48 protein-coding genes (1 of these 48 running past the window's edge) are annotated in these 57671 nt (G+C 66.8%); 16 read left to right on the top strand and 32 right to left on the bottom strand.

What is annotated here, in order from left to right; genetic code table 11:
• Positions 1–542 carry the 3' portion of an EamA family transporter RarD gene (rarD, locus tag ABE472_RS11465; protein WP_346466219.1) on the top strand. Its footprint begins 379 nt before the window's first position, so only the last 542 of its 921 coding nucleotides appear in the window; its start codon lies beyond the left edge, outside the window; the stop codon is at positions 540–542.
• 840 nt (positions 543–1382) lie between these two features.
• Here rarD and ABE472_RS11460 read toward each other — a convergent pair.
• The 5 genes from ABE472_RS11460 to ABE472_RS11440 all read right to left on the bottom strand — a co-directional run bounded on the left by ABE472_RS11460 (position 1383) and on the right by ABE472_RS11440 (position 9224).
• A complete protein-coding gene (locus ABE472_RS11460) occupies positions 1383–4205 on the bottom strand; it encodes a TonB-dependent receptor (RefSeq protein WP_346466218.1) in 2823 nt (940 codons plus the stop codon).
• Between the two features lie 431 nt (positions 4206–4636).
• The gene (locus ABE472_RS11455; protein WP_313208848.1) at positions 4637–5947 is read right to left on the bottom strand and encodes an ABC transporter permease; all 1311 of its coding nucleotides are present in this window, start codon (positions 5945–5947) and stop codon (positions 4637–4639) included.
• Between the two features lie 10 nt (positions 5948–5957).
• Positions 5958–7118: an FtsX-like permease family protein gene (locus ABE472_RS11450; RefSeq protein WP_313208847.1), complete on the bottom strand. Its 1161-nt coding sequence runs from the start codon at positions 7116–7118 to the stop codon at positions 5958–5960.
• A gap of 14 nt (positions 7119–7132) precedes the next feature.
• Complete coding sequence (locus ABE472_RS11445) at positions 7133–7822, bottom strand: ABC transporter ATP-binding protein (RefSeq protein WP_313208846.1); 690 nt, start codon at positions 7820–7822, stop codon at positions 7133–7135.
• Between the two features lie 166 nt (positions 7823–7988).
• Positions 7989–9224: an efflux RND transporter periplasmic adaptor subunit gene (locus tag ABE472_RS11440; RefSeq protein WP_313219916.1), complete on the bottom strand. Its 1236-nt coding sequence runs from the start codon at positions 9222–9224 to the stop codon at positions 7989–7991.
• 205 nt (positions 9225–9429) lie between these two features.
• Here ABE472_RS11440 and ABE472_RS11435 point away from each other — a divergent pair, with 205 nt between their 5' ends.
• Genes ABE472_RS11435 through ABE472_RS11420 form a run of 4 tightly spaced genes read left to right on the top strand, consistent with a single transcriptional unit; the run spans position 9430 to position 12937 of the window.
• On the top strand, positions 9430–10329 hold the full coding sequence (locus ABE472_RS11435; RefSeq protein WP_346466217.1) for an ABC transporter ATP-binding protein: 900 nt from the start codon (positions 9430–9432) through the stop codon (positions 10327–10329).
• Entirely contained in the window at positions 10326–11096 is a 771-nt protein-coding gene (locus ABE472_RS11430; protein WP_346466216.1) for an ABC transporter permease, read from the top strand. Before ABE472_RS11435 ends, ABE472_RS11430 begins: the two co-directional genes overlap by 4 nt.
• Positions 11097–11102: 6 nt before the next feature.
• Positions 11103–12338, top strand: a complete 1236-nt coding sequence (locus tag ABE472_RS11425; protein WP_346466215.1) for a sensor histidine kinase — start codon at positions 11103–11105, stop codon at positions 12336–12338.
• The gene (locus ABE472_RS11420) at positions 12335–12937 is read left to right on the top strand and encodes a response regulator transcription factor (protein ID WP_123731154.1); all 603 of its coding nucleotides are present in this window, start codon (positions 12335–12337) and stop codon (positions 12935–12937) included. The genes ABE472_RS11425 and ABE472_RS11420 overlap by 4 nt, the downstream gene beginning before the upstream one ends.
• A 121-nt stretch (positions 12938–13058) precedes the next feature.
• Here ABE472_RS11420 and ABE472_RS11415 read toward each other — a convergent pair whose 3' ends face one another.
• From ABE472_RS11415 to ABE472_RS11370, 10 genes are all read right to left on the bottom strand, one after another.
• Complete coding sequence (locus tag ABE472_RS11415) at positions 13059–13625, bottom strand: cytochrome b/b6 domain-containing protein (protein ID WP_313208840.1); 567 nt, start codon at positions 13623–13625, stop codon at positions 13059–13061.
• Entirely contained in the window at positions 13622–14734 is a 1113-nt protein-coding gene (locus tag ABE472_RS11410) for a catalase family peroxidase (RefSeq protein ID WP_346464193.1), read from the bottom strand. Before ABE472_RS11410 ends, ABE472_RS11415 begins: the two co-directional genes overlap by 4 nt.
• Positions 14735–14900: 166 nt before the next feature.
• A complete protein-coding gene (locus tag ABE472_RS11405) occupies positions 14901–16268 on the bottom strand; it encodes a leucyl aminopeptidase family protein (protein ID WP_313208838.1) in 1368 nt (455 codons plus the stop codon).
• 28 nt (positions 16269–16296) lie between these two features.
• A complete protein-coding gene (locus ABE472_RS11400) occupies positions 16297–17007 on the bottom strand; it encodes an HAD family hydrolase (protein ID WP_102788871.1) in 711 nt (236 codons plus the stop codon).
• A gap of 64 nt (positions 17008–17071) precedes the next feature.
• Entirely contained in the window at positions 17072–17548 is a 477-nt protein-coding gene (locus tag ABE472_RS11395) for a hypothetical protein (RefSeq protein ID WP_346464190.1), read from the bottom strand.
• A gap of 85 nt (positions 17549–17633) precedes the next feature.
• Positions 17634–18725, bottom strand: coding sequence for an AI-2E family transporter (locus tag ABE472_RS11390; RefSeq protein WP_313208836.1), 1092 nt, complete (start codon positions 18723–18725; stop codon positions 17634–17636).
• Positions 18726–18861: 136 nt separating this feature from the next.
• Positions 18862–19344, bottom strand: a complete 483-nt coding sequence (locus tag ABE472_RS11385) for a protein sip-5 (protein WP_313208835.1) — start codon at positions 19342–19344, stop codon at positions 18862–18864.
• Entirely contained in the window at positions 19341–19841 is a 501-nt protein-coding gene (locus ABE472_RS11380) for a phage holin family protein (RefSeq protein ID WP_313208834.1), read from the bottom strand. The genes ABE472_RS11385 and ABE472_RS11380 overlap by 4 nt, the downstream gene beginning before the upstream one ends.
• Before the next feature lie 8 nt (positions 19842–19849).
• Positions 19850–20215, bottom strand: a complete 366-nt coding sequence (locus tag ABE472_RS11375; RefSeq protein ID WP_019185548.1) for a hypothetical protein — start codon at positions 20213–20215, stop codon at positions 19850–19852.
• Between the two features lie 111 nt (positions 20216–20326).
• Complete coding sequence (locus tag ABE472_RS11370; protein ID WP_313219918.1) at positions 20327–21754, bottom strand: Do family serine endopeptidase; 1428 nt, start codon at positions 21752–21754, stop codon at positions 20327–20329.
• Positions 21755–22309: 555 nt separating this feature from the next.
• Here ABE472_RS11370 and ABE472_RS11365 point away from each other — a divergent pair.
• A complete protein-coding gene (locus tag ABE472_RS11365; protein WP_346466214.1) occupies positions 22310–23314 on the top strand; it encodes a histone in 1005 nt (334 codons plus the stop codon).
• Between the two features lie 144 nt (positions 23315–23458).
• Here the strand turns inward: ABE472_RS11365 and ABE472_RS11360 are convergent, their stop codons facing one another.
• From ABE472_RS11360 to ABE472_RS11335, 6 genes are all read right to left on the bottom strand, one after another.
• Positions 23459–24151: a hypothetical protein gene (locus tag ABE472_RS11360; RefSeq protein WP_313208831.1), complete on the bottom strand. Its 693-nt coding sequence runs from the start codon at positions 24149–24151 to the stop codon at positions 23459–23461.
• A gap of 31 nt (positions 24152–24182) precedes the next feature.
• Complete coding sequence (locus ABE472_RS11355; RefSeq protein WP_313208830.1) at positions 24183–25109, bottom strand: energy transducer TonB; 927 nt, start codon at positions 25107–25109, stop codon at positions 24183–24185.
• A 384-nt stretch (positions 25110–25493) separates the two neighbouring features.
• The gene (locus ABE472_RS11350) at positions 25494–29165 is read right to left on the bottom strand and encodes a tubulin-like doman-containing protein (protein ID WP_346466213.1); all 3672 of its coding nucleotides are present in this window, start codon (positions 29163–29165) and stop codon (positions 25494–25496) included.
• A 16-nt stretch (positions 29166–29181) separates the two neighbouring features.
• Positions 29182–29625: a hypothetical protein gene (locus ABE472_RS11345; RefSeq protein ID WP_313208828.1), complete on the bottom strand. Its 444-nt coding sequence runs from the start codon at positions 29623–29625 to the stop codon at positions 29182–29184.
• Between the two features lie 24 nt (positions 29626–29649).
• Entirely contained in the window at positions 29650–31125 is a 1476-nt protein-coding gene (locus ABE472_RS11340; protein WP_346466212.1) for a hypothetical protein, read from the bottom strand.
• A complete protein-coding gene (locus ABE472_RS11335; RefSeq protein WP_346464181.1) occupies positions 31122–32570 on the bottom strand; it encodes a hypothetical protein in 1449 nt (482 codons plus the stop codon). Before ABE472_RS11335 ends, ABE472_RS11340 begins: the two co-directional genes overlap by 4 nt.
• Before the next feature lie 204 nt (positions 32571–32774).
• On the opposite strand from ABE472_RS11335, the gene ABE472_RS11330 reads away from it, so the two are divergent.
• Together ABE472_RS11330 and ABE472_RS11325 are read left to right on the top strand one after the other, a co-directional pair.
• Positions 32775–33713: a lysozyme inhibitor LprI family protein gene (locus ABE472_RS11330; protein ID WP_139146405.1), complete on the top strand. Its 939-nt coding sequence runs from the start codon at positions 32775–32777 to the stop codon at positions 33711–33713.
• Between the two features lie 72 nt (positions 33714–33785).
• Positions 33786–34469: a hypothetical protein gene (locus tag ABE472_RS11325; protein WP_313219924.1), complete on the top strand. Its 684-nt coding sequence runs from the start codon at positions 33786–33788 to the stop codon at positions 34467–34469.
• Positions 34470–34484: 15 nt separating this feature from the next.
• Here the strand turns inward: ABE472_RS11325 and ABE472_RS11320 are convergent, their stop codons facing one another.
• Positions 34485–36923, bottom strand: coding sequence for a DPP IV N-terminal domain-containing protein (locus tag ABE472_RS11320; protein WP_346466211.1), 2439 nt, complete (start codon positions 36921–36923; stop codon positions 34485–34487).
• 149 nt (positions 36924–37072) lie between these two features.
• Positions 37073–37432, bottom strand: coding sequence for a DUF1428 domain-containing protein (locus ABE472_RS11315; RefSeq protein ID WP_313208823.1), 360 nt, complete (start codon positions 37430–37432; stop codon positions 37073–37075).
• Between the two features lie 659 nt (positions 37433–38091).
• Between ABE472_RS11315 and ABE472_RS11310 the strand changes: the two genes are divergently transcribed.
• On the top strand, positions 38092–38664 hold the full coding sequence (locus ABE472_RS11310; protein ID WP_121044142.1) for an Ax21 family protein: 573 nt from the start codon (positions 38092–38094) through the stop codon (positions 38662–38664).
• A gap of 132 nt (positions 38665–38796) precedes the next feature.
• Positions 38797–39222: an NUDIX domain-containing protein gene (locus ABE472_RS11305; RefSeq protein WP_313208822.1), complete on the top strand. Its 426-nt coding sequence runs from the start codon at positions 38797–38799 to the stop codon at positions 39220–39222.
• A gap of 19 nt (positions 39223–39241) precedes the next feature.
• Here ABE472_RS11305 and ABE472_RS11300 read toward each other — a convergent pair whose 3' ends face one another.
• From ABE472_RS11300 to ABE472_RS11275, 6 genes are read right to left on the bottom strand one after another with little or no spacing between them, the layout of a single operon-like run.
• Positions 39242–40345 carry a sugar kinase gene (locus tag ABE472_RS11300; protein ID WP_346466210.1) on the bottom strand — a complete coding sequence of 368 codons (1104 nt, stop codon included), beginning with the start codon at positions 40343–40345 and terminating at the stop codon, positions 39242–39244.
• Positions 40342–41523, bottom strand: coding sequence for a GDSL-type esterase/lipase family protein (locus ABE472_RS11295; RefSeq protein ID WP_346466209.1), 1182 nt, complete (start codon positions 41521–41523; stop codon positions 40342–40344). The genes ABE472_RS11300 and ABE472_RS11295 overlap by 4 nt, the downstream gene beginning before the upstream one ends.
• Before the next feature lie 30 nt (positions 41524–41553).
• Positions 41554–42309, bottom strand: coding sequence for a glucose 1-dehydrogenase (locus ABE472_RS11290; RefSeq protein ID WP_019185567.1), 756 nt, complete (start codon positions 42307–42309; stop codon positions 41554–41556).
• A 43-nt stretch (positions 42310–42352) separates the two neighbouring features.
• The gene (locus ABE472_RS11285) at positions 42353–43645 is read right to left on the bottom strand and encodes an MFS transporter (protein ID WP_313208819.1); all 1293 of its coding nucleotides are present in this window, start codon (positions 43643–43645) and stop codon (positions 42353–42355) included.
• Positions 43642–45882 (bottom strand): oligoalginate lyase, encoded by a 2241-nt coding sequence (locus ABE472_RS11280; protein ID WP_346466208.1) that lies wholly within the window; start codon positions 45880–45882, stop codon positions 43642–43644. The genes ABE472_RS11285 and ABE472_RS11280 overlap by 4 nt, the downstream gene beginning before the upstream one ends.
• Positions 45879–48104 (bottom strand): polysaccharide lyase 6 family protein, encoded by a 2226-nt coding sequence (locus ABE472_RS11275; RefSeq protein ID WP_346466207.1) that lies wholly within the window; start codon positions 48102–48104, stop codon positions 45879–45881. The genes ABE472_RS11280 and ABE472_RS11275 overlap by 4 nt, the downstream gene beginning before the upstream one ends.
• A gap of 281 nt (positions 48105–48385) precedes the next feature.
• On the opposite strand from ABE472_RS11275, the gene ABE472_RS11270 reads away from it, so the two are divergent.
• Both ABE472_RS11270 and ABE472_RS11265 read left to right on the top strand, forming a co-directional pair.
• On the top strand, positions 48386–51277 hold the full coding sequence (locus ABE472_RS11270) for a TonB-dependent receptor (protein WP_313208816.1): 2892 nt from the start codon (positions 48386–48388) through the stop codon (positions 51275–51277).
• A gap of 89 nt (positions 51278–51366) precedes the next feature.
• Positions 51367–52110 carry a FadR/GntR family transcriptional regulator gene (locus ABE472_RS11265; protein ID WP_346466206.1) on the top strand — a complete coding sequence of 248 codons (744 nt, stop codon included), beginning with the start codon at positions 51367–51369 and terminating at the stop codon, positions 52108–52110.
• Positions 52111–52131: 21 nt separating this feature from the next.
• Here ABE472_RS11265 and ABE472_RS11260 read toward each other — a convergent pair whose 3' ends face one another.
• On the bottom strand, positions 52132–52521 hold the full coding sequence (locus ABE472_RS11260) for a DUF6165 family protein (protein ID WP_259260470.1): 390 nt from the start codon (positions 52519–52521) through the stop codon (positions 52132–52134).
• A gap of 235 nt (positions 52522–52756) precedes the next feature.
• Here ABE472_RS11260 and ABE472_RS11255 point away from each other — a divergent pair, with 235 nt between their 5' ends.
• Complete coding sequence (locus ABE472_RS11255) at positions 52757–53395, top strand: TorF family putative porin (protein WP_346466244.1); 639 nt, start codon at positions 52757–52759, stop codon at positions 53393–53395.
• Between the two features lie 79 nt (positions 53396–53474).
• Here ABE472_RS11255 and ABE472_RS11250 read toward each other — a convergent pair whose 3' ends face one another.
• Entirely contained in the window at positions 53475–54650 is a 1176-nt protein-coding gene (locus tag ABE472_RS11250; protein ID WP_313208815.1) for an MFS transporter, read from the bottom strand.
• 99 nt (positions 54651–54749) lie between these two features.
• Between ABE472_RS11250 and ABE472_RS11245 the strand changes: the two genes are divergently transcribed.
• Positions 54750–55685: a LysR family transcriptional regulator gene (locus tag ABE472_RS11245; protein ID WP_313208814.1), complete on the top strand. Its 936-nt coding sequence runs from the start codon at positions 54750–54752 to the stop codon at positions 55683–55685.
• On the opposite strand, the gene ABE472_RS11240 is transcribed toward ABE472_RS11245, so the two are convergent.
• Positions 55651–56121, bottom strand: coding sequence for a DUF1456 family protein (locus tag ABE472_RS11240; RefSeq protein ID WP_313219929.1), 471 nt, complete (start codon positions 56119–56121; stop codon positions 55651–55653). The two genes, ABE472_RS11245 and ABE472_RS11240, sit on opposite strands and share 35 nt — an antisense overlap.
• Positions 56122–56278: 157 nt before the next feature.
• On the opposite strand from ABE472_RS11240, the gene ABE472_RS11235 reads away from it, so the two are divergent.
• Positions 56279–56716, top strand: coding sequence for a hypothetical protein (locus ABE472_RS11235; protein WP_313219930.1), 438 nt, complete (start codon positions 56279–56281; stop codon positions 56714–56716).
• A 97-nt stretch (positions 56717–56813) separates the two neighbouring features.
• A complete protein-coding gene (locus tag ABE472_RS11230; protein ID WP_176990950.1) occupies positions 56814–57563 on the top strand; it encodes an SDR family NAD(P)-dependent oxidoreductase in 750 nt (249 codons plus the stop codon).
• Positions 57564–57671: the final 108 nt, after the last annotated feature.

The following is a 57671-nucleotide window of genomic DNA, read 5'->3' as shown; positions in this document are numbered from 1 at the left end:
TCAAAGAGCGCCTGCGCCGCCTGCAGTGGCTCGCCGTGGGCTGCGCGGCCCTGGGTGTGGCATGGCTGACCCTCGATGCGGGAACGCCGCCCTGGATCGCGCTGGGGCTGGCCTGTTCGTTCGGCCTGTACGGACTGCTGCGCAAGATGATCTCGGTGGACCCGGTGGCCGGCCTCGGCGTGGAGAGTCTGTATCTGTTCCTGCCGGCGATCGGGTTCGCGCTGTGGAGCGAGAACGGGCACGGGGGCGGTTTCTTCAGCGGCTGGGGCTGGCGCAATGATGCGCTGTTGATCTTCGGCGGTGCGGTGACGGCGTTGCCGTTGATCGGCTTCGCGTACGGGGTGAAGCGGATTCCGTTGTCGCTGGTCGGGATTCTGCAGTACATCGCGCCCAGTATCGGGTTGTTGTTGGGCGTGTTCTTTTTCCGCGAGCCGTTCGATACGGCCAAGGCGGTGGGCTTCGCGGCGATCTGGACCGGGCTGCTGCTGTTCATCGGCGACGGAGTGTGGCGGTCGCGGGCGGGTGGTGCGTTGAAGCGCTGAAGGCTGAAAGCCTGAAAGCCTGAAAGCTTGAGCCCTGGTTTGCCGGGGTGCGTGGCCAGGCGGGGTGTGGGTGGGTGCGCGGGACCCGCCGTGAACCCATCCATGGGGGCTCATATGCCGCCATCCATGGCGGCATATGGTCCCGCGCACCCACCCAAACCCCGCCTCCGACAGTGGGCTGGTGGCCAAGGCCAAAGCGACAGGCGGCTCGGTACTTCGGCGCCATTGCTGCAGCGCCGAGCGTATTGATCTGGTGGAAGCGACGCCCGTCGAAGCGTAGCGAAGACATAGCGCAGCCAAGACAGAGGGCGGCCAGGATAGAGCGCAGCCACGACAGAGCGTAGCCAAGCAGGTGAAGCGGAGTCTGTGAGGCGGAGCAAAGCAACGCTGAGCCCATCAAGCTGGGCGGATCAATGCTGAGCAGATCAAAGCCGCGCAGATCAAAAGCGAGTAGATCAAAAGCCGCAGCCGCGGTGCCGCTTTCCCATTGCGTACCAGCCCACTGTCAAAGGGTGGGCACGGGTGGGTTGGCGGGACCGTATGCCGCCATGGATGGCGGCATACGAGCTTACATGGACGTACTTGCAGCGGGTCCCGGCAACCCACCCGTGCCCGCCCAAGCCAGGGCGAGTCCAACACTAGAGGCTGTTGCTCTGAAAGCTGTTGCTCTGAAGGCTGTTGCTCTAGAAGCGTCGCTCTAAAGGCAGTCGCTCTAGAAGTCATAACTCCAAAACTGCAGAACCAAAAAAAAGACGGCGCCCGAAGGCGCCGTCTTACTTCCACTCTGCGGCTTGGAGAGAGTAAGCCGCAGATCAGAAAAGGTGGATCAGGCGAACCCGATCAGAAACGCTGCTGATACTTCATGTACATATAGCGGCCGATATCGAACCCACCGTAGTACGTGAAGCTGCTGTTCGGCTGGCTGTACATGATCGGACCCTGATGGTCGAACACATTGTTCAGGCCCATCGAGACCGTGCCATTCCACGGCAGCACATAACGCACCTGGATATCGTGGAACGTGTTCGAGCCCACCTTGTTGATGCCCTGGCGGCCCGTGTACGCCGAACTGAAGCCCGGATTGCTGCACTCGGTCGTGTACGCACAGTTCTCCTTCATGCTGGAGTAGTAACGCGCCGTCCAGCCGAGGCCGAAGTTGCCGTACTGATAGTCCAGATTGAGGTTCGAACGCACGCGGAAGTTGCCTTCCCAGCCCGTGTACTGACGCACCGGGGTGGTGTCGACGTTGTCGTTCTTGCGCTCCAGGTAGTCCACGTACGTGGTGTTCCAGGAGACCGCGAACTTGCCGATCGCCAGCTCCGGCAGACGGTAACGGACCGACAGGTCATAGCCGGCCGTTTCCTGGTAGCCCGCGTTCAACAGCGTGCGGTCCAGACCGTTGACCTGACCGATGGTGCGGCCCGACTTGGCACGGGTGAAGCGGTCGCATGCGGCATCCACACCCAGCACGTAGCACTGGTTGAGCATGTCCGTGGCCGACTCACCGACGATCACGTCGTTGATGCGGATCTTCCACCAGTCCAGGCTCAGGTCCAGGCCCGAGACGAACTCCGGGCTGTAGACCACGCCCACGGTCCAGGTCTTGGCGGTTTCCGGCTTCAGTGCGGCGTTGGAGCCCGAGCTGAAGTCCGTGCCACCCTGCTGGCCCGGTACCGTCGCGGCGGTGCCGTCAGCGGCGAGCTGGCGGAAGTTGGCCGGGACCCCGTTGGCCAGGCAGCGCGCCAGGACCTGCGGGTTGTTGGCAGCCGCGCCGAAGCTGGTGTCGCACGGATCGGTGTACGAATCGCGCGTGCTGGTGGTGCCGCCGTACAGATCTTCCACGGTCGGTGCACGGAAGCCGGTGCCGTAGGTGGCGCGCACCAGCAGGCTGTCGATCGGCTTCCACTTCAGGCCGAACTTGGTGTTCGTGGTCGAGCCGAAGTTGTTGTAGTCCGAATAGCGACCGGCCATGTCCAGCGACAGTTCACGCGCGAAGGCCATGTCGGCGAGCAGCGGGACCTGCAGTTCCAGGTAGACCTCGTTGAGCGAGTAGTCGCCCTGGGTCGGCTGGCCGGTGGTGCCGGCGATCTGGCCCTTCTGGACCATCAGGTCCGGCGAGTAGCTGGCTTCTTCACTGCGGTGCTCCACGCCCAGTGCACCCAGGATGTCACCGGCCGGCAGGCTGAACAGCGAGCCGGAGATGTTGGCGCTGGCCACCTTGGTGGTGCTCTGCATCGTGTCGGTGAAGCGGGTGAACAGGAAGTCCTGCACGTCCTGGTTGCTCAGCGAGCCCGGGCCGGTATAGCCCATCGGGGCCAGCGGGTTCCACGGGGTGCAGCCGGCAATCACGTTGCCGACGCTACCGCAATGGGCGACGTTGTTGGCATCCAGGAACGACGGGCCGACCGACTGGTTCACGTTCGGCTGGTACATGCTGCCCGTGCCGATGCGCTCGCCTTCATTGCGGTTGTACATGTAGCTGACGTTCCAGTCCCAGTACCGCGAACCGGTCTCGAAGCTGCCTTCCAGGCCCAGGCTGGCGCGCTTGGTGGTCAGGTTGTTTTCGGTGCCGCGCGGCAGCTCTTCGGTGCGATGCGCGAAGGCAACGTCACGACCGAACGGGTTGAACGCGCTGTCCTTGGACAGCAGCGCACGCGAACCGGTGCTCTGGTACGGGTAGCCGGCCAGCTGCTTGCTGGACTCGCGCTCGCTGTACAGTGCATCGGCGACCAGGCGCAGGTCATCGGTGATCGAGAAGCCACCGTTGGCGAACACCGACTTGCGCTGCAGCCCGGTGACCAGGCTCATGTTGGTCTTGGTGTTGGCGTCGTTGGCCTTGTCCGCCGGCTTGAAATTGCCCAGCTGGGTCGGATCGCCGCCCGGGCCCACGCTGAGGTTCCTGCCATCCACGGTCGCGTAGCCCCACGGGGTGACGCCGCTCAGGCCGTCGCCGGTGTGGCGCGGGCCGTTCGGGTATGCGGTGAACGCACGCGCGCCGCCCAGGACCGGATCTTCGTCGGTGTACTCGCCACCCACGGTGACCCAGCCACGGTCGAAGGTCTTGCCGAAGGTCGCGCTGTAGGCGGTCTTCTGGCCGTCGCCTTCGCTGTACTGGCCGACGTAGGCGCTGACTTCGGCACCGTCGAAGTTCTTGCGGGTGATGATGTTGACCACGCCGGCAATGGCGTCCGAGCCGTACAGGGCCGAGGCACCGTCGGTCAGCACTTCCACGCGCTCCACGATCGAGGACGGGATCGAGGCCAGATCGGAGTAACCGCCGGCGCTGACGCCCATGCGGCGGCCGTCGATCAGCACCAGGCTGCGTTCCGGGCCCAGGTTGCGCAGGCTCACGTACATGCCGCCGAAGTCGCGACCCGATTCCAGCGAGGAGGCACGGCTCATGCTCGGCGAACCGGCGGCGGTGACGTCCTGCAGGATGTCGGCGACGTTGACGTAGCCCTTCTTCTCGATCTCGGCGCGATTCAGCGCGACGACCGGCTGGGCCGATTCGACACTGGCCTGGCGGATGCGCGAGCCGGTGATCTCGATGCGATCCAGGTTGGTGGTGCCGTCATCGGCACTCTGTGCGAAGGCGGGGGCACTGCAGCTGGCGACAAGCGCGATGGCGATCGCGTTGCGCAGCGGATTGGTCTTCAAATACATCCGTGCGTTTCTCTTTCTCTGTAAAAACATTCGCCCGTTGGGGCGGCGTGGGGAACAACACACCACGACGTGGGGGGCGGGAGTCTAATGACTTTTCAAATTTTTTACTTTCATTTGAAAGCGTAAAAACCGCTTTAAATGAACGATGGCTGACAAAACCACGCATTCAGACGAAACCTTTTTCACATCGTCGTGCAGCGCGAAGACAACAGCACCCTCGCAGTGGGCCGAGGCAGCAATAGCGGCGACGTGCGAGGCAACTTGAGTGCGTGCGGCGTGTCGTCGCAGCGCGCGTACAGCTGCGCGATCGACAGCTAAACGTGCAGTGAACACGCACGCACAAAAAAAGAACCGCACTCTTGCAAGTGCGGTTCCAGACTTGGTATTTCGCGTGCGCGATCACGCGCACGCGCGTTGTTCAAACGTATCGCTCAGGTCTCGCGCAATGCCGTGGTGATCGGCAGCCGCGCCGCGCGCAGTGCCGGGAACAGGCCGCCGACCAGGCCGATGCCGAGTGCCCACTTCAGGCCCGTCCACAGCAGCTGCGGGGAAACCTGGAACTGGAACACCACCTGGCTGAAGTTGTTGCCCAGCGTGGAGACGGTGTAGTTGTTGAACACCAGCCACGCCACCAGCCCACCGAGCAGGCCGCCGAGCAGGGCCAGCAGCATCGTCTCCAGCATCACCGCGGTCACCACCGGCACGCCGCGGAATCCAATCGCGCGCATGGTGGCGATCTCGCGCGCGCGCGTGGCCACGGCCGCGTACATTGTGTTGAGCGCACCGAACACCGCGCCGATCGCCATGATCGCGCCGATCACCGTGCCCAGAATGCTGATCAGCTTGCTCAGGCCGCCGGACTGCTTGCGGTAGTAGTCACGGGTAGTCTCCACATCCAGCTTCAGGCGCGGGTCCGCCTCCATGGCGTCCTTGAACTGCTTGAAGCCCGCCGCCCCCTCGGTGCGCACGTTGACCGACTGATACGCACTGCGGTTGTAGGTGGTGGACAGCGTCTGCGTGTCCGACCACAGCTCCGACTCGTGCACATCGTTGGAGGCGAACACGCCCACCACGGTCCATTCCTGCTTGCCCAGCTGCAGGGTCTTGCCGATCTCCAGGCCCTCGAACTGTGCCTGCGCGCCCTTGCCGACCACGATTTCGCGCAGGCCGGGCTTGAACCTGCGGCCCGCGATGATGCGCACGTTGTCGCGTACCGCCCACGCCTGCTCGCCGACGCCACGGAACTGCACGTTGGTATCGCTGTGGTCGCTGCGCGAGAGCAGGCTGATCACCTGCGACAGCTCGGCGGAGATCAGCGGCTTGCCGTCGCTGCCACGGGCCACGCCGGGCAGGTTCTCGATCAACGGGACCTGGTCGCGCATGATCACCGAGTTGGTTTCCGCCTGCGAGCCGCCGCGCAGCACGATCGCCACGTCATCGCTGCCGCTGCGCTCCAGGGTGGCCTTGAAGCCATCGCCCATGGCCAGCATCGCCACCAGCACACCGACCACGCCGGCGATGCCGACCACGATCACCGAGGAGGCACCCCAGCGCTGCGGCAGGCTGGCGATGCCGATCCGTGCGGCTGCCAGCGACAAGCGGCCACTGCGGGTAAGCACCAGCCACGCGGCCAGCAGCACGGCGATCGCCAGCACCATCCACCACGGCAGCACGATCCACACCACCAGGGCGACCAGCAGCGCTACCACGGTCACTACGTTCCACATCCAGTGCGTTTTCATGGTGGTCTCCTCAGCGCCCGGCCAATGCATCGACGATCTTCAACCGCTGCGCCCGCAATGCCGGCAGCAGGCCCACCACGATTCCGATCACCGCCATCAGGCACAGCGCCACCCCCCACGTCTGCGCTGGCACGCCGGGCAGGCTGATCATGCCCTGGCTGCTGGCGCTGATCACCGGCATCACGATCGAGGCCAGGCCCATGCCGATCAGCCCGCCGAGCACGATCAGCAGCACCGACTCGACCATCACCAGGACCAGCACGGTGCCATCCTTGAAGCCCAGCGTCTTGAGGATCGCCAGCTCCGGGATGCGCTCGCGCACGGCCTGGGCCATGGTGTTGCCGGTCAGCAGCACCAGGGTGAAGAACACCGCGGCCATGATGCCGGTGACGATCAGGCCGATATCGGCGAACTGTTTCGCGAAGGCCTGCGAGAACGAGGCCTCGGTCTGCGACTTGGTCTCATGATCGGAGTTCAGCGACAGCGCATCGATCGCCTGCGCCACGCGTGAGGCATGGGCAGGGTTCTCCAGTTGCACGGTATAGAAACTGACCTGGTTCTTGATGTAGTCGTTGGATTCATCGAAGTAGCTCCAGTGCAGCATCATCTGGTTCTCCGCACCGGCGTTGTTGCGGTCCCTGGCCCGGAAGATGCCGGTCAATTCCAGCGGCCAGTCGTTGCTGCCCTTGCGCGGGAAGATCGTGGCCTGCATCGGAATGGTGTCGCCCAGCTTCCAGCCGAAGCGCTTGGCCAGGGCTTCACCGACCAGTGCACCGGTCCGGGTGTTCTTGAATGCCTCGGCCTGCTCGGGCGGCAGCTCGAACTCCGGGTACAGGTCCATGTAGTTGTCCGAGACCGAGAAACTCGGGAAGAAGTTCTTCTGGTCCTGGTAGATGCCGCCGAACCACATGGCGTAGTTGACCTTGCGCACGCCCGGGGTGGCTTCGATATCGCGCAGCAGCCGCAGGGGCAGGCTCTGGGTGATCGAGAGCTTGGAGGAGACCACCAGCCGCTTGGCGCCTTCGATGGTGTCACCGCCGGAGTTGAACGCCACCCGGACCGAATCGAGCATGCCGAACAGCAGGAAGGCCGCCACCACCGACAACAACGTCAGCAGGGTGCGGGTCTTGCTGCGGAACAGCTGTGCCCAGACCAGCGAAAAGTATTTCATCGCCGCCTCCTCCGTCAGTGGGCCGCTGGCGCGTCGGCCAGTTCGCCCTTGTCCAGGTGCACCGTGTGCGTGGCGTACTCGGCGGCCTTGGGATCATGGGTGACCATGATGATGGTCTTGCCGTGCTCGCGGTTGAGCTGCTGCAGCAGCCCCAGGATCTCCTCGGCGGACTGGCGGTCCAGGTCACCGGTGGGCTCATCGCAGATCAGGAAGGTCGGGTCGGAAACGATCGCGCGGGCGATCGCCACGCGCTGCTGCTGGCCACCGGACAGTTCGTTGGGGCGGTGGCTGCGGCGGTCGGCCAGGCCGACCAGGGTCAGCGCGATTTCGGCATTGCGCTTGCGCTGCGCTGGGCCCAGGTGCGTGAGCAGCAGCGGCAGCTCCACATTCTTCTGGGCGGTCAGCATCGGCATCAGGTTGTAGAACTGGAACACGAAGCCGACGTGGTGGCTGCGCCAGGTCGAGAGCTGGCCGCCGCTCATGCGGTCGATGCGCTCGCCTTCGATCTCGATCTCGCCGGCGGTGGGCGTATCCAACCCACCGATCAGATTCAGCAGGGTCGTCTTGCCCGAGCCGGAGGGGCCCATCAACGCGACGAAATCGCCCGCCTGGATGTCCAGATCGATGCCGTGCAGCACCTGCACTTTCTCGGGGCCGCGCTGGTAGGTCTTGGTGATGTTGCGGAGCGAAACCAGGGTGGACATGGGTGGTTCTCCATGGATCGGGAAGAAAGAGCGTACGGCGCGCCCGGGCGAGGGCCGCCGGGTTCCGCGGTGACGGACAGCCGCCACCGTGCGCGCCGTGACGGCACGAGGGAATCGCACTTGCCGCGAGCGTGAGAGCGGCTCGCGTGACGCAGCTGTCAGCCGGTCAGGGGGTTTCGGTGACCTTGCTGCCGTCGTGCAGCTCGGCCGGTGGGGTGGTTACCACGACCTCGCCGGCGCTCAGGCCCCGGGTGACCTGGCGGTCGTTGTTGAGCGTGGTGCCCACGGTGATCGCGCGCTGTTCCACCCGCGCATCGTCCTTGACCACGAAGGCGACGGTCTTCTGCTCGCGCTCCACGATCGCCGAAGCCGGCACGCGCACACCCTGCGGTTTGGCGGCTTCGGCGGGCTGGGCGCTTTCCAGGAAGCTGACCCGCACGCCCATCTCGGGAACGATGCGCGGGTCCTTTGTCTTCAGCGCCACGCGCACTTTCACGGTGGCCTTGCCGCGGTCGGCGGTGGGGATGATCGCGATCACTTCGGCCGGAATCTTCCAGTCCGGGTAGGCATTGAGGGTGGCTTCGACCGGCATCTTCGGCTGCACGCGGCCGATGAAGGATTCGCCGACCTCGACTTCGATCTCCAGCGACTCCATGTCCACGATGGTGCCGATGCCGGTCCGGGTGAACCCGCCGCCCGCCGACAGCGGCGAGACGATTTCGCCAGGCTGCGCGGCCTTGGCGGTGACCACGCCAGAGAACGGCGCGCGCACGATGTTGTTGTCCACGCCGAGGTCGGCGATCGCCAGCGAATCACTGGCCACGGTGGTGTTGCGCTGGGCAGTACGCAGTTGCGCGCGCAGGTTGTCGCGCTGGGCGATGGCCAGGTCGTACTGCGAGCGCGAGACCAGCTGCTGGCCGACCAGTGCCTGCAGGCGGCCGGCTTCGGCATCGGCCTGGGCCACCTGGGCCTGGAGACCGGCGAGCTGGCTGCGCGCCGCCTCCAGCTGCGAGGCCGAGAGGCTGCGCTGGGCGTTGGCATCGATCGGGTCGAGCGTGGCCATCACCTGGCCCTCTTCCACGCGCATGCCTTCTTCGATCATCACCTCACGCACCTTGCCGGTGATCTTGGCCGAGACCGTGGCCATGCGCCGGGCGACCACATAGCCGCTGGCGTCGAGCACCGAGCTGCTGGCACCGCCCTGCTGGATCGCCACCACGGGCGCGGTGGTCACGGCGATCGGGCGCTCGCGACCGAGCACGAACCAGGCCAGGCCGGCCAACACAATGAGAAGGACGATCGCCAGCACGATCCAGCGGCCGCGTCGCGAGGGCGACGGGGGCGGGGAACCGGCCTTGCGGTCGATGCGGAGTTCCTTGAGCAGTTCAGCGGATGCGTTCATCGTGAGTCTGGACGGGGAATCGGGCCGAGTGTGACCGCATCGGCGGCCTGGGGGCAAACCGGCACGGTGGCCGGGGTGGTCCACAGCATGCCCGGCAGCATGGCGCTGCGGCAGTGACAGCTGTCACCTGCATGGGCTGACGACGGCCACTGGGGTGGCCGCGGCCGGCAGCAGAAGCTGTGGGTGTCCTCTCCGGGAGTCCGCCATGACTGAATCCACTGCCTCGCCACTGGCCTGTCTGCACGACGTCCAGGTCCACTACGGTGACGTCGCCGCCCTGCAGGGCGTGAGTTTCTCGCTGCACCGCGGTGAAGTGCTGGCCCTGCTCGGCCGCAACGGCGCCGGCAAGAGCACGGCCATTTCGCTGCTGCTGGGCCTGCGCCGCGCGTATGCGGGTCGGGTGGAGCTGCTCGGCGGCGACCCGCAGGATCGGGACCGTCGCGGCGGCATCGGGGTGATGCTGCAGGCCACCGCGTTGCCACCGGTGCTGCAGGTCCGGGAGCTGATTGATCTGGCGCGCACCTGTTACGTCGATCCGCGCTCACTGGCGGACTGCCTTGCACTGGCCGGGCTGACCGATCTTGCCCGGCGTCGCTACGGAACGCTGTCCGGCGGCCAGCAGCGCCGGGTGCAGTTCGCCATCGCGGTCTGCGGGCGGCCGCAGTTGCTGTTCCTCGATGAGCCGACCACCGGCCTGGATATCCAGGCACGGCAGCAGCTCTGGCAGGCGATCCGGCAGCTGGCGGCCGAGGGCTGCGGTGTGCTGCTGACCACGCATTATCTGGAAGAAGCCGAGGCGCTGGCCCAGCGCGTGGTGGTGATCGAACAGGGCCGGGTGCTGGCCGATGGTCCGCTGGCGCAGTTCCGCCAGCAGCTCGCGCCGCGTCGCATCCGCTGCCGCAGCGCACTGGACGTGGAGACGCTGAAGACCTGGCCGGGCGTGCGCGAGGTGGTCCGCGATGGACTGCGCCTGCAGCTGCTGGCCGAACCGGCCGAGCCGGTGGTCGCGCGCCTGCTCGCCGAAGATCCGCAGCTGCAGGAACTGGACGTGCATGGCGGCGGGCTGGCCGACGCCTTCGTTGAACTGACCCGGGAGGCCGCATGAACACCGTGACTGAAACCGTATCCGCCACGTCCGCCCGCGCGCCCGCGTGGCCGATCTACCGCGCCGAGATCGTGTGCGAACTGCGGCGTGCCTGGCGCTATCCGGGTTTCGTGCTGCCGTCGCTGCTGTTCCCGGTGTTGTTCTATTCCCTGTTCGGTGTGCTGCTCGGTCGCGGCCAGGCCTCGATCTATCTGCTGGCCACCTACTGCGTGTTCGGTGCAATGGCGCCGGCGCTGTTCGGCTTCGGCGTGCAGTTGGCGCTGGACCGCGAGGGCGGCCTGCTCACACTCAAGCGTGCACTGCCGATGCCACCGATGGCACCCCTGCTCGCGCGTCTGCTGATGGCCGTCCTGTTCGCGGTGCTGGTGGCGATGCTGCTCATGGCGGTGGCGATGGGCGCTGGTGTGTCTGTCACCCCTTGGGCCGCGCTTCATCTGCTGGCGGTGGCGGCGTTCGCGGCGCTGCCGCTGGGCGCGATCGGCCTGTTGATCGGCAGCCATGTCAGCGCCAACGCGGCGCCGGCGGTGGTCAACCTGGTCTATCTGCCGCTGGCGTTGTTGTCCGGGCTGTGGCTGCCGCTGTCGATGCTGCCACCGCTGTTCAGCGCCATGGCGCCGCTGTGGCCGACCTGGCATCTGGCCCAGCTGGCATTGCCGGCGGTCGGTCAGCCGGCGCAGGGCAGTGCCTGGGTCCACGTGGCCGTACTGCTTTGCATTACCGTCGTGGCGCTTGGGCTGGCACGGCGCCGCCTGCGGCGGATCGGCTGAAGTGGCATGATCGCGCCTGTTCGTTCTGCCTTGGAATCGTCCTTGTCCTTCAGTCGGCTCGCCTCCCTGCTGCGCCCCGCGCCGGATTCGGCCGTGGCCGAGAACCTGCGGCGCGGCAGATCGCCGTGGGTCGATGCGATCCACCTGCTGTGGACGCTGTGGGTGTTCCTGACGCCGCTGTTCGGCGGTGGCTACACGTGGCGATGGGCGGCGCTGACCCTGCTGACCTACCCGGTGTTCCTGGTCCTGTACGCCGGTGTGCTGCTCGCACCGCGTTGCCACGCGCCGCGCTATGCGCTGTCGATGGTGGTGCTGGGGCTGGTGCCGCTGGCGTGGTACCCCTCGGCGGTGAGCTACTTCATTTTCGGCTGTGTCACACTGCGCGTCTCGCGCCGCAGTGGCTATGGGCGCTATCTGCTGCAGCTGGTGGGCTTGAACGCGTTGTTCGTGGTGGTGGGTTTGTTGGCCCACTATCCGTGGCAGGCGCTGATCTGGATCCCGAGCATGGCGATGATCATCAGCCTGGTGGTCAATTTCGAAACCGCGAGCCATGAACAGGATGCAGCGCTGCAGCTGTCCCAGGACGAAGTGCGTCGGCTGGCGGCAACGGCCGAACGTGAGCGCATTGGCCGCGATCTGCACGATCTGCTGGGGCATACGCTGTCCTTGATCACCTTGAAGCTTGAGCTCTCGCGCAAGCTGGCCGACCGCGATCCAGCCGGCTCGCGCCGCGAAGTGGACGAGGCTGAAACGATCGCGCGGCAGGCGCTGGCCGAAGTGCGCAGTGCAGTCACCGGTATCCGCGCCAGCGATCTGGCGGCCGAACTCGCCTCGGCGCGGTTGCTGCTGGAGTACCAGCATGTGCATCTGCACTACGCGCCACCGCCGCCGATGCCGGTCGATACGGAGCGGGCGCTGTCGCTGGTGCTGCGCGAGGCGGTGACCAATGTCGCCCGTCATGCACAGGCGCGGCAGGCGTGGATCACCTTCGAGCAGGACGGGCGCAGTCTGTTGATGCAGATCCGTGATGACGGGCGCGGCGGTGCCCACGTCGATGGCAACGGCCTGACCGGGATGCGCGAACGCGTCGCTGCACTGCGTGGCACCCTGGCGGTGCAGTCCGCAAAAGGGGAGGGCACCTGCGTGACGGTGCGGGTCACCTTGCCGGCCGCGACCACCGCCGTGGTGGCGCCGGTGGAGGTGCCGACAGCGCCGTCGCTGCCTGCCGGGGGTGCATCATGATCCGCATCGTGCTCGCCGAAGACCAGGCGATGGTGCGCGGCGCCTTGTCCGCGCTGCTCGGGCTGGAGCCGGACATCGAGGTGCTGGGCAGCGCCGCCGATGGCGAAGCCGCGTGGCGGATGCTGCAGCAGCTGCAGCCGGACATCCTGGTCACCGATATCGAAATGCCCGGTCTGTCCGGGCTGGAACTGGCGCAGCGGATCGCCCGCCAGGGCCTGCCGATCAAGGTCGTGATCGTCACCACCTTCGCGCGCTCCGGCTTCCTGCGCCGCGCGCTGGATGCCGGCGTCTGCGGCTATCTGCTCAAGGATGCCCCGGCCGAACGCCTGGCCGATGCACTGCGCCAGGTGCAGCACGGCGGCCGCGCGATCGATCCGCAGCTGGCGCTGGATGCCTGGTCGCAGGCCGATCCGCTCAACGACCGCGAGCGCCAGGTGCTGCGCCTGTCCGGCGACGGCCGCTCGGCCAGCGAGATCGCCACCCAGCTCGGGCTCTCGCACGGGACGGTGCGCAACTACCTGTCCGAATGCATCGGCAAGCTCGGCGTGGCCAACCGCATCGAGGCGTATCGGCTGGCGCGGCAGAAAGGCTGGCTGTAGTGCCGGCCGCTGGCCGGCTCTGCATCCTCTCTGTCGAGAACAACGGGAGCCGGCCAGCGGCCGGCACTACCGGGGTGCCAGCGATGCATGCGATCCGATACCACCGACCAACGGTCGGTGGCTACCGGGGATCGGTGTCGGTGGGGGAGGTGCGGCCCGGCCCCTTCGCCATCGCCTGGAACACGCCATCGCGGCGCACCCACAGGTGGAACAGCGCGGCTGACAGATGCATCACCACCGTGGCGAACAGCACATAGGCGAGCAGGCTGTGCGCATTGCGCAGCGCCGCGTACAGCGCCGGGTTGTGCGGCAGGATCGCGGGCAGGTGCACGCCGCCGCCCATCACGATCGGGTAGCCGCCGGCAGAGAGCATGCCCCAGCCGACCAGCGGCATGGCCAGCATCAGCCCGTACAGCACCCAGTGCGAGGCATGCGCCGCCGCGGCCTGCCAGGCGGGCAGGTCGGCCGGCAGCGGCGGCGGGCGATGCCGCAGGCGGTTGTACAGGCGCACCAGCACCAGCAGCAGGATGGCGATGCCGAGTGGCCGATGCAGGTCGATCAGCATCGGCCGCCAGTGCAGTGACGCGACCATGGTCACGCCGACGAACAGCATGGTCAGGATCATCGCCGCCATCAGCCAGTGCAGGATGCGCGCGAGGAGATTGAAATGGCCGGCATCACGGTTCATCGCGCACCTTCCTTGCCCGTGGCGGCGGGCGCTTTGCCGCTGGCGATTTCGCGCTCGCGGCGATTGAACGATTGCGAATACACCGCCGAGCGTGCGGCCAGGATCGGATCATCCGTGCCGGCCACGCCGCTGGGCAGGATCAGCGGATCGTAGTTGAGGTCGCGGCAGGCACCGGTGGCCTGCGGCTGCATGCTGCTCAGGGTCAGCGTGCCGGCCTTCACCTGGCGGCGGTCTTCCGGCCACACCTGCGAGGGGTCATTGATCGGGTCGCCGTCGTTGGCGATCGTCACCCACATGTCCCAGCGCACCGGGCCCTGTGCCAGCCGCTGCGCGAACTCCTCACTGAGGAAATCATCGTCGGACTGCGCGCGCTGTTCCGGCGTCATGTCCTCGAAGGGCGCCTGTGGGCGCATGCTCCAGCGCACGAAGTGGTGGCTGCCATCGGCGGCGGTGAAACGAAAACTGTTGACGCCGTTGTAGGGGGTGTTGGCCCAGCTGTTCGACCACGGGGCGGTCTTGGCCCACTGCTGGAAGGCACGCGCGGAGGGGTACTTCTCCAGCACGGCGGCCATCTTTGCCGGGTCCGGTTTACCGGTGGCCGGGTCCGGCGTGCCGGCGCGGGTCTGTTCCAGGAAGGCCTCGGCGGTGGGCACCGCGAAGAACGGGAAGCTGTTCATCGCCATGCGCCATTCCTGCCCATCGTCGCTGACCAGCTGCAGCGCCATGCTGCGCACGCGGGCCTTGTTGTCGGCGCCATGCGGGTCGCCGCCGCCGATCGACAGGCGGCCCAACACCGGTACCTGGCGCTGCCGGAACACGCGGGCCGAACTCAGCGCCGCGCCTTCCGGCGTGCCCTGGAACACACCGCTGACGCAGACCCCCTTGGTATGCGCGCGGCGGAAGCCGGGCTGCGGGGGGCCGGTCGCCTCGATGGCATCGGTGAAGGTCTGCGCGGTGACGCGGTCGCGGCCGATCCAGCCGGCCAGCCAGGCGAAGGCCAGCACCAGGCCACCCGAGATCAGGGCGATCAGCGCGATCCACAGCAGCGGTGACTGAGGGCGTGGAGCGCCCGGTTCGCGACCAGCGCGGGTATAGCCGAAGAGCGACATGTCCGGATTCCTGCCTTCACGATGTGTGTGGGTGGGCGACAGGAGCATGGTGTCAGAACCCGGCGCAGGCCGATATTCACATTTTCGCCAACTCTGCAGAAACGACGATCCCCGCCGGAGCGGGGATCGTGGGAACAGCGCGTACCGGGTACTAGCCGGTGCAGCCTCAGGCGTACCGCGTCTTCAGCATCGCCCACGCCGAACGCAGCGCCAGCGCTTCGCCACCGGCCGGACGGCCCGGGCGTTCGCCGTCGTTCCAGGCGTAGACATCCAGATGCGCCCAGGTCTGGCCTTCGGCGATGAACCGCTCCAGGTACAGCGCGGCGGTGACCGAGCCGGCCATGCGCGAACCGGCGTTGGCCAGATCCGCGATGTTGCTGTGCAGGTAGCGCAGGTACGGGCGCCACAGCGGCATGCGCCAGACCGGATCGCGCACCGATTCACCGGCCTGCAGCCACTGCTGGGCCAGGGTGTCGTCGTTGCTGAACAGTGCCGGCAGGTCCGGGCCCAGCGCGATGCGGGCCGCGCCGGTCAGGGTGGCGAAATCGAGCACGATCTCCGGCTGCTGCTCGCTGGCGTAGGTCAGCGCATCGGCGAGGATCACGCGCCCTTCTGCATCGGTGTTGTCGATCTCGATGCTCAGGCCCTTGCGGGTGGCGATCACTTCGCCCGGGCGGAACGCATCCGGACCGATCGCGTTTTCCACCGCCGGGATCAGCAGGGTCAGCTGCACCGGCAACTGCTGGGCCATGATCAGGCCGGCCAGGCCCAGTGCGTGCGCGGCGCCGCCCATGTCCTTTTTCATGTTGCGCATGCCGTCACCCGGCTTGATGTCCAGCCCGCCGGTGTCAAAGCACACGCCCTTGCCGACCAGCGCCACGTGCGGCTGGCCTGCGTTGCCCCAGCGCAGCACGATCAGGCGGGGCGCGCGATGCGAGGCGCGGCCCACGGCGTGGATGGACGGGAAGTTCTGCTCCAGCAGCGCATCGCCGGTGATCACGTCGATCTGCGCACCATGCGCGGTGGCCAGTTCGCGCGCGGCATCTTCCAGCTGCTGCGGACCCATGTCCTCGGTCGGGGTGTTGACCCAGTCGCGCACGCGCAGGCTGGCGATGATCACATCGCGCACTTCGGCCGAAGGCGTGGCAGCCAGCTGGGCCGGCGCGCGGTTGGGCGTTCGGTAGCGCGCGAAGCGGTAGCTGCCCAGGCCCCAGCCGATCTGCAGCAGGGTCTCGATCTCCGGCGCCAGTGCATCCGCCAGTGTCCAGACAGTGCCTTCCGGCAGCGCGAACGGCGCGTGCGCGTAGCTGTAGACATCCCCCGGGTCGCCAACACCGACGATCGCGCCGGCCAGGCCGTGCTCGCCCGGCAGCAGCACCACGCTGCCACCGCTGCCGTTGAAGCGCTGCGCGTCCAGCCACGCGCCGAGCGCGTCGGATTGCTGCGCACGCCAGCCGGCGTACTGCTCGCGGGTCATCACATGCAGCGGCAGCGCATGCGAGGTGTCGGACGTGAAACCGTTGATCTGGGACATGGGACTCGAGTGCTCCTTGGGCGGCGGCTTACGCGTGCTGGGCGGATGCGTTCGCATCCAGCCAGTCGGCCAGCCCGGTCAGGGTGTCGAACTGCAGATCGGGCTGCAGTGAAGGGTGGGTCCAGGGGTGTTCTTCGCGGTTGATCCAGCAGCCGCGCAGGCCGGCCTGCATCGCCCCGACCACGTCCATCTCGGCGTGGTCGCCGACGTGCAGCACGTGGGCAGGGGCCACCGCGAGGCGCTCGCAGGCCGCATGGAAGATGCTCGCTGCGGGCTTGGCCGCGCCGTGCTCGCGCGAGCCGAGCTGGAAGGTGAAATGGTGGGACACGCCGATGCGCTGCAGGTCGGCATTGCCGTTGCTGAGGGCGGCGACCGGCACGCGTGCGGCGATCCGGGCCAGCGCGTCCATCGCATCCGGATAGAACTCGACCTGGTTGCGCGCGGCGTAGAACGCCTCGTAGGCAGGTTCCAGCAGGGCCGGATCGGCGCCGCTTTTCTCCAGCGCCTCGCTCAGCGTCAACCGGCGCAGCGCGCTCAGGTCGTAGTGCAGGTGCGGGTTGTCATGGAAGGAGCGCTCGCGCAGTTCGCGCATCGCCGCCACCGGGTACATCGCGGCGGTGGCGGGGCTGTGCTGGAGCATCCACTCGTACAACACCTGGTCGATGCGGGCGCCGATGGGGGCGAACGGCCACAAGGTGTCGTCGAGGTCGAGGGTGATGGCTTGGACGGGGAAATTCACCCCGCCATTCTACGCCTGCGCGCGCGGGCTTTCATGGCGCGCGCAGGCGCCGAGGTGAGGTGCTTCAGCGCAGGTCGTAGGAGCAGGCGATGGAGGCCTGGCCCTCGTCCTGCCGCACGCTCAGGTCGTGGCGGCCCACCTCCAGGGTGTAGTCGCCGGCTTCGTTGCGCGGAATCTTCGCCAGCGCTGCGATCTGTTCGATACCGGCTGTGCTGAAGTAGGCGGTATAGCTGTCGATGCTGTCCTCGCCGTTGGCACCGTCGTACAGGTGCAGGCGGTTCACTGGCTGGCCCAGCACGAGCAGCGGCGTGGTCAGCGCATACTCGCCATCGGACAGTTCGCCGTACGCCTGCAGCTCGGTCGGCTTGAGCACCTTCGCCACCGCGGCGAACTGCGCAGGCGTCAGGTGGCGCTTGCAGGTGACCGCCTCGACCAGCTGGCGGCTGGCCACCTCGGGGCTGGGTGGGGGAGCGGCCAACGTCGGGGCAGCGAGGGTGACAAGGCCGGCGAGGGCCAGGCAACGGGTAGCGAGGGAAGACATCAGGGCCGGGATCCATCCGAAAAGGTGCCGGTATTCTGGCACCACCGGGGATCGCGCAGCCAGCCGTACCCTTGGCCTTGACGGCTTATTCCAGCAGCTTGGCCCAGCCCTGGGTGCCATCCAGCCGCGCCAGCACCAGCTTGATGCAGACCAGCAACGGCACCGCCAGCAGCAGGCCGACCATGCCCCACAGCCAGCCGAACACCATCAGCGCCAGGATCAGGATCAGCGGCGAGATCGCCATCTGCCGGCCCAGTACGATCGGGGTCACCACCTGGCCTTCGATGGTGTGCAGCGCGAGGTAGCAGGCCGCGGGCAGTAGTGCTTTGAAGGGATCGCTGAACTCCACGAACCCCATCAGCAGCATCAGGGCCACGCCGATCAGCGGGCCGACGTAGGGCGCGAAGTTCAGCAGGGCCGCCACGGTGCCCCATAGCAGCGCCTCCTGCAGCGAAATGCCGAGCAGCAGCAGGATGCCGGAGAACACCAGGCCTACCAGCGTGTTGATCACGGTGATGGTGAGGACGTATCGGGAAACCTCGCGCTCGATCGAGCGCAGGATGTCCGTGGTGAAACGTTGCTGCTGGCGGCTGGGGAACAGCGCGATGGCATGCTTCTGCAGGTTCTGCCCGTAGATCATGAAGAACAGGGTCAACAGCACCACCGCCAGCACCGAGGCGGCCAGGCGTGGCGCGCGGGTCAGCACCTTGTAGGGATCATCGAGCTGGGTGCGCACGATCTGCACGCGGCGGCTGCCTTCGCCACCGGCGACGCGCGCGAAGTTCTCGGCGGCCTGGTTGGCCTGCTGCACCGGCTTGGTCAGGTTCTGCACCTGGCGGGCGACCTTGCGCAGCTGCTGCGGTGCTTCCTGGGCCCATTCCATCGCCGGGCCGACCAGCTGCACGCCGAGCGCGGCGGCACCACTCAGGCCGACGCCGAGCACCAGCACCGCGCCGAGAAACCGGGGAATCCAGATCTTCTGCAGCATCCGCAGGATCGGGTTGCCGACCAGTGCGAAGAACATGGCCAGCAGGATCGGCAGCACCACGTCCTGTGCCGCCCACAGGGTAAAGGCCACCGCCAGGGTGGCCAGGATCACCAGCGACATCGGCGCGCGCGGGCGCGGCGCAGGCGGTGCGACGACGGCTTCGGCAGAAGGGGGAACCGGGACGCTCATTCGGATCGCACACGGGAAAGGAGCGCCATTATTGGGCAAGCCGGGTGCGCATGGCGTGTGGGGTACGTGCAGACGAAGAAAGGCCCCGCGGCGGGTGCCGCAGGGCCTTCGGATGTTGCTGCCGACCGCACTGCGATCAGCGTTCGGACAGGTCCGTGGCCGCTTCGGCCGGTTGCGGCTGATGCGGCGAGGCCGGTTCGGCACGCCGTTCCGGGTTGAGCCGTGGCGTTGCCGGGGCCGCAGGCCTCGGAGCCGGAGCCGCCTGACGCGGCGCCTCATCGGTGGCCTCATCCACCTTGTCAGCAGCCTGCTCGGCGGTATCGGCCGCTTCGCTGGCCTGCATCGAGGCGAACGCGGCCTGGGTACTGGCCACCAGATTGGAGACCGAGCCGATCATCTGCAGCCACCGCGCGCCCTGCACCTTCGCGCCCAGGCCGGTGGGCTCCAGCTTGCCGGCCAGGAAACCGCCGGCCAGACCCACGGTGATGATGCGCAGCGGCGTCCATCCGGTCCGCCAGACGGTGCTGAGGGTGGACCAGCTGCTGCGGGTCTTCTCGACCCGCACCGCCACCACCAGCTCGGCGCGCTGGACGCGTTGCCGCAAGGCTTCGAAGTTCATCGCTTCACCCCCGTGGTATCGACGTCGGCATCGGGATCTTCCTCGCTGGGCTCGTCATACAGCCCCAACCGCGACAGCTGGCGGCGGGTGGCATGCATGCCGGTATGGCGGAAGAAGAACGACACCCGCCACATCGCGTAGCCGGTCACCAGCAGGCTGACGATCGAGGTGATCAACAGCGAATGGAACCAGGACAGGCCCCAGCGCTGCATCAGGGCGATCAGCGTGCCGGCCAGCAACAACCAGGCCGACGCGCCGAACACGATGGCCACGCCCGCCCAGGCCAATGCCCGGCCAAATGCGCTGCGCGCCAGTGCGAAGTCGGCCGAAGCCAACCGTCGCAGGGAGCGCAGGGTGTGCTTGGCCGAATCGACGGTCTCACGGCCGGCCTCACCGACCTGGCGGATGCTCTCGTCCAGGCGCGGTGCTTTTTCACCGCTGTCCGGTGGCGGGATATCCGCGCCACCGGCAGCGCTCGACTGGGCTTGATCGCTCACGCCGCTGCTTACTTGTCGCCGCCGCTGCGGGCCAGCTTGGCGATGATCCAGCCGGCTGCGAAGGCCACGCCGAACGACGCCAGCGGACGCTCACGGATCAGTTCAGCGGCGCTGTCGACAAGGTCCTTGCCCTTGTCCATCAGTGCATCAACCTGTTCCTTGGCGGCGGCACCGCCGAACTCGGCCGCGGCCAGGCCGGAGAGCGCGGTATCGGACAGTTCGGCCTTGACGTTGGCCTTGCCGATGCGCAGCTCATCACCGGCAGCGCCGGTGGCGCCCTTGATCGCACCGCCGGCAGCGGTGGCCGCCGACTTCAGGTGCGAGCCGGCTTCGCCCAGGTGTTCCTTCAGATTCTCGGTATTGGTAGGGCTCATCGTGTATCTCCTGCTATGCGATGGGGAAGGTGACCGCGGACGATCCGACGGCAACGAACACAAGGTAATAGCATCGGCCGGGTGTAAGCGACGTTACGGCTGACGCCGCGTTCAGCGCATCACCAGCTGGCCGCCGCCATTGCCACGGATGATCCTGAGGACCAACTGTGCCGGGCGCTGCTGGAAGTTGGCGCGCCAGCTGGCGAGGTCGGCAAACTCACCTGCCGTTGCCGCGGTGATCACGTCACCCTGCGCCAGCCCGGAGGCTGCCGCGCGGCTGCCGCGTTTGACGTCACTGACCAATACCCCGCTGACACCGGCCTGGCGCAGCGATTCGGGCAGGTCGACGAAGGTGGCCCCGCCCAGGCGCGGATCGAGCGACTCGCCGGTGACCGCGCGTGCCTGTTCCTTCAGCGTGGCCTTGATCTGCAGCGGCTTGCCCTCGCGGCGCACGTCCAGGGTCAGCGTACTGCCGACCGGCTGCAGGCCTTCCACGTTGTGCAGCGCCTGCGCGCTGTCCACGCGCTGGCCGTTGGCCGACACCACCACGTCGCCCGGCTTGAGCCCGGCGGCCGCGGCACTGGACCCGGCCAGCACGCGGGTCACCAGCGCGCCCCGCGTCTCGGTCAGGCCCAGGCCCTGCGCGATCTGCTGGGTCAGGTTCTGCGCCTCGATGCCGAGCGTGCCACGCACCACCACGCCGTGTTTGACCAGCTGGTCGACCACATCGCGCGCCAGGTTGGAAGGGATCGCCAGGCCCAGGCCGATGTTGCCGGCCATGCTGCCCTGCGGATTGAAGCTGGCGGTATTGATGCCGACCAGCTGACCCTGCAGATTGACCAGCGCACCGCCGGAATTGCCCGGGTTGATCGAGGCATCGGTCTGGATGAAGTTCTGGTAGCCCAGCCCGCGGATGCCGCTGCGTCCCACCGCCGAGACGATGCCGGAGGTGACCGTCTGGCTGAAACCGAACGGATTGCCGATCGCCACCACGAAGTCGCCCACGCGCAGCTGGGCGCTGTCGCCGAGCTTGATCTCGGTCAGGTTGCCGGTCGGAATGCGGATCAACGCGACATCGGTATCGGCATCGGAGCCGATGAATTCAGCCTTCACCGTCCGCCCGTCGGCCAGGGTCACCTGCACGTCGTCGGCGTTGTCGATCACATGGTGGTTGGTCAACACCAGCCCTTCGGCGGCATCGATGATGACGCCAGAGCCCAGCGATTCGTTGATGCGTTCCTGCGGCACTTCGGGGAACAGGCGGCGGAAGAACGGGTCGTTGAAGTAGGGGTTGCGCACGCGCACCACCTGCTTGGTGTTGACGCTGACCACGGCCGGCATCACCCGTTCCAGCATCGGTGCCAGCGACGGCACCGCCTGGCCGGCAACCGCTGCGGGCAGCGCCGCTGTGGTCGGGATGGTGTATGCGGCCGGCGCCGCCTCGGCACGGTTGTCCAGGTGCGCGTTGATGGCCGTGGCGGTGAACCCGCCGAAGGCAGCGGCGAGGGCGAGCGTGAGCAGGGTCGGGAGCGGTCGCATGGTCCGGCGGTTCCGTGTCGGAGGGGACGGGGCAGGGAAAACACGTATACGGTAATTCAACCTGAATGAGTGTGTCCGCAATCGGCTAAACCCGGGATGAAATTCGCCGCGTCGTCGGCCATCCGGTGACGCAGCCTGGGCACGGATGGCGGTGCCGAAATCGGCCGGTGGCGAGGTGCCAAGCAGGGCGGTGCAGTGCGCTCGGCGACGTCCAAAGCAACGCTGGTCGTGCGCCTGCAGGGCGCATCCGCGTCATCGAAACCAGCGCAAATGCCGGGTACGAGGGCAGGGAATGGATCAAGTGCGACGATCAATCATGGGCGCATTGAATGCAGCCGACATGCGCATCGAGACACATCGCGTGCGCCACGCGCTGGAGCGCCGACGCTGTTTTCAAGGGGTTTCGTGCAAGAGGTTGGTGCGTTGCTTGCTGCCGACGATGGGGGTGCTACTGTCGGCTTGGCACGAGCATCGCATCAAGACCGTTCCACGATGGACCGCGCCGGTATAGCATCGCCAGCGATTTGACTAACCAGGCCCCTCAGGAGGCACTCAATGAGCAACGGTAATGGTGTGACCACGGTTCTCTCGCAGACCGTCGAAGATGCAAAAGAAACCGCCACCAACGTCGGCGAGACCATCGCACACGTTGCGGAGGATGCAGTGGCTTCGGTGAAGAAGACCGCCAAGCGCGCACGCAAGGCTGCCACCACCCAGGTCGCCAAGGTCAAGAAGGCCGTGACCAAGGTCGAGAAGACCGTCGCCAAGAAGGCTGACAAGGCGGCCAAGTCGGTCGGCAAGACCCTGGCCACCGCCAAGCAGAAGCTGGAAGCGGCCAAGAAGAACGCCAAGGCTGAAGCCACCGCCATCAAGAAGCAGGTCGCCAAGAAGAAGGCCGCCGCTGAAAAGGCCGTGACCAAGACCACCAAGGCTGCCGGCAAGAAGGCCACGACCGCCAAGAAGGCCGTGACCAAGAAGGCCGCCGCTGCCAAGAAGACCGTGACCAAGAAGGTCGCCACCGCCAAGAAGGCTGTCGCCAAGAAGACCGCGACTGCCAAGAAGGCCGTGACCAAGAAGACCGCTGCCGCCAAGAAGACCGTCGGCAAGAAGGTCGCCGCTGCCAAGACCGCTGTTGCCAGGAAGTCGGCGACCGCCAAGAAGGCCGTGACCAAGAAGACCGCAGCGGTCAAGAAGGTGGCTGGCAAGAAGACCGCCGTCGCCAAGAAGACCGTCGGCAAGAAGGTCGCCACGGCCAAGAAGGCCGTTGCCAAGAAGTCGGCGACCGCCAAGAAGACCGTGACCAGGAAGACCGCGACCGCCAAGAAGGTGGCCGGCAAGAAGACCGCCGTCGCCCGCAAGTCGGTTGGCAGGAAGGTCGCCACCGCCAAGAAGGCCGTGACCAAGAAGACCGCGGCCGCCAAGAAGACCGTCGGCAAGAAGGTCGCTACCGCCAAGAAGGCTGTGGCCAAGAAGGCCCCGGCCCGCAAGGCTGCGCCCGCCAAGCGGGCCGCCGCCAAGCCGGTTGCCCGCAAGGCACCGGCCAAGCGCGCCCGCAAGTAAGGCGTTGCAACGTGCTGCTCCTGCCTGAGGGCGGGAGCGGCATGGTGGGATGCCATGCGATGCGTTCATCGCCGAACCCGGCACGTGGCCGGGTGGTCGTCCCTCAGAAGGAAACAGGGCGCCCGGAGGGGCACCCCGGCATCATCAGCGCGCCGCGATCGTGGCGAACTCGCGCATCAGGCGCTCGCCGTCATAGACCACCTGGATCTGGTTGCTGCCCTTGTCCAGCCGTTCGCCATTGACGAACACGTCGGTCTGGATGCTGTAGCGACCCTGGGGCATGTTGGACGGGAAGGTCACCGTGAAGGTGTTCTCGTATGCACCGCTGCCTGCACTCTCGCTGGCGATCTTTTCACCGGTCTTGAACGGCTCGGACTGGCCGGGTTCGTAAATCCGGATCTGTTCCTTGACCTCGCGGATCGGCTGCTGGCGACCACTGACCGCTTCGATGTTGGATACGATCTTCAGCGGTTCACCACGCCGTACGCTGTTGCCGGGAAGGCTGGTCTGGTAATGCACGACCTCGGCAGACTCCGGCAGCTGCGAGTAACGCGACCGATAGTCCGACTCCACCTGGGCCGCGCTGCGGGTGCGGCGGCTTTGTGCGTTGATCACGAAGCAGGCGGCGATGCCCGCCGCGGCGCCGACATAGGCACCCTTCTCTCCGTTGACCAGCGCGCCAGCACCGGTGCCCAGCGCGATCGCGCCCAGACACTTGCCCCAGTCCGACCGGGTCATCTGATTGCCCGTGGTGCAACCGGTAAGCGTGCCGGCGGTAGCGAGGCCGATCAACAGCACCTTGCCGAGCGAGGCGGGGGCGAAATATTCCTTTTTCATGGTCAACACCTGGTGGGAAGTGGGGCGGGCATCATTCAATGGTGGTTTCGCGCATGACACGGTCACGCTCTGCCTTTGCCTGGCGGATGAGCGAGCGGGCAGCTGCTGAATCGGGATTGACCTGCAGTGCCGATTCGCCCAAGGCCACCGCGACGTCGTAACGGCCTTGCTGCAATTCAGCCCGGGCCTTGCTCAGCAAGCCGGCCTCAGGCGCTGCTGCCGGCGGCGCGATCGTCGGCGCTTTGGGTGGGTAGCTGTTGTCAGGTTGGCGCAGGTCGGCCATGTCTGAGGGGTTACCCGCGTCCGGGCTGAAGTTCACCTCCAGCTGTATCGCGCTGGCATACGCGCGGCCATCCCGGATCGCTGGTAGATAACGCCAGCGACGCGCGGCGTCCAGCGCGGCACGGTCCAGTGACCGCTCCCGACTTGTGCGTGTCACCGAGATGGCCGTTGCAGTGCCGTCTTCGGCAACCTCGATGGTAAGCAGAACGTTGCCGCGTGCACCCGCACGCACTGCCTCCGGCGGATAGCGTACGGGAGCACGCTCGCGCGACGCCGCATCTACCTGGGCGGCCCGGTCCGGGACCGACGCAGGTGCCGGTGGCGTCGGCGCAATCTGGGTGTTTACCGGTTCGGGTACGTCGGTCGGCGACGGTGCCGGTGCCGGTGCAGCGGCGCGGGTGGGAAGCGCTGGTTCGGCCTGCTTGGCAAGGTTGGTTTCCAATGCGGTCACCCGCACCTGCAGGTCGCGCCAGTTTTCGTCACCCGGCAGCTCGCGTTGCATGTCCAGCAAGGCGATGCGCGCACAGGCCAGGTCTGCGCGCGCGAGGCATGATTCCACAGCCGTACGATGCTGCTCGATGCGGCCGGCCGGAACGGTTGGCGGCGCGCCTCGATCGCGCAGGAAGATCGTCCAGAACACCCCGCCCAGTACCAGGCAGACCAGCACCAGCGGCACGCGTGAGCGCGGTCGATGAACGGGCGCAGGTGAGATCGGCGCAGCAGGCGTAGGGGGCTTGGCCGAGCGCTTCGATCCCGGTGCAGGTGGCGCTTGCGGAGGTGAGGGCGGTGCCGCAGGGGCGGGTGGAGGCGCTGATTCCACCCCTGCCGGCGCCGCTGGCGAGGGTGCCGCAGGAATCGGGGGCGGCGGTACGGCCGCGGCCGGGGCCGCGACGGGGCCCGCGACCGGCGGCGTCACCACAGGCGGCGTCACCACCTCAGGCGCGGACACGCCACAGAACGGGCAGAAGCGCACCTCCCCCGGCAGAGGCTTCATGCACTGGTCGTTGACACAGCAGATCGGGGAGGCGGCGGTGGCGTCAGTCATTGCGGTGATGCGCCCTCAGTACCCGGAGGGTGGCGGCGGGGGAGCCGGCGGTTGCGGGGCCGATGGAAGGGCGAACAGATGGCCCAGCTCCGGCAGTGCACCGGCTGCGCTCCACTCGATGCCTTCGCGCCAGAGCAGGCTGTTGCGGTTGATGTTGCCGGTGCCCACGAACTGCTGCAGCTGCTGAACCGTGTACGGTCCCAGCGACTGGTTGTTGTAGCCGACGTAGTAGCTGTAATCGACCATCGGTGGCGGCGGCGGAGGGGCGCCAGGCAGGCTGCCCTGCGGGGGAGGGGGCGGTACCGCACCCGGGGCCTGCCCCGCCATGCCCGCGCCGGCAAGGGACGTAGCGCCGAGCATCTGGGCGAAGGCATCATTCACCTGCCGCTTATCGCCCCGGTCGGCGGCGACCTCGTCAGCGTAGACATCCGCCGACGAGCCGGTAACCGGCTGTGTCCAGGCGTCAAACAAGGCACGGGCGCGTTCTTCGATCCGGTCGGCGTCGTCGCCGGCGGCCTGCACCAGCTTCTGCCGATAGTCGGTGGCCAGCATTTCGCTCAGCTTGTAGGGGAAGCGCTTCTTCAAGCTCTCGCGACCCTGCTGATCTTCCTGCTTGATCGGCTTGTAGGCCACGGTGGCGTAATGCCGGAAAAGCTGAGCCAGCAGTGCGAGCTGCAGCGGGTCGCGCACATTGGCCGAGCGCTGACGAAGCTGCTCTTCGATGTTGCGCTTGTCATTGCCGTCCAGACCACTTTGCCGCACGGAGAATTCATCGCCGATGCTGAAGCCGTCGCCTTCCAGCGTGATTTCGTACTTGCCATCGGCACGGCGCTTGAGCACTCCCAGGCCGAGGGCATGCAGGTATACCTTGAAATCCTCAGCAAACTGCCGGTACTGGCCCTGGGTGAACTGGATGGGCTGCACGAACTGGCTGACCCGCTTGTGGATGTGCAGCGGAATACGCGCCGCCTCTTTGCGGTACGCGGCCTGGTAAGTCGGCAGTGGCGTCAGTGCCGGTACCGGGAAGCCGGACAGCTCGGTGAAGCAGATCAGCTTGCCGGGAATGCCGGACTCGACGAAGTCGATCTGGCTGGCGGTCATGCCGGTACCCTGGGGCACGGCCTGCTCCAGCAGCGCGCCGTACTGGCGGCGGAACAGGCGTGCATCCTTTACCCCGACCAGGCAGGTATAGCGGTCCTTGGAAATGTCGAAGCCACCATTGAGGTTCAACGGCACCCATGGCATCGCGCGCTGCAGCAGCAGGCGGAAGGTCTCGCGCAACTGCTCGGGAGTAAGCGCGGCCAGCGCCTGCATCAGCGGATCGGTCTGGGTACGGGTATCGGCCTGGGGCAACTGTGCCACGGCCTTGTTGCGCAGCTTGCCCAGCACTTCCTGGGCGCCTTCGTCGCTGAGCAGCTTCTGGAACAGCGTCTGCGAGCCACCGAAGTCCTTGAACGCCTCCTTGGCCCACTGACGGAATTCGGCCGGATCGATGGCCGGCTGCTCTTCATCCTGCGGCGCCTTGAGTGCGATCAGGGTCGCATGCTTCTCGGCGATGGCCGCTTCGATCTTGCCGATATCACGTTCGACGTGCTGCAGCAGGGACTCGACCGACTGGCGGCCGTCCTGCAGGCGCCCCACAAAGCCACTCCACAGCGGGCGACCATGGGCATCGACCGCTTCCTTGACACCCAGCCAGGCCGAGACATCGCGCAGCAGGTTGGCTGCCTCGCGCGAAGCGACCGAGCGCACGTAGAACAGCAGGCTGTCCCGGATCGTCTCCTTGATCTGCGCCAGCACGGTTTCGGCCTGCTTGTCCTTGCCGCTGATCCGCGCGAGCAGGCCTTTGCCGGTGGTCTCCTTGAGGCGTTCGAACTCGCGCGCAAGCTCGGCGTTCTGCAGCCTCTCGGAGATCTCGGCAAAGCGCTGTGCATTGCGTTCCAGCGCAGGAACGATACCGGTGCCTTCGTTCTCCAGCCGGTCCTTGATCATCTCCACCAAGGCCAGTGTGTAGTCCAGACCACCGCGCTCATCATCGTCAAGCCGGCGGAAGATCTGCGCGGGCAGTTCAGCCTCATCGGTGATCGAGAGCAGCACCCGCTGGCGGTTTTCCTTGATGCGGACTTCATGGTTGCGGTCGGCGCTGTCTACCCGGTTGCCCTTGGTGTCGCGCTCAAGCTGCTTGATCACATCCTGGACGTGCAGCGGCCATTGGTCACGGTCAGCGCTGCCGTGCATCAGCTGCTGGAACGCATTCTCGACCTTCTGTTCGATCTGCGCGCCGATGCTGGCGTCGCCGGTCACCTTCAACAGATCATCAGCCACCTGGTAGTGCGTGAACTCTCCGTTGAGCGTGGCCAGATCGCCGCGGGAGAGGAATTGCGGAATGTCCGTGAAGGTACGCGGTACGATCGCCAGCTGCTCGCGCAGGAAATCATCGCGCTCTTTATCGGTGGGGCGGTTGCCCGGGGCCTGGATATTGGCGATGCCGAAGAACGCCTTGAGCATTGCCTGCACCTGGCGGTTCATGCGCACGTTCTGGCGCGCCTCCACCTGGGTATCAAGTACGGCCTGGCCGACGCCGGAGTAGCTGGCGGTGAAGCGCAGTTCCGTATCGTCACCATAATCCTGCGGCAGCGGGACCGAATAGGCGCGGATCTTGTGCTGGTTCTGGTTGACGGCCACAGAACGCTTGCGGTTGGCGAAGTCCTGCGAGGTGAAATCGGTAAAGAACACATCCGAGAGCATCTCGTAGATGTCCTCCTGTTCACTCGTCTTGGCCATCGCCACGTTGGTGTTGTCGACGATGTACACATCATCGTACGGACGGCTGTCGATATGCAGGTTGTCCGAGGCATCCCAATGCTTGACAAGCACATTGCCGCGCAGTGCAGTCTCAAGCTCCATCAAGGCGGCGTAGCCGTTGGCCTGGATACGATCGGGGTTGGTGGTGGTGATGAAGCCGCCGGGAAGGACCATGTACAGGTCGACCTTGCCCTCTACATTCTTCTCCTTGAGGATCGCCTTGGCCAGATAGCCCATGTCCAGGAACGACCCGGAGCCCGTGCCGCCGGCCGCCGAACCGGTGATGACCACCCGCACCTTGCCCGGCTCCACTTCCAGCCCCAGCTTCTTGAGCTTGTCCGCGCGTGCGCCGATGTTGCTCAGCAGCGTTTCGATCTTGTCACGCAGCTTGTCCCGGATGACCGGATACTTGTCGAAGAAGTACAGACGCGACAGCGCACGGATCTGGCCTGCGCCCTTGCTTGGGTCCACGCCCAGCAGGCGGATGCGCTCGGGCGTGAGCGGGAACCACTCGGCTACCTCCCGGTGACGCCGCAGTTCGTCGTCGGATTGTGTGTACTTGTTGAGATCCAGCCGCTCGATGATCTTCTCTTCGGGCGTGAAGGCCACCTGCTCCGCCAGTACATCGGTCTTGACCGACTTGCCGTCCTGGGTGACCTCTCCGGCATCCAGATCGAAGTTGATGAACTGTGCCACCGGGAAGTCAGCGACGTTCTCGACCTTCGCGTTGCCGCCCCAGATCGCATTGAGAATGCGGCGGCGCAGACGGATGTTGACCTTCATGCCGGTGCCGCCGAGGGCGATGAACAGCGTCGGACGGATCTTCTCGGTTACCTGCGGCGGCTGGCCGGGCAGGGAGGTGCTTTCGGTGGCATCGTTCATGCGGCGGACCTCTGGATCAACGCTTGGCGGAGAAGGTGGCGAGCCAGGCGATCAACGACACGCCGGCCAGGGCGCTCATCGGCACCAGATACAACGGCGCCAGGAACCGCCCGGCGTTGACGAAGGCGAGCACGGTCACGGTGGCGACGGCCATCAGACCGATGAACAGAAACCAGCCCGACGCATTGGCGCGACTCGGCGCGACGCGCTCCTTGACCCGCCAGTTGGCATACGTGTTCTTCACCACGAAGAACAGCACGGCCAGCACCAGCAGCACTACCCCACCAATCAGTGCATCGCGACTGCTGGTCTGCTCGCCGACCTGGATGTCCCAGTCACCGGTGAAGGTAGCGGTTGGCTGCTGTGTTCCCGCTGTTGTCGCCGGTGCGGTTTGTTCGGACGGCGTGGCGGTGGCCGGCTGGTCGGTCACTGGCGCGGGGAGGGAACTCTTCTGGCTCATGCTCTGTCCTTGGCGGTGGAACGCTTAGTTGATGCGGATGGATGTATCGGGTTGGGCCCAGCTCACACGAGGCTTGAACGCGCCGCGTCGGACCGTGGCAACGTGCGTGCCGTTGGCGTCGCGCACTTCGGTAGTGGTGAACGGTTTGAGCCGGAGGTGCTGGGGCTGATCATCGATCCACACCGTTGCTTTGCGCGCGCCGGTCACCAGCACGAGAAACAGCAGCGCACCGATCAGCGCGAGCAGGCCGCCGCCATACACCACCACGGCCGGCCACACCGGGTACTGCACCCGAAGCAGCAGCGGAACCCGGGTGACCGAGGCATTGGCCGTGACGGGAGGAAGGAAGACCTCGGGCAGTGCATCACCGGGGAACAGGTCGGCCATGTGCGCGCGGAACTGCGGCGACACTTCCAGCTGCTGGTTGTCCAGGTGGATATCGATCGCCCCGCGCCGTTCATAGCCGCTGCGCAGCAGCACCTCACGCGACCACTGCGACGGCAGCGGGGGCAACGACAGACGCAGGGTCAACGGGTCGCTCTGTTTGCCGGGATCCAGCGCCTGCAGCGAATGCGTGGACATCTCGCCCTGCAGGCCGATCGCCGGCGGCGTCACCAACGACGTGTCAGCACTGACGATGCGGTAGGGATTGAACAGATTCTCGAACCGGCCCTGCACCTGTGCGGTTCGCACCTGCGTGCTGGCGTCGAACGACAGCACGAGGGTGTGGCCGTCGGCGGCGAGGCCAGCAGCGATGCCAGGCGAATCCGTCACGCCGGTCGGGCTGAAGCGCACGGCCGCTTCGGTCAGCGGCTTGAGGCGCACATGTCCCTCGGGAAGCAGTTTGGTCAGAGCCGGTTGCGCGAGTACTGCATCCAGCGCGGCCGACGCCGGCTCGCCGTAAGCCAGGGCGTACAGCATCAAGCCGTTGGCGCGGTAGTGCTGCCCCTGTACCGGCATCTTCAGCGGGAACGCAACGATCCGGCTGATGACGTCCTCACCGTGCAGCAACTCGTAGAACTCGCGATTGCGGGCCACGACCTCGGTACTGTTGTTGGGACTGTTTTTGTTGTTGGTGACGATCCAGATGATGCCCGGGCGGCCCTCCAGGCCCACCTCGATCGCACCGAGCAGCGCTTCCTTGAAGTCGGTATCGGCGAGCGCGCCGCTGCCTTTGCGCGCCATCTGCAGGCGCGTCATCGCCTGGGCAAGCCCCGGGTGGTTTCCCGGTCCGCGATACACCCACTCCGGCGAGGGATGGGTGGCGTCGGACTGGTTGAACGCGCCCACCACGACCTCACCCTGCCCAGCCGCCGCCTGGGCCAGCTGCGCAACAAGCGGCTTGAAAGGGGAGTCGGCATCGACGTAGAACGGCTCCATCCAGCCGGAGTTCTGCACCAGGACCGCCTGCCGCAGCTCGGCCGCCCCGACAGTCGTAACGACGCTACTGACCAGCACCACCGCGACGCCCAGCAGATGCTTCAACACGGACCCGGTCATTGCGGCAGGCTCCAACGCAGCAGGGTGCCGCGCGCGTCCACCCACAGCCACAGCGCGTCATCGTGAACGAACCACTGCGCGTTCCAGGGTGAGGGCGTGTCCATGGCATAGGTGTGTGCGCGACCACCAATCTGCTCCAGGCAGAATGTCGCATGCACGGTGGCCTGGCTCTCGAAGAATGACAGCAGGCTGCGCTGCTGCGGAAGCGGGGCGTGGAGCGACAGCATCAGCTGCGGTTCGACGACGTCCAGAAACGGATAGACCACATGGCTCACCGTATACAGGTCATGATCGAACTCGTCCCACGGGCGCTCCAGGCGCACGTTGAACTGAAAACTGGTACGGCCGGTGCTGGTGGATCCGCGCGGCGCGGCGCGCTGCTCGGGCAGGGCGGCGTCCAGCCGGATGACGATCCATTTTTTGTCCCGGGTGTCGTACAGCAGCTGCCAGAAGCCTTCGCCATCGCGATACGGAGGCCCCAGAACCGGGTTGGCCTGGTAGCCCTCGGGCCAGCTCTGCCAGCGGGCGGAAGCGTCGCCCTGGCCGTCCAGACGCACGCTCAGCACTCCCTGCGGGCCGATCCAGAACAAGCTCCGGTGCGCCGGATCGCTGATCGGCGCCGAAAGCACCTGCAGGGGCGCGTCCAGCATCAGCAGCTGCTGCTGCCACGCTTCACCGGGCCGACGGATCGCAAGGCCCCATCGGCCCTCATGTTCCTGTGGCACGAGGGCGATATCGTCCAGCAGGCCGGGGGCACCCAAGGTGCGGCCGACAGCGCGATCGATCTGGTAGCTCAACGTCATCGCATCGACGCTGACGCAATCGGCACCTGCGTCGGTCGCCAGGATCATCTGATGGCCATCGTCGCGCGGCAGCGTCAATGTCGCATTCGCCCATGTTTCAAGATGGCTGCGGCCGAGTGAGACACCGCGGGGTGCCAGCGTCACCCAATGGCGGTGACCGTTCTGCCACAGCGAAAGCTGGCCGGAACGGCTCGCCGCGAACAACCCATCGCGATGCCCACCAGCGCGGCTGGTGAAGAAGAACAGACCACTCGGCTGCGGTGACTTGATCACCTCGGCGGCGTCCTGCATTGACTGGCCGCTTCGCTGCAGCTGATCGAACAACGCTTGAAGCGTTGAGGGTAGCGGGGCCGTCACGGCGGCGGTGCAACTGCGTCCGCCGTCATCCCCGCCAAACGGGGTCCGCCACTGCTGCACCGGGCGCCGCGCAAGCCGTTGGCCGGTAAAGGGAGAAAACCGGAAGCTGCCCGGCAGATAACCACCATCGGGCATGCGATACGCGCCAGACAGATAGTCCAGATCGCTCAGTGTAGGTGGAGGCACGGCAGTGCCGATGGCGACCAGAGAAAATCCGGTTCCATCCTGCACCCACGACTCATTATCCAGGTGCCAATGGGCACCTCGTTCTGCTCCGGCGGCCACGCCGTCCCCCTGTATCCTTTCGCGGGCAAGGATATCCTAAAGTCAACGGCAGGGAACAAACGCCTGCGCATGGAGTTTGTAGGGAAACTCCTGACGTGACGTATTCGGCCCGATCTCGCATTATCGCCCGCGCATGGAGGAGTATGTCTGCGGAATGGCGGCTGTCGCAGGTCATCAAGCATTGGACGCATCAGGGGAAACGCATTGAAGAAAATTCTGTTGGTTGTGCTGGTAGTCGTGCTTGCTGGTTGCCAGCAGGGTCGGGCGATTCGCCTGGACATGCTGGCGATGGAGTTCCGATCCGAGTGTTTCGGTGCGGGGGCGACGACAAAGTGCGTTGCCATGCGCGTCAAGTACAACGTCGCTGCCACGCAGTTGATGCTTGATCGCCTGGAAGATGCCTACGCACAGATTCCCGAGCAGGATCCGCAGGCCTATGCGGCTGCCCGGCAGGCACTGCAGCGTGTGATAGACCGCAATGAACAGGATCGCCCCGGGTGGTGGCGGCGTATTGTGATGAACAATATCGAAGTCACCTACGGCCTGGCGGCGGGCCAGTTCCTGGTGACGCCCAACGAACTTTCGGAACTTGCTGCTGTGGCTGCCGAAAACGAGAAGCGGCGACGTAACGTGGCTGCGGCCGATGGCCTCCCCAGGGAGGTCAGCGTGCCAGAGCTGAGCGACGTCGATCCCGACTCCGAAGCGACTCCGATGGCGGCGACGATCGATGGCTTCGACCTGGGCTCGGAATCCACAGTGTCCAGTGATCCGCAGCGTGGGCCCGCTGCCGTCGAGCGGATCGCAGTACAGGCCGAGCCTGCAGATGAAGGCGGCTACGCCGGCATGATGGCACGCATGGCCCGGGAGGCTGACGAAGCCGCGGCGCGGCCCAGCTTCGACTGCGCGCGGGCGAGCCATCCTGCCGAACACCTGCTATGCACGCACCCCATCCTGGCAGCGCTGGACGTTCGCATGGCGCGCGCCTATGCCGATGCACCTGCATGTGGGGGTGACCGGGTCGCATTGCGCACCGATCAGCGGCAGTGGCTGCAGCATCGACGCAACCAGTGCAGCGATGCGGCCTGCCTGGAAGACGCCTATCAGGCCCGGATCGTACAGCTGGAGCAGTACTGCACAGGTTGAGCATGGCGCCGCCTTGACGATGCCGCGCACACGCTCTTGCTAATCTGGCCGTTGGCTTCTGGAAGCATTCCAATGCGCGGACTCGATTTCAGCTCCTGGCAGGCCATGCTCTCGACCCTGGTCGGCCTGGCGGTCATCACCCTGATCGGTGTCGGCATCCGGCTGCTGGTCATGCAGACCATGCAGCAGCGCCGCGAGCGTGAGAATCGCCAGATCAACGAGCGTCTGCGCACGCTGATCGCGGCTTACAAAGTCCTCGGCGGATCGTTCACCGGCACGCTCGATGTCGATCCACGCCATCGCCGCGATTTCCGCGCGCTGCCCGAGGGGAGCGAAGAAGGCGATGCGCTGCATCTGCCGGCGGAGGCCGAGAGCGGTGGCGAGCGTGCGCGTCGGATCCGTGATGCAGTGGAAGCGGCCCTGTCGGACATCGTGCTGCTGGGCACGGATGAGCAGGTGCGCCTGGCTGCGCACGCCGCCAACGAGATGGCCCAGGGCCGCGTCGTTCCTACGGCCGACCTGGTGGTGTCGCTGCGCGACTTCATCCGTCAGGCACTGGACCTGGATCCGATTCCAACCACGGTTGCCATCCCGCGCCAGGGTCCGGCACGACCTTCGGCCGGTGCGAAGGGCAAGGGCGATGCGGGTGACAAGGGGGGCGGTAAAGGCGGCGGTGGCGGTGGTATGGGAGGAATGGGAGGAATGGGCGGTGGTGCCATGGGGGGCGGGCCGGACGATACCGATACCCACCGCTGAGCGGCCCGCATCACCTCATGGCAAAGCCGCCGCCCCGATCCGGTACGGTGGCGGCGTCGCACCCATCAGATGGGTGACGAAGTAATCCCACATCCGGCGCATGTAGTAATCATCGTTGCGGAACAGTTCGTGGTCCTGGTTGGGCAGGTACAGCAGATCGTAGTCCTTGTTGGCCAGCGTGAGGGCGCGCGCCAGCTGCAGGGTCAGGGCCGGCATCGCGTTCTCGTCCAGGTCGCCGTAGACCAGCATCAGCCGGCCCTGCAGGCGGTCGGCCAGGGCATCGTTGGCCAGCGGCTGGAACAGCGCGGGCACCGCATCCGGTTGTGGGCGCACCGCGGTACCGTCGGCATAGACCGGCTGGCCGCCGACCAGGCGGTCCATGCCGTGGATCGCGCCACCGTACATGCCCTGGAAGCTGTGGCTGCCGGCCGAAGCCACCCCGACCTTGTAGAACGCCGGATGGCGCAGCAGGGCACGCGCCGCGCTGTAGCCGCCGAAGGAATGCCCGTAGATGCCGACCCGTGTCAGGTCCATGCCCCGAAAGCGTTTGGCCAGGTCCCCGATCGCTGCGACGTGATCATCCAGCTGCAGATCGGCTGCGGTCAGGAAGCTGGCATCGTGGAAGGCCTTGGAGCGTCCGGGCGTGCCGCGCGCATCGATGCTCACCACCACGAAGCCGAGCTGGGCCAGGCTGGCGCGCGCGACCGGATTCATCGTCGCGGTGGCCTCGACGAAACCGACCGGCGCATTGGTGATGTGCGGTCCGCCGTACATCGCATCGATGACCGGATGACGTCCGTCCTCGCGGTAGCCGGGCGGCAGATAGACCGTGGCCTGCAGTTCGGTGTGGCCATCGGCGGCGAGGACGCTCACCCGTTGCGGGGGCGTCCAGCCGGCGGCCTGCACCGCGTGGGCGTCGGCGCGTTCCAGTTCCAGTACGGCACGGCCATCGCTGGTGGCGCGCAGCACGCTGACTGGCACCTGGTCCACCCGCGAGTAACTGTCGACCACGTAAGCCGCGGAGGGCGACAGCAGGTGGGAGGGCCGCCCGCCCATGAGCACGCCGGTTCCGCCATCGATCGCATGATCGGCTGCCTCCGGGGTGAGCAGGACCGGGGCGCCACCGTCCAGCGACACGCGGTACAGGCGCCGCTGATAGGGATCGCCCGGCTCGCGCCCGCCGGCGGTGAACAGCACCTGGCGACGCACCTCATCGACGCCGACCACATCGCGCACCAGCCATGCGCCCTTGGTCAGCTGACGCACGACACGTCCATCGCGGCGATCGACCAGGTACAGATGGCCCCAGCCATCGCGCTGCGAGAACCAGACGATGCCATCGTCGTGCTGCAGCACGTGCACCGCCGGCCGGTTGTAGGGATAGCTGTTGAGCTGCACGCGGGTATCGCTGCGCTCTTCCCGCACGGTACGCACGCTGCCGGTGCGGACATCCACCTCGACCAGGCGCAGCCGTGCGGGGGGGGCATAGCGCACGATCGCCGTATAGACCTTGCCGGCATCGGCCGACCAGCCCAGCACGCCGGCTTCGGTCAACGTGTGCCAGCCCTCGGGAACGGCGATGCTGCGTGTGCCGCCCTCCACCTCGGTGACGAACCAGGTATCGCGGACCTGCTCGGCGTCGCCCAGCAGGCCCAGGCGCACTTCATGCACGACCGGGCGGAACCCGGTGGTCGGCGCGGTCGCCAGGTAGGGATAGGGCAGGACCTGACGTTCGTCGTAGCGCACGCCGAACAGGCGCTGGCTGTCCGGCGACCAGGTGACCGCGAACGGCGGCATCTGCATCCGGCCTTCCCGCCGCGGAATACCGCGCAATGCAAAATCGGGCAGTACCCCATAGCCGTACGAGGGCTCGCCATCCACGGTGAGCGCCCGTCGTTCACCGTCGGTACCGCGCCGCAGCCAGAGGTTGTCCTGCTCGACCCGCACGCTGTGCCGACCGTCCGGCGCAGGCAGGTCGCGCGGGTCGGCGACCGGTAACGCGTGCATCTCGCACGGCATCGGCAGCGTGCACATCACCACCCGCTGTGGGTCCACGCGCAGCGTGATCCGCACTCCATCGCCGCTAAGGGCGACGCGGTCCACCTGCTGCATCACCGCGCCTGGATCGGCGACCCCGGCAACCTGCAGTGCCGCCTGCATGACGTCCTGGTCAAACAGCGCCGTGCGCGTGGAGGCCGCCGGATCGACCAGCAGGTAGCGGGTGCGGCCATCGTGCTCCTGGCGCGCATACCAGAAGCGGCCGTCCTCCAGCCAGCGCGGCGCGACGGTGGCATTGCGGACCTTGCCGCGCAGCCGCTGGTCGAGCACACGTTCGGCGCGCTGGTACTGCATCAGGCCCGGCGCCTCGGCGTGGGCCGACGGGCTGGCGGTCGCGGTGACCGCCAGCCCCAGGAAGAGCAGGCAGTGAAACATTCCCGAACGTGCTGCGGCCATGCGTCTCGCTCCCTGATGACGGTCGCCTGGCAGGCAGCATCGTCATCATGGCGCGTGCTCCCTGTCAGCCTGGAGCACCGAGCATGCCGGTGCCCCAGCGCGCACTCAAGCGGCGCTGCCGCAACGGCCGTGCCCCTCCTGGCCCCCGCTCACTGCTTCAGTTCCACCACCGGCACGAAGCCGCCGTAGATCATCCGCTTGCCGTCGAACGGCATCGGATTGTTCTCCGGGTTCATCCGTGGATCCTCCATCATCTTCTGCATGCCGGCATCGCGCGTGGCCTTGTCCGGCCATTCAATCCAGGAGAACAACACGGCCTCATCGTCCTTGGCCGCCACCGCACGATGGAAGTCGGTCTGCTTGCCATGCGGGACATCGTCGCCCCAGCACTCCACCACGCGCAGCGCGCCATGCTCGATGCAGATCGCATCGCCCATGTGGGCGTGTTCCAGGAATTTCGCTTTGTTCGCGTTCGGCACGGCAAGTACAAAACCATCGATATAGGCCATGGCAGTGCTCCAGATGACGCGCCGGGATGGGCGCCTTCATGACATACGACGAACCGGGGGACGGAACCTCGACACTGCGCGCGGTGGCCTTTGCGGCCGGTGAATGTGTCCAGACAGGACACGAGGTGAACAGATTCAGCATTCAATCGGACATTTTCGGCCGCCTTCGGGACAAAGGTCAGAAAACTCTGAGTCATTGTGCGGAACATCCTGATAGGCGCGCTGACGTATTCAGCACATGATGGGGTTGCCGGGCAGGACGCCCCACGGCGCCCTGCGGTCCAACGCCCCACGGCACGGACCTCGGTGCATCCAGGAGGATGGACGCGTTAGCCGATAACTCCCCAAGAGCGGCTTCCCCAGCGCGTGACGCCCCGAAAGGGCACCGTCGTGACCAGAATCCTTTCCGGCTTGCCCGCCGCGACTCCCTGCCTGATGGCTCCGCGTGATCATCCCGCCAGGCCGCACTCACGCCGTCATCGCCTGAAAAAAGCCACGCGCGTATGCCAGAGCGCGTCTGAACGCCGCCCCAAAATTCACTTTTGTGGACGCGGTCAACTTCAGGGCGGGTTGTGTCGAATAACGGAGAATTTACATTCCCGATGCAGTCCGGCCTCCATGCCGGGTGCAAGTAGTCCAAGACATAAAGGTGTACCCCCATGAAGACTTCGTTGATTGCTCTGGCCCTGGCCGCCGCCCTCCCGTTCACCGCTTCGGCGGCTGAAGGCCTGTCCTACAACTACGCTGAAGCCGACTACGTCAAGACCGACGCAGATGGCGGCAAGGCCGATGGTTGGGGCGTGAAGGGTTCCTATGCCTTCCTGCCGAACTTCCACGCCTTCGGTGAGTACAACCAGCAGAAGACCGACATCGGCAACTTCAAGGTTGACCAGTGGCGCGTCGGCGTCGGCTACAACCAGGAAATCGGCAACAGCACCGACTTCGTGGGCCGCGTTGCCTACAACAAGTTCGACCCGAAGGAAGGCCTGGACTTCAACGGCTACAGCGCTGAAGCCGGTATCCGTACCGCGTTCGGCCAGCACGCCGAAGTCTATGCCATGGCCGGCTACGAGGATTACAGCAAGAAGCACGGCGTCAATCCGGATGGCCAGTTCTACGGCCGCCTGGGTGGCCAGGTGAAGTTGAACCAGAACTGGGGCATCAACGGCGACATCAAGATGGATCGCCACGGTGACAAGGAATGGTCGGTCGGCCCGCGCTTCAGCTGGTAATTCCAGCGTGACCGCATCGCCACGTGCCTGATCGGCGTGGCAGGAAAGGCCCGGCATCGCCGGGCCTTTTTCGTGGGCGCTATCCAGGCACGGGGCCCGAGAGATAATGAGTCACTTCCATGGAGATGCCCGATGTCCCCATCCACCGATCTGCAGCAGCCTCGCCTCGGCTGTGGTGCCGTCATCCAGCGCGCCGACGGCGCGATCCTGCTGGTCCAGCGCGGGCGTCCGCCTGAGCAGGGGCATTGGGGGCTGCCGGGGGGCAAGGTCGATTGGATGGAAACCGTCGAACACGCGGTGATCCGTGAGGTGGAGGAAGAAACCGCACTTCAGGTGACGGTGGAGCGTCTGTTGTGCGTGGTCGATCATTTCGAGCCGGCGCTTGGCCAGCACTGGGTCGCCCCGGTGTATCTGGTGCGGGCGCAGGACACCACGATCGCGTCCGTGCAGGAGCCCGAGGCTCTGCTCGGGCTGGGGTGGTTCACCGCGGATGCACTGCCCGCGCCGCTGACGCTCTCTACGCGCAAGGCCCTGGAACACCTCTCGATCGCGCACTGAGTCCTCGCGCGCAGGGCGCTCAGCGTCGTGCCGCCGCCCCATCGCCGCGCGCCACGGCCTCCACTTCAGCCAGGCTGGTGACAGCGCAGTCGCCCGGCGTGGACATCGCCAGCGCGCCATGCGCGGCGCCCAGCTCCACCGCTGCCTGCTCGCCCTTGCCGCTGAGCAGGGCATGCACCACGCCGGCCACGAAGGCGTCGCCACCGCCGACACGGTCGAGCAGGTCTACTTCGCGTGCGGCGGAGACATACAGTTGCGACCGGGTGCGCAGCGCACCGGCCCAGCCGTGGCGGGCGGCGTTGGCGGCGTCGCGCAGCGTGAACGCCACCGCCTGCAGCGCCGGGAACTGCGTCATCGCGCGCACGGCGGCCGCCTCGGCCGGACCGACATCCATCGGTGTGTGGCGGCGACCGAGATCGCTCAGGTCCATGCCCAGGCATGCGGCGAACGAATACTCATCGCCGATCAACAGGTCGCACTCGGCCGCGATGGCGCAGTTGGCGTGACGCGCGGCATCCGGGTCGGGATGGCTGTTCCAGAGGCTGGCGCGGTAGTTGAGATCGTAGGAGACCGCCACGCCGTGCCGGCGCGCGGCCCGCACCGCGGTGATCGCGGTCTGCGCGCTGTGCTCGGACAGCGCGGCGAAGATCCCCCCGGTGTGCAGCCAGCGCACGCCGTGCTGCCCGAACAGCGCATCCCAGTCGAACGCCGCCGGCTGCAGCTGCGAGGCCGCCGAGTACGCGCGATCGGACATACCCAGCGGCGCACGCACCCCGAAGCCGCGCTCGGTGAAGTTCAGGCCCATCCGGGTGTTGCGGCCGATGCCATCGTAGTCGCGCCACACGATCTGGCTGGCATCCACCCCGCCGGCCTGGATCAGCTGCTGGGCAAGCAGCCCCAGCTCGTTGCGCGGCAGGGCAGTCAGCACCCCGGTGCGATGAGCGAAGGTGCTGCACAGGCCGCGGGCGACGTTGTACTCGCCACCGCCCTCCCACACGGTGAACTGGCGCGCGCTGCGGATCCGGCCTTCGCCGGGATCGAAGCGCAGCATCACCTCCCCCAGCGCCAGCGCGTCCCAGCGCTGGCCGTTCTCGGCCGCAACCTGGAAGGTCTGGGCACTCATCGCGCCGGGCAGCCGAGCAGCGCCAGATCGATGCCCTCGGCCATGCGCCGGTAGCCCTCGTCGTTGGGATGCAGGTGGTCGCGGGTGATGTCCTCGGGCAGGTTCTCCGGGTGGGACGGATCGCGCAGGATCTGGTCGAAGTCGATCAGGCCATCGAAGCCGCTGCGGCCGCCGCGCATCCAGGCGTTGAGCGTGGTGCGGGTGGCGGCCGCGATCGGCTCGTAGCGGTCCGAGCCACCGAACGGCGTGATCGTGGCGGCAATCGGGCGGATGCCGTTGCTGTGCAGGCGTTCGGCGATCTGCCGGTAGCCCAGCACCATGTCCTCGGCGTTGCGGCCGGCCACGGGTGGGGTGCCGCCGTCGTGGCGGATGTCGTTGATGCCTTCGAACAGGATCACGCGGTCCACGTTCGGCAGTGCGATCACGTCGCGGTCCAGCCGCGCCAGCGCGCTGTGGCTGCGGCCGTGATCCATCACCTTGTTGCCGCTGATGCCGGCGTTGACCACCACGACCTGGTCCGGGCACGCCTGCTGCAGACGGGCCGACAGCAGTGCCGGCCAGTCGCCGTTGCTGCCGCGGGTGGCGGTGGCGCCTTCGGTGATCGAGTCGCCCAGGGCGACCACCACCACCGGCTTGCTGGCGCGTTCGGCGAGCACGGCGGAGACCACATTCTGGCGGTAGGCGAGCTTGACCGCGTCGCCCACAGTGGCTGCGCGGCCATCGGCGATGCGCAGCGCGGTACGCCGCACGGCCGGCCGTGTGGCATCGGGGAAATACACGGTGAGCGAGACGTCGGCCAGCGCCGGCGCCGTGATCGCGACCGGGTCGCTGAGCAGCGCAGCGCCAACCGGCACCACGATCTCGCCACGCCCATTGAAGGTGACCGGCCTGGCCGCCGTGGCGGTGCCGGTGAGGTGGGCCGAGGCCCCGCCGATATGCAGCGGGGCCTGGCCGAGTTCATTGCTGATGCGGAAGCGCAGGGCGCGGGCCGAGCTGCCCAGGCGCATGTCCTGGCGCACGGTCTGGTTCGCGAACTGCACCGGGGCCTCGGGGGTGCCATCAAGACGGTCCGGCGCCGGCGAGGCGGTCCAGGCCGGCACCCAGACCTGGGCCTGGGCGGGCAGCGCCGCGGCGCTGGTGGCAAGTGCAAGAGAGAATGCAGTGATCCAGCGCAGCATGGCGGCCCTCCCAGGCGGTCAGCGGGTCAATCAGGAGAAGTAGGTGCCGCCATTGACGTCGACGTTGGCACCGGTGATGAAACCGGCTGCATCCGAGGCCAGGTACACCGCGGTATCGGCGGCTTCCTGCGGTCGGCCCTGGCGGCGCAGCGGTGTATTGCCGGCCACCGCGGTGCGCACTTCCGGCTTGGTGAATTCATCATGGAAGCGGGTGGCGATCATGCCGCAGCACAGCGCATTGACGCGGATGCCGCGCGGGCCCAGTTCCTTGGCCATGGCGCGGGTGAAGGTCATCACTGCAGCCTTGGCCGTGGCGTAGATCGCCGCGCCCGGGCCACCGCCATCGCGCCCGGCCTGCGAGGCGAAGTTCACGATCGCGCCGCCTTCGGGCATGTGCGGTACCACCGCATGCGTGGTCAGGTAGACCGAGCTCATGTTGAGGTCCATCACCTTGTGGAAGAACGCCTCGTCGATCTCGGCCAGCGGACGGCGCTGGACCATGCCACCGGCGACGTTCACCAGCACATCGATCTGCGGGCCGAACGCAGCCTGGGTCGCAGCGACCATCGCGGCCACGGCCTTGGCATCGGTGACATCGGCGCGATGCACGATCGCGGTGCCGCCGGCGGCTTCAACCTGCTTGAGGGTCTCCTGCGCGCTGGCCTCATCGTTGGCGTAGTTGATGCAGACCTTGGCACCGGCCGCAGCCAGCTTGAGCGAGATCTCGCGGCCGATGTCACGGCCGCCACCGGTGACGATGGCCACCTTGTCCTTGAATTGGGTCATGAAACACTCCTGTGATGCGTTGGGGGAAAGGGAAGAAGAGGGCTCAGCGGCGCTCGACCGGGCCGTGGATTTTTTCCACGCGACCGGTGACCAGCCACAGCGCCAGCAGGGAGGCCGGCACCAGGGCGGCCACCAGGATGAAAATGGGTGCGTAGGATTCGTGGGTCATCGCCGGCACCAGCCACGTGGTGATCAGCGTGCCGGCCACCGCGGCCATGCCGCCCAAGCCGGCGACCGAGCCGACCGATTTGCCGCTGAAGATGTCGCCGGGCAGGGTCTGGATGTTGCCGATGGCGATCTGGAAGCCGAACAGCACGAAGGCGATGGTCACCACGGCCCAGACCGGATCGGTGGCCAGCACCGCGCCCAGCAGCGCCGGGGCCATGATCGCGCCGCCCAGGGTGATCACCACCTTGCGGGCCTTGTCCACGCTCCAGCCCGCGCCGATCAGGCGCCCGGACAACCAGCCGCCGCCGAGGCTGCCGATCATCGCGCCGACATACGGCACCCAGGCGAAGATGCCGATCTGCTTGATGTCGAAGCCGAAGGTGTCGGCCAGGTAGAGCGGCAGCCAGGACACGAACAGCCACCAGATCGGGTCCAGGAAGAACCGCGAGATCAGGATGCCCCAGGTCTGCCGATGGCCCAGCAGCTGGCGCATGCTGGGCACGTACTCGGGGACCGGCACGGCCGGTTGTTCGGTGGGCGCATCCAGGATCAACGCGCGCTCGGCGGCGCTCACCCACGGGTGCTTGTCCGGGCCGGCGCGGTAGATGATCAGCCACGGCAGCAGCCAGATGAAGCCGATCGCACCGATCAGGATGAAGGTGCCGCGCCAGCCCAGCCACAGGAACAGCACGGCGATCAACGGTGCTGACACGATCGCCCCGATCGACGCGCCCGCATTGAACACGCCCTGCGCCAGCGCCCGCTCACGCGCCGGGAACCACTCGGCATTGGCCTTGACCGCGCCCGGCCACGCGCCGGCTTCGCTGATGCCGAGCATGGCGCGCACGATGCTGAAGGACAGGATGGAATGGGTGACCGAGTGCAGCGCGATCGAGATCGACCACACCGCGATCGACAGCGCAAAGCCCAGCCGCGTGCCGATGATGTCGAACAGGCGGCCGAACACGAACTGGCCGGCGGCATAGAACAGCATGAAGACCGTGACCAGCAGCGCGTAGTCTTCCTTGGTCGCGCCGACGTCCTTGGAAATCTGCGGCCACATCACGGCCAGGGCGTTGCGGTCGATGTAGTTGATCACCGTGGCAATGGCGATCAGTGCCACGATCAGCCAACGGACATAGGTGCGGGCCTGGGTGGTGACCTTCATTTGCCGTCCTTGCCGGTGCGGGTGCCGGTATCGAAGCGCTTCCAGCCACCGTCCCAGCGCCAGCTGTGGCCGCCGCCGCTCACTTCATGCGATCCGCCCTTGGCCGGGTCATCGGCGATGCCCACGGCGAGCTGCTTGCCGCCGGCCAGGTCGAGCACCAGCACGTCTGCATCCTTGCCGCGGTAGTGGGTGAGGCGGTCGATGCGGCTGTTGGCGCCCCGCACGGTTTCGGCGGTGCCGTCGTACTGGCCGTGCGGTTCGAGCACGCCGTAGAACGTGGTGGCAGCCTGCCCATCCACCCGCTGCAGCAGCATCGGCTCACGGCGCAGGTTGAACGAAGGATCATTTGCGCCGCTCTCGCCGATCAACGCACGTGAGGGCGCGGTGCTGGCGAAACGGTAGGTATAGAAGCGGCCGTCCAGCAGCCAGGTCAGGCTGCGTGCGTCACGGGTCGGCTCGCTCGCCGCATCGATCCAGACGTGCTGGTAACCGTTGGCCTTGCCCAGCACCGGACGTGCGGCGAGCGCGGACTGGCTCTTGAAGCCCACGTCCATGATGTGACCGTTGAAGTGCAGCGGCAGGTCATAGCGCGCGGCCTTGCTGCCGGTGACGCGCAGCAGATCCAGTACCACCGGCTCGCCCAGCGAGGGGTGCGAGAGCAGCGCCTGGGTACGGGTGAAGCTGACCCCGTCGTAGGCATCCTCCATCCGTGCCGAAGCGATCTGGGTATCGTCACTGACCGCGAACAGCAGCGGCGTCGGTGCCAGTGGCTGGCCCTTCTTCCAGTCGCCGCCGAAGTGGCTCTGTTCGTTCACCACCAGCGTGTTGTGCGCGATGGTCTGCCGGGCCCAGCTGCTGTTCTCCGGCAGGTAGATGCCACCGGCCTTCGCCTCGATGTTGAGGAAGCGCGCCGCGCCGTAATCGGTGACCACGCGCTGGCCGTTGTCGTAGAACAACCAGTTGAGCTTGTCGAAGTGGCCGTGGCCCATGCCCTGCTTGGTGTTCTTCATCACCAGCGCCTGGCCGTTCTCGCCCCCCATGCGCAGGATCGCCAGTGCGCCTTCGGTGCCGTCCGGGCCATCGCGCAGCAGGGTCGGTACGAAGGCAAACGGCTTGGCCTTGTTCTCCGCCAGCGCCTGGGCTACCTGCAGGCCTTCGGGCGAGAGCAGCACGCGCTTCTGTGTTTTGGCGACCGACAGCAGGCGTGCATCACCGGTCTGCGCGTAGGCGATATCGATGCCAGCCACCAGTTCCTCGGTGTCCAGGCCCTTGTCGAGAATGGCGTCGTTGATCGGGAAGAAGTAGCCGCCGTAGCTGCTCTGCACCAGCGCATCGACCGCCTTGAGCAGCACGCCGTCGCGGCGCTTGAAAATGCCGCGTTGCGGTTCGTTGCGCTCGATGGCGTTGGCGAACAGGATGAACGGGGCCAGTGCATAGCGCTGGTAGTACGGGCCTTCTTCGTAATACCCGTCCGGCGAGAACAGCTGATCGACCTGTTTCAGGAAGCCGGCACTGCCATCGCGCTTGCTGCCCTGCAACGCCTTGTCGACGTAGTTGGTGTCGCGCAGCACGTAGCCGGTCATGCCCACCGCAGCGACCGCCCAGGTGGCGTGGTTGTGGATCTTGTCGAAGTTCTCCGGCGTGCCGGACAGGAAGTCGGCCATCGCGCGGAACACGTTGTCGTCGATCGTCTTGCGGTCGGCGTCACTGAGCGTGTCGCGGATCGCGTCGTAGCCCTGCGCCGCGCTGACCAGCCACACCGAATCGTTGAGGGTCTGCCAGAACAGCCGGCCGGGAATCTGGCCGCGGCCCTGCGGGTGCGCGCCCAGGCCCGGGTAGAGCTTGGCGTAGCCCAGCAGCAGGTCGCGGGCGAAGGTGGCATAGGCCTTGTCGCCGGTCAGCCGATACAGCGCGCCGGCGGCCTGGATGGCCTGGTAATTGCGCTTGTGCTGTTCGTGCGTGTAACCGCCGCCCTTGTCCTTGGGCACCGGCACGTCGATGCCGGCCTTCATCATCGCGCGCACGCGCTGTTCGGCACGCTGCTGTTCCTTGGCGAACAGTGGCGAGCGCGCACCCTCGGCACGCATCTGCGTCCACTGCGCGGCGGTGACCAGCACCGGTGCGGTGGCGGACGCCGCGGGCGCCTGCCGGGCGGCGAGTGCGGCCTGCGCAGCGGGCAACGCGGCCCCGCCAAGCGTGGCGGCGAGCAGCAGCATCAGGGGCGGGGCGTGATTCATGGCAGGGCCTCAACAGGGGTATCGGACAGCAACGGCGCGGTGGCCGTCAGCGGGTTGTCGCCCATGCGCAGGGTCGGTTCCCCGACGCGATGGCTGAAACGGATGCGGCCGCTGCGGTCGAAGCGGTTGTCGCGGATGCTGGCGAACTGCACGCCATGCAGGCGCAGGCTGGTGTCATCGGCCACCCCTGCCTGCTCGAACTGGTTGCCGTGCACCTGCAGCGCCGGACCGAAGGTGCTTTCGTCGGTGCCGCCGCGATACAGGTTCACCACCGGCCCGCCGATGCGGCGGAACGTGGAGTCCAGCAGATCCACCTGCTCGGCGTTGTAGGTGCCCAGGTCATCGGTCTCGGCGGCCGCGGCGATCACGCTGCCGGTGATGTCCTCCACCGTGACGTGGGTCAGTGCGATCCGCGCGGCCAGGCTGCCCTTGCCGGTGGCGATCACATCGAAGGCCTTGTTGGCGGTCAGCCCGTGTACGCGGCTGTCCTCGATGCGCAGCGTGTAGTTGAAGGCCTGGCTGCCCGGCGGCACGCGGATCACCGCATTGCCGGCGGCATCCGGGGCGAGCGCGCCGTCGATATCCAGCCGCGCCAGGCGCAACGAACCGCGCGCGCCGATCTCGAACAGGCTCGGCCGCGAGAACTGCACGCTGGCCTGGCCACGTGCGGGGCCGACCACGCTGAGCGGATGGTCCACCGCCAGCACCTGGCTCACGGTGTAGCGGCCGCGCTGCAGCTGCAGCCGGTCGCCCGGGGCGCTGGCGGCCACGGCGGCGGTGAGGGTGTCCTCGCCCGGTGCGACCCTGCGCACCGCGCCGCTGTCCAAGGCGGTGGTCGGCAGCGTCTTGGGGTACCAGTCCACGCCGACCTGGTCGCGGGCAATCGGGGTCAGATCGCGCGGGGCACCGGCATCGATGGCGGCGGTGGGGTAGAGCAGGCCGTTGGCCGCGCGCTGCAGGGTCAGGGTCTGGCCGCTGACACCACCAGGAAAGCCGGCAGACGCGGCAGGGCTCTGCACATTGCCCGCGAAGCTGATGCCGGAGAGATCGCCCTGCGTGCGCAGCAGCTCGCGGTGTCCATCGCCGATGAACAGGTTGCCGGCGATGCGGCTGTTCACTGGCATCGCGTTGCGCTCCTCATCCAGCCCCGCGCCCAGCAACAGCGTGCCGACCTGGATGAAGCTGTTGCGTTCGATCACCGCGTGATCGATCTGCTCGTAGCGGTTCAACGGCGCGTTGTGGGTACCGGCCATCACGCTCAAGGCCGCGGCGAAATTGTCGCCGGCGATGCCTTCGAAGTAGTTGTCGCGCACCGTCTGGTTGCGATTGATCACGCGCACGCCGCCGGTATGCGCCTTGCCATGGCCGAGGAACACATTGCGTTCGACCCGGTTGCCATGGCCGTGACGCAGCACCAGTGAGCCGCGCGAGTCCTGGAAGACGTTGCCGCGGTAAGTGTTGCCGCCGGACTTGTTGGAGACGATCTCCACCTCGCCATCGCACTGCTCGAACCAGTTGTTCTCCACCACGGTGCGCGAATCGGACTGCGAATCGTGGCTGGTGCCGATGCGCATCGTCTCGCCGCCGTTGGAACCGAGGTTGGGGCGCGGGCCGAACCAGTTGTGGTCGATGCGGTGCTGGTTGTCCAGGCCGCTGGTGGCGTTGCGCACCACCACCAGGGTGGTGCCCGCATTGGTCTTGCCGACCAGCTGGTTGTGGTCGAAGCGGTTGTGCTGGCCGTACAGCGCCACCCAGTGATCGGACTGCTGGCGATCCGGCTTGTTGTAGCGGTCGATCACGATCCCGGTCACCCGGCTGTGGTTGGCCCACTCACTGGCTGACCGCCGGAACGACACCACTTCGCCACCCGGCGCCCAACCATCGCGGAAGACGAGGTTGGAGACCTCCAGGTGCTCACCGGCCAGACGCAGCTGGGACTGGCCGCTGAGAATCACCTTGCCGGGGGTCTGGGCCGTCAACTTAATTGGTTGACCAATTTTGCCGGATCCCCGGAAAAGCAGGTCCACGTCGCGCCAGACGCCGTCCGCCAGGATCACCGTATCGCCGGGGGCGAGGGCGCGTACGGCGGTGGCATAGGCAGCAGCGTCCCGCACCAGATAATCGGCCGCCACGGCAGGGAATGCCGCCAGGGAGAGGCTCAACAGCAAGGCCTTGGCCATGGGACGCCGCGCCAACGGCGCATGCGAGTGTTGCAAAGTCACGGGCTTACCCTCCCAGATGAACCGTGGCGACTGACGCGAGCCACGATCCTAACAGGTTGCCGTGCGCGGACGTCAACCACAATCGCATACCACTTTAGGCGCATGTGGTATGTGGTTTGCGCATTTTTCTGCTGCGTCCGCACATTAATTCCACGCAAAGTGGTCTGGACGGTAGTGCGGGGTAAACTTTAGTACCAATTCATTGACATTGGTTCATCAGTCGTGAATCTTCCGGATCGAATCCGTGTAATCGGACGATCCATCCTGGGAGGGAGATCACGATGTTGCATGACCGCCGTACGGCCTCACCACGAGGCCTCCGCCGCACCGCGCTGCACAGCGCGCTGTTCTATGCCCTGTGTGCCACCGCGGCCCTGCCGCTGGCCCACGCACAGGACGCCGATGCACCGGCCTCGCCGCCGGGGCAAGCCACCACGCTTGATCAGGTCCAGGTGACCGGCATCCGCGGCACCATCCAGACCTCGATCGACAAGAAGCGCGAGGAGACCGTGGTCTCCGATGTGCTGGCCGCCGACGACATCGGTGATCTGCCGGCGCTGTCGATCGGTGAAGCGATCGAAACGATCACTGGTGCCTCCACCCACCGCGAAAAGGGCGGTGCGTCGGAAATCTCGATCCGTGGCCTGGGCCCGTTCCTCGGTTCGTCCACCTTCAATGGCCGCGAGGCCACCAACGGCAGTGGCGACCGCTCGGTGAACTTCAACCAGTTCCCGTCCGAGCTGATCAACACTGTGGCGATCTACAAGACCCAGCGCGCCGACTTCGTCGAAGGTGGCGTGGCGGGCACGATCAACATGGAGACGGTCAAACCACTGGAGTACGGCAAGCGCACGTTCCAGCTCGATGGCCGGGGCACCTGGCAGGACTACGATGACCGTCTGAAGGACAAGGACGGCGTCGGCTGGCGCGGTACCGCCAGCTACATCGACCAGTTCGACATGGGCAACGCCGGCAAGCTCGGTGTCTCCATCGGCGTGCAGGCGCTGGAAGGCAGCAACCCGGAAGAGATGTTCTCCAGCAGCTCCACCTGGGTGGCCTGCGATGGCCGTGAAGTGGTTGGCGCAACGCGCAACTGCACCCAGGTCAACGGCAACCAGGTCGCCAACGGCGTGCCGTATTACCTGGTGCCCAGCAGCCGCATCTACCGCCAGTTCATCGAGCACGACAAGCGCGATTCGCAGTTCGCCGCACTCCAGTGGCGGCCCAGCGATACGGTGGAAGTGAACCTGGATTACCAGCACTCCAAGCGCGATTACACCGAAGACCGCTCGGATCTGTCGCTGTCCTCGATGATGCGCAACCTCAACAACCGCGTCGTCACCGACGATGGCGCGCTGCTGCACCACACCGGCAGCACCACGGTCGATTCCACCGGCAATTTCCTGGAGCGCCAGGAGGAATACACCGGCGGCGGGCTCAACGTGATCTTCCGGCCGAGCCCGGCGTGGACGCTGTCCACCGATCTGTCCTACTCCAACACCGAGCGCGATCAGATCGAACGCAGCACCCGCCTGCGTGCCGGCCGCACCGACGTCAACGGCAGGCCGGTCGGCGGCATCAAGAACACCCGCTACGTCGATTACACCTATGACTACAGCGGTGATGTGCCGAGCATTTACCTGGATCCGGCGTTCGATGTGAACAACCCGGACAACTTCACCGATTCGGCGCTGGTGCGTCGACGTCAGCAGCACCGCGAGCACACCATCCGTGCCGGCCGCTTCGATGCCACGTTCACCCCGGAAAGCGGCTTCTTCACCGCGATCAAGGGGGGCCTGCGCCGCTCCGAGGCGACCTACACCGATTACACCGACACCGTGGATGTCACCACCACCAATGTCGCCGCGATCCGCGCTGCCAACCTGGCCTGCCGCCAGGCGTTCCCGCAGGACGATTTCCTGGCCAACGCCAGTGGCAACACCATCGACCAGTGGGCCAGCTTCGACAGCCGCTGCCTGTTCAAGGCCTTCACCGGCGTGGACGACACCGGGCTGAGCGCGGACCTGCGCAACCCGGCCAACAACGATGTCACCGAGAAAACCAGCGCGCTGTACCTGATGGGCGATTACAGCGCCGAATGGTTCGGCCTGCCGGTGACCGGCAACATCGGCGTGCGGGGTGTGCGCACCGAGGTGCGCTCGGTCGGGCTGCGCAGCGGCCTGGATGTGATCAACAATCCCGACGGCACCGTGACCCTGGAGCCCACCGGCGATTACACCTCGCAGGTGCTCAAGTCCAGCAATACCGAATGGCTGCCCAGCTTCAACGCGGCCTTCGAACTGCGCCCGGACCTGCTGCTGCGCGTGGGCGCGTATCGGGCGATGTCGCGTCCGGACCTGGCCGCTGAAGGCTTTGGCCGCACCTTCAACCTGGGCGAGGTGGATACCGAGTTCAACAGCGTGGGCGATGCGCTGCGCAGCATCACCGCCACCGGCAACCCGCGCGCCAAGCCGTTGATGTCGTGGAACGGCGACCTCTCGCTGGAGTGGTATGCCAACGAAGACACCATGTTGTCCGGTGCGCTGTACTACAAGCAGTTCAACGGCGGCTCGATGCCGGTGATCGTCAACGAATCGTTCGATATCGACGGCCAGAGCGTGACCGTGCCGGTGGAGCAGTTGGCCACCAGCGACCAGAAGAGCGATCTGTTCGGCGTGGAGTTCACCGCCTCGCACAGTTTCTCCTACCTGCCGGGGATCTTCTCCGGACTGGGTGTGAAGGCCAGCTACAACTACGCCGATTCCAACTTCAAGACCGAAGACCTGCGCCTGGGCGAGTCCACCGACCCCTCGACCGGCGTGGTGACCCCGGGTATCGTCGAGCCGGCCAATATCTTCGGGTTGTCCAAGCATGTGGCGTCGGCACAGGTGTACTGGGGCCTGGGCAAGCTCGATCTGCAGGCGATCTACAAGTACCGCTCCGACTATTACCAGCAGTTTGTCGGCGACCCGTCGCAGAACCGCTATGTGCGGGACAATGGCTCGCTGGACTTCCGCGCCACCTACAAAGTGAACAAGCACTTGTCGTTGTCGCTGTCGGCCAGCAACCTCACCGATGAGCCGCGGGTGTCGGATATGCCCATCCTCGGCAGCTTCCGCGAGTACACCACGTACGGGCGGCGGTATTATCTGGGGGTGCGCTACCGCTTCTGAGGTCAGTGGCGCGGTTTTTCCGACCGCGCCGCTCTCTGAAGGCGCGGTCGCGTGTCGGTCCCCAGCCACCTGTCAGCAGGCCTTTGATGATGTCCGAACCCCGTCTGTACCAGTCCATTGCTGCCGAAATCGTCGCGCTGATCGAGAAGGGCGAATTCCCGCCGGGCTCGCGCCTGCCGGGCGAGCGCGACCTGGCCGAACGCCTGGGCGTGAGCCGGGTGACGGTGCGCGAGGCGGAAATCGCGCTGGAAGCGCAGGGCCTGATCACCATCAAGACCGGCTCCGGCGTTTACGTGAAGACCAAGCCGTCGCAGGCGCCGGGCGCACTGCCCGACGTCTCGGCGTTCGACCTGACCGCGGCACGTGCGGTGATCGAGGCCGAGGCCGCCGCGATGGCGGCCAGCCGCATCACCGATGCCGAACTGGAGGACCTGGCCGGCCTGATCGCGGCCATGGTCGACCCGAATTCGGGCGAGGCGGCGGCCAGCGAGGCGGATCGTCAGTTCCACCTGTCGATCGCGCGGATCGCCGGCAACCCGGTGGTGGAGCACTGCGTGCAGCTGATCTGGCGGATGCGCAACGAGCTGCCGCGGGTCAAGAAGGTCTACGCCAACGTCTGCCACAACGACGATGACACCCGCGACGAGGAACACACCCGGATTCTGGATGCACTGCGCCAACGCGACCCGGCAGCGGCGCGGTCGGCCATGCGCAACCACTTCCAGCGGCTGTTCGAATCGATGCTGGAAGCCACCGAGAATGAAGCGCTGGCCGAAATCCGCCGGCGTACCCAGCAGGACCGCGAACGCTTCATGGCCGCGACCGGGCACTGAGCCCGGCGCGTACCCGCGGGCTTACTCGCCCTGGTACTGCTTTTCTTCGACCAGCTGCGAGCCGGCGATGCGGTTGATCTCGTTCTTCACTTTGACCCGCTCGCCATTGGTGCCATAGACACCGCGCGCCAGCTGGATGAAGGCATCGTCGAACACCTGCGCTGCTTCCTTGTCGCGCAGCTGATCCTGGATCTCCCACATGCGCTCGTTGATTGCCTTGAGCTGCGTCTTCAACGCCTCCAGCCCCGGCTGGGCGCTTACCTGCTGCTGCCACAGCGGCCACAGGCCCTCGAGTTCCTTGCGGACGTTGGCGTTCTTGCCCGCATCGGCGATGCGTTCGGCCTTGATTTCCAGGATGGTGATCTTGTCGATCAGCTCGCCAATCGATACCGGGGTCAGGATCGCGTCCACGCCATTACTCGCAACAGGTCAGAGCGGCCATGATACCGCGCACCTCCGGGCACCACCCTGACGCAGGATTTACAGAAACGTTGCGCCGATCGCCCGGGTACGCCATGGCGGCGTTACGCCCCGCCTGACGACACTGTCGCTCTCGACGGCGCGGCCGTCATCTGGAGCAGGGCACGTGGTGGGTAAACCTTTGAAACAGCGCCTGCGCTGCGGCGCGGTGCTGGTGGGGCTGGTCATGAGTGGTGCGGCCGCGGCCGCGGTGGAGGGCAATGCGACGCTGACCTCGGACTACGTCTGGCGCGGCAGCTCCCAGAGCGACGGCGATCCGGCCGCGCAGGCCGGCGTGAAGCTCGGTACGGCCACCGGCTGGTATGCCTCGGCGTGGGGCTCGGGCGTCTCGTTCCGCCCGGACAACGGCGCGCGCAGCGAATTCGATCTCATCGCCGGCTGGAGCGGCGCGGTGACGCCGGACTGGAGCGTGGACGTCAATCTGACCCGCTACCTGTATCCCTCGACCACCGTCGATCTGGACTGGACCGAGCTCAACGGCACGGTGACCTGGCGGCAACGCGCGTGGCTGCAGGTCGGCGTCTCCGACAACGCGTTGGCCGGTGGCCACGGCGGCACCTATGCGCAGCTCGGCGCGCGTCTGCCGCTGGGCGGGCAGTGGCGCATCGAGGGCGCGGTGGGCCATTACTGGCTGGACAGCGCGCAGGCCGAGGATTACCTGCACGGCCAGCTCAGCCTGGTGTGGCGGGTGCACGGGCCGTGGGAGCTGCGGGTGACCGGGCATGACACCGACGGTGCCGCGAAACAGCTGTTCCCGGGCAACGCGGGATCGCGCGTCGAGGTCGCGGTACAAACCGCCTTCTAACGTAGCGTCAACCCGGGTGGAGCCGACCGTTGGTCGGCTGCTCCAGGCGGCGCGCAATGCAGCCGACCAACGGTCGGCTCTACCGGCGTACCACCGCCACCGCCCACACCGCCATCGCCACCAGCGCGACGCCCGCACCGGTGACGCACACACCGGTCCAGCCGAAGCGATCAAACACCTGCGCCGAGACCAGTGAGCCCAGCGAGCCACCGATGAAATAGCCGGTCATGTAGCCGGCATTGAGCCGGTTGCGTGCTTCCGGGCGCAGTGCATACACCACGTTCTGGTTGCTCACATGCAACAACTGCGCAGCCAGATCGAGCACGATCACGCCCAGCACCAGTGCGATCAGCGAGTGCGTGGAGAAGCCCAGCGGCAGCCATGACGCGGCCAGCAGCACCAGCGCCACGGTGGTGGCCAACGCGGCCTTGCCACGGTCGGCCATGCGTCCGGCCACACCGGCGGCCAGCGTGCCGGCCGCACCCACCAGCCCGAACAGACCGATCGTCGCATCGCTGTAGCCATACGGTTCGGCCGCAAGCAGGAACGCCAACGGCGTCCAGAAGATCGCGAACATCGCAAAGCTCAACGCGCCCAGCACGGTGCGCAGGCGGAACACCGGTTCCTGCGCGAACAGCGTGCCGATCGAGCGCAGCAGCTGCAGATAGCCCAGCCCGGCGGTCTGATGGAAGCGCGGCAGATGCCGATAGAGCATGCCCGTGGTCAGCACCAGCGCCGCCGCGGCGATCCAGTACACGGTGCGCCAATCGCCCAGCGAGGACAGCGCCCCGGCTACCGTGCGCGCCAGCAGGATGCCGAGCAGCAGGCCGCTCATCACCGTGCCGACCACCTGGCCACGCTCTTCCGGCCGCGCCAGCGTCGCCGCGAACGGCACCAGCACCTGTGCCACCACCGAGAACAGGCCGGTCAGCGCGGTGCCCACCAGCAGCCACACGAACTGATGGCTGAGCGCGCTCAGCACCAGGCCCGCCGCCGACAGCAGCGACATCACCACGATCAGCCGGCGCCGTTCGAACAGATCGCCCAGCGGCACCAGCAGGATCAGGCCCGCCGCATAGCTCAGCTGGGCCACGGTCACCACCGTACCGGCACGCGCGAAGGACACCCCGAACTGCCCGGCGATGGTGTGCAGCAGCGGCTGCGCGTAATAGTTGCTGGCCACGGCCACACCGGTGGCGAAGGCCATCAGCAGGACCTGCCAGCGGCTGAGGGGCGAGGGCACGTCGTGGGTCATGACGGGCTCCAGGAAAGAAGGGGCGCCAGTGTCCGCCCGATCGGTAAATGAGGGAAATGAATAGTTATCATCCGATGCATCTGAAAATGAGATGGCACGATGAACCTCAAGCAGCTCGAGTTCGCGGTGGCGCTGGCCGAGGAAGGCAACTTCACCCGAGCCGCGCAGCGCTGCCACGTCGTACAGTCGGCGCTGAGCCACCAGATCGCCCATCTCGAAGACGAACTGCAGGCCACGCTGTTCGAGCGCCTGCCGCGTCAGGTCAGGGTAACGCCCGCCGGTGAAGCACTGTTGACGCACGCACGCCAGGTGCTGGCGTCACTGCGGCATCTGCGCGATGACGTCGCCGCCGTCGGTGGCCAGGTGCGCGGCATCCTGCACATCGGCCAGATCACCTCGTTGACCGCGGTGGATCTGGTCGCTTGCCTGGCGGCCTTTCACCAGCGCTATCCGCAGGTCGAGTTCCGCCTGCGCATGGACAAGAGCGAAGTGCTGATGGCCGACGTGCGCGAGCGGCGGCTGGATGTGGCGCTGGTCGGCCTGTCCCCGGGGACCCCGATCGAGGGCGCCCAGCACCGATTGCTGGCCGAGGAGGCGATGGTCGCCGTGCTGCCGCCGGCGCATCCATTGGCGACGCGCAGACGGCTCTCGCTGGCGACGCTGGCCGAGCTGCCGCTGGTGGATTTCCCGCAGGGCAGTGGGGCCCGTCGGCAGACGGACGAGGCCTTCGCCGCCGCCGGACTGCCCCATCGGGTGCCGTTCGAGATCAATCACATGGCGCTGGTCGAGCGCTTCGTGCAGCAGGGTCTGGCGGTCGGCATCGTGCCGCAGGCGATCGCTGCCGCTTTCAGCGGCGTTGCCTGTGTGGCAATCCAGGGTGCACCGACCCGGCGGGTTCATGCGGTCTGGTCGAACCTGCCCACGCCGGCGGCGCGGGCCTTCATGGCGGAACTGCTGCAGCACGTGGCCCCGGCACCGGAGCCACGCACCAAGGCCTCACTCAGGCGCCGCGCACGCGCAGGGTCAGGCCCTTGAGGAAATTGCGCAGCATCTGGTCACCGCAGGCGCGGTAGTTCTTGTGGTCCGGCTGACGGAACAGCGCGGACAGTTCCGGCTTGGAGACCGAGAAACCGGCGGCGTCGAACACCTCGTGCATGTCCACGTCCTTCAGCTGGAAGGCGACGCGCAGCTTCTTCAGCACCAGGTTGTTGGTGATGCGCTTTTCCACCGTGCGGACCGGCTGGCTCTCGTCGCGGCCACGGAAATGCACGATCAGGCCATCCAGGAAATGCGCCAGGGTGCGGTCGTCGCAGGGCACGAAGCCTTCTTCGTCTTCCTTGCGCAGCCAGCCGGCCACATCGGCCTTGTCGACCACGAAGGCCGGATCGGCCAGGGCACAGGTGTCGGCGATCATGCCGTCGCTGAGGTCGAGCATGTAGCGGATGCTGCGCAGTACATCGTTGTTGATCATGGGACGTCCAATACCGCCGGCGCGGCTGCGCGGCTGGCGGCCATTTTACCCCGTGCCGGGCGCGCCGCCGGCTGCGACCGGTGGTCGCTGTCATCTGGCTGCCATGAAAGTGAAGCACAGTGCCGCGATCAGGCATCGACAGGCAGTGGAGCAGGCAATGCGCAGGTGGCAGGTACTCGGGTGTGTGGGCATGTTGCTGGCGGGGCAGGCTGGGGCGCAGGTTCCGTATGTGGCGCTGGAGCAGCGGCTGGATCCGCAGGCGCTGGCCGAGGTCGGGCTGACCCCGGCCCAGCTGCAGACGCTGAACCGCCTGCTGCGCCAGGCCGAGGCCGAGGCCCCGGCGCCGGCACCCCTGTTCCCCGGGCTGGACGACGGCCCCATCACCGCCAAGGTCACCGGCCAGGTGGGCGGCTGGGCCCCCGGCACCGTGTTCACCCTCGACAACGGCCAGCAGTGGCAGGTGCTCAAGGGCGAGATGACGCTCAAGACCGCCCGCAGCAACCCCGAGATCGTGGTGGTGCCGGGCATCGCCGGCCGCTGGTTCCTGCAGGTGGATGAAGACCTGCCCAAGGCACGGGTGTTCCGCATCCGCTGAGACGAAGGCGCGCAGGACCGGGTAGCGGAGCAGCGCACGGCGCTGCACCGGGCGGGCATCGGTGCGAAAATGGTCGGGATCTCCACGGAGTACCTCGATGACCCGTACCGCTCTGATTACCGGCGCCACCTCCGGCTTTGGCGCCGCCGCTGTCCACCGTTTCGCCCAGGCCGGCTGGCGCGTGATCGCCACCGGTCGCCGTGCCGAGCGCCTGCAGCCGCTGGTCGATGCCTACGGTCCCGAGCGCGTGCATGCCGCGGTGTTCGACGTGCGCGACAGCGTGGCGATGGAAGCGGCACTGGCCGCCCTGCCGGCCGGGTTCGCCGACATCGACCTGCTGGTCAACAACGCCGGGCTGGCCCAGGGCACCGCCCCGGCCCAGAGCGCCTCGCTGGAGGACTGGCGCACCATGATCGACACCAACGTCACCGCCCTGGTGACGCTGACCCATCGCCTGTTGCCGCAGCTGGTCGCGCGCAAGGGCGCGATCATCAACATCAGCTCGGTCGCCGGGGTGTACCCGTACCCGGGCGGCAACGCCTACGGCGGCACCAAGGCCTTCGTCAGCCAGTTCTCGCTGGGCCTGCGCTCGGACCTGCACGGCAGCGGCGTGCGTGTGACGACGATCGAACCGGGCATGGCTGAAACCGAGTTCACCGTGGTCCGCACCCATGGCGACCAGGCCGCTTCGGACAAGCTCTACACCGGCGCCAACCCGATGACCGCCGAGGACATCGCCGAGCAGATCTTCTGGGTCGCCTCGCTGCCGGCGCATCTGAACATCAATCGCCTCGAAGTGATGCCGGTCAGCCAGTCGTTCGCCGGCTTCCAGGTCGCGCGCGACTGATCCAAGGGCATCGCTGGCCAACACCTCGGCCGCACGCCCGAAACCGGTAGAGCCGACCGTTGGTCGGCTGCCCTTGGCGCATACCCACCGCTGACGGCAGCCTACCAA

This window comes from Stenotrophomonas sp. TWI809, from assembly GCF_039673205.1.
Taxonomy (GTDB): Bacteria; Pseudomonadota; Gammaproteobacteria; order Xanthomonadales; family Xanthomonadaceae; genus Stenotrophomonas.
This window is presented reverse-complemented; position numbering and strand designations above follow the sequence as displayed.

Bases quoted from the DNA above. Each gene is read 5' to 3' on its own strand.
- ABE472_RS11280 (WP_346466208.1), bottom strand. From the start codon at position 45,882: ATGAATCACGCCCCGCCCCTGATGCTGCTGCTCGCCGCCACGCTTGGC.
- ABE472_RS11315 (WP_313208823.1), bottom strand. From the start codon at position 37,432: ATGGCCTATATCGATGGTTTTGTACTTGCCGTGCCGAACGCGAACAAA.
- ABE472_RS11295 (WP_346466209.1), bottom strand. From the start codon at position 41,523: ATGCTGCGCTGGATCACTGCATTCTCTCTTGCACTTGCCACCAGCGCC.
- ABE472_RS11345 (WP_313208828.1), bottom strand. From the start codon at position 29,625: ATGAGCCAGAAGAGTTCCCTCCCCGCGCCAGTGACCGACCAGCCGGCC.
- ABE472_RS11395 (WP_346464190.1), bottom strand. From the start codon at position 17,548: ATGTCTTCCCTCGCTACCCGTTGCCTGGCCCTCGCCGGCCTTGTCACC.
- ABE472_RS11370 (WP_313219918.1), bottom strand. From the start codon at position 21,754: ATGCGACCGCTCCCGACCCTGCTCACGCTCGCCCTCGCCGCTGCCTTC.
- ABE472_RS11430 (WP_346466216.1), top strand. From the start codon at position 10,326: ATGAACACCGTGACTGAAACCGTATCCGCCACGTCCGCCCGCGCGCCC.
- ABE472_RS11410 (WP_346464193.1), bottom strand. From the start codon at position 14,734: ATGTCGCTCTTCGGCTATACCCGCGCTGGTCGCGAACCGGGCGCTCCA.
- ABE472_RS11425 (WP_346466215.1), top strand. From the start codon at position 11,103: ATGATCGCGCCTGTTCGTTCTGCCTTGGAATCGTCCTTGTCCTTCAGT.
- ABE472_RS11360 (WP_313208831.1), bottom strand. From the start codon at position 24,151: ATGAAAAAGGAATATTTCGCCCCCGCCTCGCTCGGCAAGGTGCTGTTG.
- ABE472_RS11435 (WP_346466217.1), top strand. From the start codon at position 9,430: ATGACTGAATCCACTGCCTCGCCACTGGCCTGTCTGCACGACGTCCAG.
- ABE472_RS11320 (WP_346466211.1), bottom strand. From the start codon at position 36,923: ATGGCCGCAGCACGTTCGGGAATGTTTCACTGCCTGCTCTTCCTGGGG.
- ABE472_RS11365 (WP_346466214.1), top strand. From the start codon at position 22,310: ATGAGCAACGGTAATGGTGTGACCACGGTTCTCTCGCAGACCGTCGAA.
- ABE472_RS11420 (WP_123731154.1), top strand. From the start codon at position 12,335: ATGATCCGCATCGTGCTCGCCGAAGACCAGGCGATGGTGCGCGGCGCC.
- ABE472_RS11270 (WP_313208816.1), top strand. From the start codon at position 48,386: ATGTTGCATGACCGCCGTACGGCCTCACCACGAGGCCTCCGCCGCACC.
- ABE472_RS11340 (WP_346466212.1), bottom strand. From the start codon at position 31,125: ATGACCGGGTCCGTGTTGAAGCATCTGCTGGGCGTCGCGGTGGTGCTG.
- ABE472_RS11235 (WP_313219930.1), top strand. From the start codon at position 56,279: ATGCGCAGGTGGCAGGTACTCGGGTGTGTGGGCATGTTGCTGGCGGGG.
- ABE472_RS11455 (WP_313208848.1), bottom strand. From the start codon at position 5,947: ATGAAAACGCACTGGATGTGGAACGTAGTGACCGTGGTAGCGCTGCTG.
- ABE472_RS11415 (WP_313208840.1), bottom strand. From the start codon at position 13,625: ATGAACCGTGATGCCGGCCATTTCAATCTCCTCGCGCGCATCCTGCAC.
- ABE472_RS11240 (WP_313219929.1), bottom strand. From the start codon at position 56,121: ATGATCAACAACGATGTACTGCGCAGCATCCGCTACATGCTCGACCTC.
- ABE472_RS11305 (WP_313208822.1), top strand. From the start codon at position 38,797: ATGTCCCCATCCACCGATCTGCAGCAGCCTCGCCTCGGCTGTGGTGCC.
- ABE472_RS11450 (WP_313208847.1), bottom strand. From the start codon at position 7,118: ATGAAATACTTTTCGCTGGTCTGGGCACAGCTGTTCCGCAGCAAGACC.
- ABE472_RS11255 (WP_346466244.1), top strand. From the start codon at position 52,757: ATGAGTGGTGCGGCCGCGGCCGCGGTGGAGGGCAATGCGACGCTGACC.
- ABE472_RS11300 (WP_346466210.1), bottom strand. From the start codon at position 40,345: ATGAGTGCCCAGACCTTCCAGGTTGCGGCCGAGAACGGCCAGCGCTGG.
- ABE472_RS11460 (WP_346466218.1), bottom strand. From the start codon at position 4,205: ATGTATTTGAAGACCAATCCGCTGCGCAACGCGATCGCCATCGCGCTT.
- ABE472_RS11265 (WP_346466206.1), top strand. From the start codon at position 51,367: ATGTCCGAACCCCGTCTGTACCAGTCCATTGCTGCCGAAATCGTCGCG.
- ABE472_RS11385 (WP_313208835.1), bottom strand. From the start codon at position 19,344: ATGAACTTCGAAGCCTTGCGGCAACGCGTCCAGCGCGCCGAGCTGGTG.
- ABE472_RS11285 (WP_313208819.1), bottom strand. From the start codon at position 43,645: ATGAAGGTCACCACCCAGGCCCGCACCTATGTCCGTTGGCTGATCGTG.
- ABE472_RS11390 (WP_313208836.1), bottom strand. From the start codon at position 18,725: ATGAGCGTCCCGGTTCCCCCTTCTGCCGAAGCCGTCGTCGCACCGCCT.
- ABE472_RS11440 (WP_313219916.1), bottom strand. From the start codon at position 9,224: ATGAACGCATCCGCTGAACTGCTCAAGGAACTCCGCATCGACCGCAAG.
- ABE472_RS11230 (WP_176990950.1), top strand. From the start codon at position 56,814: ATGACCCGTACCGCTCTGATTACCGGCGCCACCTCCGGCTTTGGCGCC.
- ABE472_RS11350 (WP_346466213.1), bottom strand. From the start codon at position 29,165: ATGAACGATGCCACCGAAAGCACCTCCCTGCCCGGCCAGCCGCCGCAG.
- ABE472_RS11310 (WP_121044142.1), top strand. From the start codon at position 38,092: ATGAAGACTTCGTTGATTGCTCTGGCCCTGGCCGCCGCCCTCCCGTTC.
- ABE472_RS11245 (WP_313208814.1), top strand. From the start codon at position 54,750: ATGAACCTCAAGCAGCTCGAGTTCGCGGTGGCGCTGGCCGAGGAAGGC.
- ABE472_RS11405 (WP_313208838.1), bottom strand. From the start codon at position 16,268: ATGTCCCAGATCAACGGTTTCACGTCCGACACCTCGCATGCGCTGCCG.
- ABE472_RS11445 (WP_313208846.1), bottom strand. From the start codon at position 7,822: ATGTCCACCCTGGTTTCGCTCCGCAACATCACCAAGACCTACCAGCGC.
- ABE472_RS11375 (WP_019185548.1), bottom strand. From the start codon at position 20,215: ATGAGCCCTACCAATACCGAGAATCTGAAGGAACACCTGGGCGAAGCC.
- ABE472_RS11250 (WP_313208815.1), bottom strand. From the start codon at position 54,650: ATGACCCACGACGTGCCCTCGCCCCTCAGCCGCTGGCAGGTCCTGCTG.
- ABE472_RS11290 (WP_019185567.1), bottom strand. From the start codon at position 42,309: ATGACCCAATTCAAGGACAAGGTGGCCATCGTCACCGGTGGCGGCCGT.
- ABE472_RS11325 (WP_313219924.1), top strand. From the start codon at position 33,786: ATGCGCGGACTCGATTTCAGCTCCTGGCAGGCCATGCTCTCGACCCTG.